Origin of the sequence: Frankia nepalensis (assembly GCF_016786325.1) — a bacterium.
GTDB classification, from domain to species: Bacteria; Actinomycetota; Actinomycetes; order Frankiales; family Frankiaceae; genus Pseudofrankia; species Pseudofrankia nepalensis.
The window spans coordinates 1-57,671 of the sequence record NZ_JADWYU010000096.1; the positions used below are offsets into that span (position 1 = coordinate 1).

The 57,671-nt window shown below is 72.7% G+C and carries 45 protein-coding genes (1 of these 45 running past the window's edge); 22 read left to right on the top strand and 23 right to left on the bottom strand.

The window, feature by feature from the left end:
* The first annotated feature begins 363 nt into the window (after positions 1 to 363).
* The 7 genes from I6A81_RS08445 (at position 364) to I6A81_RS08475 (ending at position 9,731) form a co-directional block, all read left to right on the top strand.
* Complete coding sequence (locus tag I6A81_RS08445) at positions 364 to 2,217, top strand: glycoside hydrolase family 15 protein (RefSeq protein ID WP_202998919.1); 1,854 nt, start codon at positions 364 to 366, stop codon at positions 2,215 to 2,217.
* Positions 2,218 to 2,255: 38 nt separating this feature from the next.
* A complete protein-coding gene (locus tag I6A81_RS08450) occupies positions 2,256 to 3,686 on the top strand; it encodes an MFS transporter (RefSeq protein WP_202998918.1) in 1,431 nt (476 codons plus the stop codon).
* A 700-nt stretch (positions 3,687 to 4,386) separates the two neighbouring features.
* The gene (locus I6A81_RS08455) at positions 4,387 to 4,920 is read left to right on the top strand and encodes a hypothetical protein (RefSeq protein WP_202998917.1); all 534 of its coding nucleotides are present in this window, start codon (positions 4,387 to 4,389) and stop codon (positions 4,918 to 4,920) included.
* A 120-nt stretch (positions 4,921 to 5,040) separates the two neighbouring features.
* A complete protein-coding gene (locus I6A81_RS08460) occupies positions 5,041 to 6,054 on the top strand; it encodes a hypothetical protein (RefSeq protein ID WP_202998916.1) in 1,014 nt (337 codons plus the stop codon).
* A gap of 21 nt (positions 6,055 to 6,075) precedes the next feature.
* Entirely contained in the window at positions 6,076 to 7,410 is a 1,335-nt protein-coding gene (locus tag I6A81_RS08465; RefSeq protein WP_202998915.1) for a Dyp-type peroxidase, read from the top strand.
* Positions 7,411 to 7,473: 63 nt separating this feature from the next.
* Complete coding sequence (locus tag I6A81_RS08470; protein WP_202998914.1) at positions 7,474 to 8,385, top strand: bile acid:sodium symporter family protein; 912 nt, start codon at positions 7,474 to 7,476, stop codon at positions 8,383 to 8,385.
* Between the two features lie 425 nt (positions 8,386 to 8,810).
* Positions 8,811 to 9,731 carry a DUF3152 domain-containing protein gene (locus tag I6A81_RS08475; protein WP_202998913.1) on the top strand — a complete coding sequence of 307 codons (921 nt, stop codon included), beginning with the start codon at positions 8,811 to 8,813 and terminating at the stop codon, positions 9,729 to 9,731.
* Between the two features lie 211 nt (positions 9,732 to 9,942).
* Here I6A81_RS08475 and I6A81_RS08480 read toward each other — a convergent pair whose 3' ends face one another.
* Positions 9,943 to 10,413, bottom strand: a complete 471-nt coding sequence (locus tag I6A81_RS08480; RefSeq protein WP_202998912.1) for a carboxymuconolactone decarboxylase family protein — start codon at positions 10,411 to 10,413, stop codon at positions 9,943 to 9,945.
* A gap of 380 nt (positions 10,414 to 10,793) precedes the next feature.
* Between I6A81_RS08480 and I6A81_RS08485 the strand changes: the two genes are divergently transcribed.
* Complete coding sequence (locus I6A81_RS08485) at positions 10,794 to 11,120, top strand: hypothetical protein (RefSeq protein ID WP_202998911.1); 327 nt, start codon at positions 10,794 to 10,796, stop codon at positions 11,118 to 11,120.
* A 55-nt stretch (positions 11,121 to 11,175) separates the two neighbouring features.
* On the top strand, positions 11,176 to 12,381 hold the full coding sequence (locus tag I6A81_RS08490; RefSeq protein ID WP_307874544.1) for a DUF6745 domain-containing protein: 1,206 nt from the start codon (positions 11,176 to 11,178) through the stop codon (positions 12,379 to 12,381).
* Between the two features lie 71 nt (positions 12,382 to 12,452).
* Here the strand turns inward: I6A81_RS08490 and I6A81_RS08495 are convergent, their stop codons facing one another.
* From I6A81_RS08495 to I6A81_RS08515, 5 genes are all read right to left on the bottom strand, one after another.
* Entirely contained in the window at positions 12,453 to 13,394 is a 942-nt protein-coding gene (locus tag I6A81_RS08495) for an STM4011 family radical SAM protein (RefSeq protein ID WP_202998909.1), read from the bottom strand.
* A complete protein-coding gene (locus I6A81_RS08500) occupies positions 13,394 to 14,689 on the bottom strand; it encodes an STM4012 family radical SAM protein (RefSeq protein WP_202998908.1) in 1,296 nt (431 codons plus the stop codon). The genes I6A81_RS08495 and I6A81_RS08500 overlap by 1 nt, the downstream gene beginning before the upstream one ends.
* On the bottom strand, positions 14,686 to 15,489 hold the full coding sequence (locus I6A81_RS08505; RefSeq protein ID WP_202998907.1) for an STM4013/SEN3800 family hydrolase: 804 nt from the start codon (positions 15,487 to 15,489) through the stop codon (positions 14,686 to 14,688). The genes I6A81_RS08500 and I6A81_RS08505 overlap by 4 nt, the downstream gene beginning before the upstream one ends.
* 8 nt (positions 15,490 to 15,497) lie before the next feature.
* Positions 15,498 to 16,568 (bottom strand): STM4014 family protein, encoded by a 1,071-nt coding sequence (locus I6A81_RS08510; protein WP_238428038.1) that lies wholly within the window; start codon positions 16,566 to 16,568, stop codon positions 15,498 to 15,500.
* Between the two features lie 115 nt (positions 16,569 to 16,683).
* Complete coding sequence (locus tag I6A81_RS08515) at positions 16,684 to 17,646, bottom strand: STM4015 family protein (protein WP_202998905.1); 963 nt, start codon at positions 17,644 to 17,646, stop codon at positions 16,684 to 16,686.
* 939 nt (positions 17,647 to 18,585) lie between these two features.
* Between I6A81_RS08515 and I6A81_RS08520 the strand changes: the two genes are divergently transcribed.
* Complete coding sequence (locus I6A81_RS08520) at positions 18,586 to 19,701, top strand: hypothetical protein (protein ID WP_202998903.1); 1,116 nt, start codon at positions 18,586 to 18,588, stop codon at positions 19,699 to 19,701.
* A 114-nt stretch (positions 19,702 to 19,815) separates the two neighbouring features.
* Here the strand turns inward: I6A81_RS08520 and I6A81_RS45465 are convergent, their stop codons facing one another.
* On the bottom strand, positions 19,816 to 20,466 hold the full coding sequence (locus I6A81_RS45465) for a TetR/AcrR family transcriptional regulator (RefSeq protein WP_202998901.1): 651 nt from the start codon (positions 20,464 to 20,466) through the stop codon (positions 19,816 to 19,818).
* Positions 20,467 to 20,669: 203 nt separating this feature from the next.
* Between I6A81_RS45465 and I6A81_RS08530 the strand changes: the two genes are divergently transcribed.
* From I6A81_RS08530 to I6A81_RS08545, 4 genes are all read left to right on the top strand, one after another.
* On the top strand, positions 20,670 to 21,800 hold the full coding sequence (locus tag I6A81_RS08530) for a dihydrodipicolinate reductase (RefSeq protein ID WP_238428036.1): 1,131 nt from the start codon (positions 20,670 to 20,672) through the stop codon (positions 21,798 to 21,800).
* A 74-nt stretch (positions 21,801 to 21,874) separates the two neighbouring features.
* Positions 21,875 to 22,789, top strand: coding sequence for a pantoate--beta-alanine ligase (locus tag I6A81_RS08535; protein WP_202998929.1), 915 nt, complete (start codon positions 21,875 to 21,877; stop codon positions 22,787 to 22,789).
* On the top strand, positions 22,786 to 23,607 hold the full coding sequence (locus tag I6A81_RS08540) for an SDR family NAD(P)-dependent oxidoreductase (protein WP_202998899.1): 822 nt from the start codon (positions 22,786 to 22,788) through the stop codon (positions 23,605 to 23,607). The genes I6A81_RS08535 and I6A81_RS08540 overlap by 4 nt, the downstream gene beginning before the upstream one ends.
* Before the next feature lie 111 nt (positions 23,608 to 23,718).
* Positions 23,719 to 25,209 (top strand): aldehyde dehydrogenase family protein, encoded by a 1,491-nt coding sequence (locus tag I6A81_RS08545; protein WP_202998897.1) that lies wholly within the window; start codon positions 23,719 to 23,721, stop codon positions 25,207 to 25,209.
* A gap of 223 nt (positions 25,210 to 25,432) precedes the next feature.
* Here I6A81_RS08545 and I6A81_RS08550 read toward each other — a convergent pair whose 3' ends face one another.
* From I6A81_RS08550 to I6A81_RS08575, 6 genes are all read right to left on the bottom strand, one after another.
* A complete protein-coding gene (locus tag I6A81_RS08550) occupies positions 25,433 to 26,629 on the bottom strand; it encodes an ABC transporter ATP-binding protein (protein ID WP_202998895.1) in 1,197 nt (398 codons plus the stop codon).
* Positions 26,630 to 26,637: 8 nt separating this feature from the next.
* On the bottom strand, positions 26,638 to 27,546 hold the full coding sequence (locus tag I6A81_RS08555) for a carbohydrate ABC transporter permease (protein ID WP_238428035.1): 909 nt from the start codon (positions 27,544 to 27,546) through the stop codon (positions 26,638 to 26,640).
* The gene (locus tag I6A81_RS08560; protein ID WP_238428057.1) at positions 27,546 to 28,499 is read right to left on the bottom strand and encodes a carbohydrate ABC transporter permease; all 954 of its coding nucleotides are present in this window, start codon (positions 28,497 to 28,499) and stop codon (positions 27,546 to 27,548) included. The genes I6A81_RS08555 and I6A81_RS08560 overlap by 1 nt, the downstream gene beginning before the upstream one ends.
* Before the next feature lie 104 nt (positions 28,500 to 28,603).
* A complete protein-coding gene (locus tag I6A81_RS08565; RefSeq protein ID WP_202998893.1) occupies positions 28,604 to 29,998 on the bottom strand; it encodes an ABC transporter substrate-binding protein in 1,395 nt (464 codons plus the stop codon).
* 333 nt (positions 29,999 to 30,331) lie between these two features.
* Positions 30,332 to 30,856 carry a SixA phosphatase family protein gene (locus tag I6A81_RS08570; protein WP_307874540.1) on the bottom strand — a complete coding sequence of 175 codons (525 nt, stop codon included), beginning with the start codon at positions 30,854 to 30,856 and terminating at the stop codon, positions 30,332 to 30,334.
* A gap of 120 nt (positions 30,857 to 30,976) precedes the next feature.
* Positions 30,977 to 32,371 (bottom strand): inorganic phosphate transporter, encoded by a 1,395-nt coding sequence (locus tag I6A81_RS08575; RefSeq protein WP_238428034.1) that lies wholly within the window; start codon positions 32,369 to 32,371, stop codon positions 30,977 to 30,979.
* Positions 32,372 to 32,635: 264 nt separating this feature from the next.
* Here I6A81_RS08575 and I6A81_RS08580 point away from each other — a divergent pair, with 264 nt between their 5' ends.
* Both I6A81_RS08580 and I6A81_RS08585 read left to right on the top strand, forming a co-directional pair.
* Positions 32,636 to 33,304, top strand: a complete 669-nt coding sequence (locus I6A81_RS08580; protein WP_202998891.1) for a GOLPH3/VPS74 family protein — start codon at positions 32,636 to 32,638, stop codon at positions 33,302 to 33,304.
* Between the two features lie 130 nt (positions 33,305 to 33,434).
* Positions 33,435 to 34,610, top strand: coding sequence for a glycerophosphodiester phosphodiesterase family protein (locus I6A81_RS08585; RefSeq protein WP_202998889.1), 1,176 nt, complete (start codon positions 33,435 to 33,437; stop codon positions 34,608 to 34,610).
* 26 nt (positions 34,611 to 34,636) lie between these two features.
* Here I6A81_RS08585 and I6A81_RS08590 read toward each other — a convergent pair whose 3' ends face one another.
* Positions 34,637 to 35,755, bottom strand: a complete 1,119-nt coding sequence (locus I6A81_RS08590) for a TetR/AcrR family transcriptional regulator C-terminal domain-containing protein (RefSeq protein ID WP_202998887.1) — start codon at positions 35,753 to 35,755, stop codon at positions 34,637 to 34,639.
* 328 nt (positions 35,756 to 36,083) lie between these two features.
* Between I6A81_RS08590 and I6A81_RS08595 the strand changes: the two genes are divergently transcribed.
* Positions 36,084 to 37,781 (top strand): MDR family MFS transporter, encoded by a 1,698-nt coding sequence (locus I6A81_RS08595; RefSeq protein ID WP_202998885.1) that lies wholly within the window; start codon positions 36,084 to 36,086, stop codon positions 37,779 to 37,781.
* Positions 37,782 to 37,864: 83 nt separating this feature from the next.
* Here I6A81_RS08595 and I6A81_RS08600 read toward each other — a convergent pair whose 3' ends face one another.
* The 8 genes from I6A81_RS08600 to I6A81_RS08635 form a co-directional block, all read right to left on the bottom strand.
* Positions 37,865 to 38,629, bottom strand: coding sequence for a 3-hydroxyacyl-CoA dehydrogenase (locus tag I6A81_RS08600; protein WP_202998883.1), 765 nt, complete (start codon positions 38,627 to 38,629; stop codon positions 37,865 to 37,867).
* 144 nt (positions 38,630 to 38,773) lie between these two features.
* Entirely contained in the window at positions 38,774 to 39,964 is a 1,191-nt protein-coding gene (locus I6A81_RS08605; protein ID WP_202998881.1) for a CaiB/BaiF CoA transferase family protein, read from the bottom strand.
* 256 nt (positions 39,965 to 40,220) lie between these two features.
* Positions 40,221 to 40,925, bottom strand: coding sequence for an alpha/beta hydrolase (locus I6A81_RS08610; protein ID WP_202998880.1), 705 nt, complete (start codon positions 40,923 to 40,925; stop codon positions 40,221 to 40,223).
* A gap of 867 nt (positions 40,926 to 41,792) precedes the next feature.
* The gene (locus tag I6A81_RS08615; RefSeq protein WP_202998879.1) at positions 41,793 to 42,668 is read right to left on the bottom strand and encodes a DUF459 domain-containing protein; all 876 of its coding nucleotides are present in this window, start codon (positions 42,666 to 42,668) and stop codon (positions 41,793 to 41,795) included.
* Positions 42,669 to 42,819: 151 nt separating this feature from the next.
* A complete protein-coding gene (locus I6A81_RS44770; RefSeq protein ID WP_202998878.1) occupies positions 42,820 to 44,229 on the bottom strand; it encodes a CBS domain-containing protein in 1,410 nt (469 codons plus the stop codon).
* Between the two features lie 15 nt (positions 44,230 to 44,244).
* Positions 44,245 to 46,086: a DUF262 domain-containing protein gene (locus I6A81_RS08625; protein WP_202998877.1), complete on the bottom strand. Its 1,842-nt coding sequence runs from the start codon at positions 46,084 to 46,086 to the stop codon at positions 44,245 to 44,247.
* A gap of 121 nt (positions 46,087 to 46,207) precedes the next feature.
* Entirely contained in the window at positions 46,208 to 48,703 is a 2,496-nt protein-coding gene (locus tag I6A81_RS08630; RefSeq protein WP_202998876.1) for a HelD family protein, read from the bottom strand.
* A 238-nt stretch (positions 48,704 to 48,941) separates the two neighbouring features.
* Positions 48,942 to 49,601, bottom strand: a complete 660-nt coding sequence (locus tag I6A81_RS08635) for an HhH-GDP family DNA glycosylase (RefSeq protein ID WP_202998875.1) — start codon at positions 49,599 to 49,601, stop codon at positions 48,942 to 48,944.
* 255 nt (positions 49,602 to 49,856) lie between these two features.
* Between I6A81_RS08635 and I6A81_RS08640 the strand changes: the two genes are divergently transcribed.
* Both I6A81_RS08640 and I6A81_RS08645 read left to right on the top strand, forming a co-directional pair.
* Entirely contained in the window at positions 49,857 to 52,505 is a 2,649-nt protein-coding gene (locus I6A81_RS08640; RefSeq protein WP_203010146.1) for a serine/threonine-protein kinase, read from the top strand.
* 128 nt (positions 52,506 to 52,633) lie between these two features.
* The gene (locus I6A81_RS08645) at positions 52,634 to 53,740 is read left to right on the top strand and encodes an Acg family FMN-binding oxidoreductase (RefSeq protein ID WP_202998873.1); all 1,107 of its coding nucleotides are present in this window, start codon (positions 52,634 to 52,636) and stop codon (positions 53,738 to 53,740) included.
* 71 nt (positions 53,741 to 53,811) lie between these two features.
* Here the strand turns inward: I6A81_RS08645 and I6A81_RS08650 are convergent, their stop codons facing one another.
* Positions 53,812 to 54,297, bottom strand: a complete 486-nt coding sequence (locus I6A81_RS08650; protein ID WP_202998871.1) for a TIGR03668 family PPOX class F420-dependent oxidoreductase — start codon at positions 54,295 to 54,297, stop codon at positions 53,812 to 53,814.
* A gap of 203 nt (positions 54,298 to 54,500) precedes the next feature.
* On the opposite strand from I6A81_RS08650, the gene I6A81_RS08655 reads away from it, so the two are divergent.
* The 3 genes from I6A81_RS08655 to I6A81_RS08665 all read left to right on the top strand — a co-directional run.
* Entirely contained in the window at positions 54,501 to 55,715 is a 1,215-nt protein-coding gene (locus I6A81_RS08655; RefSeq protein WP_202998869.1) for an acyl-CoA dehydrogenase family protein, read from the top strand.
* A gap of 908 nt (positions 55,716 to 56,623) precedes the next feature.
* The gene (locus I6A81_RS08660; RefSeq protein ID WP_202998867.1) at positions 56,624 to 56,989 is read left to right on the top strand and encodes a hypothetical protein; all 366 of its coding nucleotides are present in this window, start codon (positions 56,624 to 56,626) and stop codon (positions 56,987 to 56,989) included.
* Positions 56,982 to 57,671: the start of a hypothetical protein gene (locus I6A81_RS08665; RefSeq protein WP_202998865.1), read on the top strand. The gene runs 936 nt beyond the window's last position; the window shows 690 of its 1,626 coding nt (coding positions 1–690); the start codon lies at positions 56,982 to 56,984; its stop codon lies off the right edge, out of view. The genes I6A81_RS08660 and I6A81_RS08665 overlap by 8 nt, the downstream gene beginning before the upstream one ends.

Here is a 57,671-nt window from a genome sequence, read left to right on the forward strand (position 1 = left end):
TCGCCGGCGAACCATCCCGGCATGCTCACCCGTCTCGCCTGGCTCCGCAACCGCGAGCGCCGGTCCACGGGTGGGCCCTCAGCCGCCTTCGCGGAGCGGGTTCGCGTTACGGCCGACGTCCTTGTCCTCCGCGTTGGAGGTGCGGCGCTGGTCCCTGGGACGCAGGATGGACCGGAGGGGGCTGCCGGACGTGCCGGCCAGTGGGGGAAGCCTTGATTGCGGCCGTGTTCTGGCTGGTGGGCGCGGATGTCGGCGGGCCGCGCCGCAGGCTCGTCGCGTCGTCGTGTTCCGAGACCGCGCGTCTCCCGGTCGGAGGCTTTCGGCATCTGCCCGTGCTCGGCGATGATCGCGGGAGGGGCCGCCATGAACGACTATCCATCGATCGCGAGCCATGGCCTTGTGGGCGACCTGCAGACCGCGGCCCTGGTCGCCGCCGACGGGACCGTGGACTGGTGGTGCACCCCGCGGTTCGACTCCCCGAGCCTGTTCGCCTCGCTGCTCGACAGCGACCGCGGCGGTCACTGCCGCCTGGCGGCGGATCTGGGCGAGGACGGCGAGGCCACCGTCCGGCAGCTCTACCTGACCGACACCGCCGTGCTCGTCACCCGGTTCATGGCACCGGGCGGGGTCGGCGAGGTGGTCGACTTCATGGAGCCCGACCCGTCGGGCACCCCGTCCGCCCGCCATCGGCTGATCCGGGTCGCCCGCGTGGTCCGCGGCAGCCTGCCCTTCGAGCTGGTGTGCCGGCCCCGCTTCGACTATGGCCGCGCGCCGCACTCGTTGCGCCGTCTTGACGACGGATCGGTGGTCTTCCGCGGTCCCGACACGGATCTGCACGTGCAGGCCACCGCCCCGATCGTGCTCCATCCCGACGGCAGCGACGTCTCCGCCCGCTTCACCCTCCAGGCAGGCCAACTGGCGGCGATTGTCCTCACCAGCGAGAGTGGTGCCGCTGCCGGCCGCGGCGGACGTCCCGGCGGCCCGCCGCCCACCGTGGAAGCGATCACCGCCGCCTTCGATGCCTGCCGCGCCTTCTGGCTGACCTGGCTGCGTTCCTCCACCTACCGCGGCCGGTGGCACGAGATGGTGACCCGCTCGGCGATCACCCTGAAACTGCTCACCTATGCCCCCACCGGCGCTCCCATCGCCGCCGCCACGATGGGCCTGCCCGAGCAGGTCGGCGGTGAGCGTAACTGGGACTACCGCTACACCTGGATCCGCGACGCGTCCCTGTCCGTCCATGCCCTGACCGCCCTGGGCTTCACCGATGAGGCGAACGCCTTCCGCCGCTGGCTGCGCGAACGCCTCGACGCCGGTTCCACCGTTTCGGGCGAACCGCTTCAGATCATGTACCGCGTCGACGGTGAGCCCCACCTGACCGAGGAGATCCTCGACCACCTGGAGGGCTATCGCCGCTCCGCGCCGGTCAGAGCCGGCAATGCCGCGGCCGACCAGATCCAGCTCGACATCTACGGCGAGACCGCCTACGCCCTGGCCGAGGCGAAGGACATCGGCGGGATCCGCGGCTGGAACGCGTTCGCCGCTGTCATGGACTGGCTCACCGACCACTGGGACCGCCCGGACGAAGGCATCTGGGAAACCCGCGGCGGCCGGCAGAACTTCACCTACAGCCGGCTGATGACCTGGGTCGCCTTCGACCGCGCCATCAGGTTCGCCACCGCCCACTCCCGCCCCGCCGATCTCACCCGCTGGCAGACGGCACGTGACGCGGTCTTCCGGCAGATCATGGAACGCGGGTGGAATGACAAGCGCCGTGCCTTCGTCCAGCACTACGACACCGATGTCCTCGATGCCTCCCTGCTGCTCATGACCCGCGTCGGCTTCCTTGCTCCGAACGATCCCGACTGGCTGAGCACCCTCGACGCGATGAACGAAGAACTCGTCAGCGACAGCCTGGTCTACCGGTACAACCCGACTGCCTCTCCGGACGGCCTGCGCGGCTGCGAGGGCACGTTCAACCTCTGCACCTTCCTCTACGTGCAGGCCCTCGCCCGTGCCGGCCGCCTCGATCAGGCGCGCTACGCCTTCGACAAGATGCTCACCTACGCCAATCACGTCGGCCTGTTCGCCGAGGAGATCGGCCCTTCCGGCGAACAACTCGGCAACTTCCCCCAGGCGTTCACCCATCTCGCCCTGATAGACGCCGCCCTTGCCCTCGACGAGGAACTCGACCGCGCCGAGCACCTGGTTCGCTGACCGTCGCCGGCGCAACAGGTAGCGAGGGGGCGGCAACCATGACCGAGCAGACTCCCGACGCCGCTCGCCCCGCCGGGTCGCGGCCGGGCGGCACCGACCGACGCGTCCTGGCTCCGCTCGCGCTCGCGCAGTTCATCTGCAGCTTCGCCGGGTCGAACATGAACGTCATGATCAACGACATCGGTCGCGACCTCGACACGACCGTCCAGGGCGTGCAACTCGCCATCACGGTCTTCCTGCTGGTCATGGCCGCGCTGATGATCCCCGGCGGCAAACTCACGGACCGTTTCGGCCGCAAACGCTGCTTCCTCGCCGGGCTCGCGCTCTACGGGGTGGGTGCCGTCCTCAGCGCCATGGCGCCCGGGCTAGGTGTACTGATTCTCGGAAACTCGATTCTCGAAGGGGTCGGCACCGCACTGCTGATCCCCCCGGTCTACATCCTCACCACACTGCTGTTCACCGACGTCACCGCCCGCGCCCGCGCCTTCGGGATCATCATGGCCGCCGGCGGTGCCGGCGCGGCGGCCGGCCCCCTCATCGGCGGACTGATCACCTCCGCGATCAGCTGGCGCGCGGCGTTCCTCTTCCAGGCCCTGGTGATCGCGCTCATCCTCGCGCTGAGCCGGTCCCTTGTAGACCCACTCCCGCCGGACCCCCGCCGTCACTTCGACATCCCCGGCGCGATCCTGTCTGCCGGCGGCCTGGCCCTGGTTGTCATGGGCATCCTCGCCGCTGACCAGAACCTGATACTGACGGCCGCACTGCTGGCGGCCGGCGCGCTCGTCCTGGCCGGATTCCTGCACTGGGTGCGCACCGAGGAGCGAGCCGGCCGGGAACCGCTGCTGTCCACCAGTCTGTTCCGCGACCGCGGCTCCAACCTCGGCCTCGTCACCCAGAACCTCCAGTGGCTGCTGCTCATGGGCTCCTCGTTCACCGTCGCCGCGTTCCTGCAGGTCGTCCGCGGCTACGACGCCATCCAGACAGGCCTGATCTTCACCGCGGCCACTGTCGGCCTGCTCGCCTCGTCGCTCGCCGCGCAGCACCTCGCGCAACGGCGACCCCAACGCACCCTGATCATGGCCGGGTTCACCCTGACCATCCTGGGAATCGCCGTCCTGATCGGCCTGGTCGCCGGAACGCCCAGTCCCTGGGCGTTCACCCCCGGGCTGGCGCTGATCGGCCTCGGCCTCGGCGTGATGCTCACACCCTCGGTCAACGTCGTCCAGTCCGCATTTCCCGAACAACGCCAAGGCGAGATCTCCGGTCTCTCCCGCAGCGTCTCGAACCTCGGCTCCTCCTTCGGCACCGCCATCGCCGGCACCATCCTCGTCGCCGACCTGACCAAGAACGCCTACGCCGCCGCCATGACCACCCTCGGCGTCCTCGGCGTCCTCGGCCTGGTAGCCGCGACGCTTCTGCCCCGGGAAACCCCCAAAGGCGACACGTCCGCTGCCAGCCCGCACGACTGACTGTTCTCACATCGACCGTGCCGAGCCACGCACCGCTCTCGGTCAGCCGGACGAATGCCCGCATCCGGCCCGAGTCTCTGTGCGGTTGGCCACGGAGAAGACGGTTGCTTCGGCACGGCGCGGGCACCCTCGTCGCGGTACGCAGGGAGGGCGGTATGTGCAGCTGGATAGGATATAGGGGCAACCCGATCGCCCCACGCGTCCTGTTGCATGAGCCGGAACGGTCACTGGTCGCCCGGAGCGTCCACATACGCCAGACCTGCTCGAACCGAACGGCGACGGGACCGGTCTCGGCTGGTATGACAGACGAAAGACGCCGGCTGTCTTCCGCGGCGACTCGCCCGCCTGGGGAGACGAGAAACCTCCGGGAACTGGCCGACGAGGTCTGTTCGCCACTGTTCCGGGGTATGGCACCAGGTACCACCCTCGACGGCGCTTGTCGTCACCGACATGCCGCACGATATCACCTTCCGCCCCCAGCCTCCGGGATAAATTGGTTCCGGGGCTTCGGACCAGGCCCCAAACCCGCTGTCTGGACGGCGTAAACGGACCCAGTCGGCAGACGGATGGTATGGGACTACGCCCTCTGTTCAAGGTTCCGCTGCTTTTCCGGTGTTGGGCCAGCGCCGCTCATCCAGCGGACCATCGCGCCGAGTGGGAGGCTGCGATAGTTTCTGTGAGCGGCCGCGGAGGAGTCCAGATGGAGATCAGGCCGCAGGCGGTGGCCATCCCCAAGGAGACCGACCAGCTCGAACAGGGGAAATACGGCCCTGTCTACCCGAGGACGCCGGCGTGCTACGGATTCACCATCATCGCCAAGGTCAAGCCGGGCCGGGCCGAGGCGATACGCGCACACGGCCGCACTCTTGCCGGCGCGTTGGAGGGGGATCCTCATCTCCTCGCGCCGCTGAAGCTGCACTACCTGCGCTGGGTGCTCTTCGACGACGACACTCGCTTTATGTATCAGGGGATCTTCGACACGGACTTCGACAAGTACACCGAGGACGCGGTCGCGCTTTTCAGCAGGGCAGGCGTGAGCACGGCCTTCGAGAATCTCGAAGGTTTCCCCGAGGACTGGCGGACGAACCCTGAGGCCTTCGTCCGTTTCGTACGCGCACACCACTGCCCGAGCTTCCTTGAGTACGGCGAGTATCCGTACGTCACCTCCGACGAGATCAAGAAGGCCCTGCGAATCAAGAACGCCCTTTCGGAGATACTCGACCAGATGCAGTGATCATCTTCATCGTCACCATGGGAACCAGATCCACCTCGATCGCCAGCCGTGACAGGGAGGCGCCGTGAGAAGGCCACCGTTCGCACCGTCCGCGCCTTCGGTCGCGCAGCGGAGACCGTGATGCCCGAGCCGCGGACGGCGCGTACCTACAACCAGAACCATGCTCCGCGCACCTACACCCCGGGCCGGCGGCGGGTGAGCATCTACGTGTCGTGGAGCTATCCGGCCGAGGCCGGCAGGAATCCTGCCGAGCTTGACAACCGGTTCTCCACGATGACCGAGATCCGGCGGGTCGCCTGGCCCGCCTACGAGGAACCGCGGTGGTCCGACCCGTTCCAGTTCCAGCAGGGCATCGCGGGGGCGCTGGAGTTGTTCTTCTGGGCCTGGGTTCCGTTCCAGACGTACGTGGAGCAGGTCACCGGGCATCCGGTACCGGTGTATCAGCGGATCGACCAGGCCGGGTTTCGGACCGTGCTGGACGAGCGGGTGCTGGCCGACACCGACACCCTGTTCGTGTTCGGACTGGACAACACGATCACCGGGCAGAAGGCAGAGCTGGCGGAGATCGAGGCGCTGCGGCACTTCCTGCGCCGCGAGGACGCCTGCCTGATCCTCGGGCCGCATCACGACATCGGAGCCTCCGACGACCTGGCCGTCCGGGACATCGAGTACCACCATCACGGAGATCTCCTGGTCCCCCGCCAGCAGCGGCTTGCCGGATACGTCCGCGGCCTCATGCAAGGACTCGGGGTACCCGTCGAGAACCGCTATGGGCTGCGTCCGGCCGTCCGGGAGCGCAATCAGCCCGCCCCGCTGGCCCTGGCCAGGGACCTGGACCCCAAGGGATGGCTCGACGGGGTCAGCCACTTCAATTTTCACCAGCATCTACCGCACTACGCGGTGACGACCGATGAGCCGGGTGTCGTCCAGGTACTGGCCAGGCAGCCCATCGACCTGGCAAGACCGCATCCGTTCATCGGGGCCGGCGGCACCGAGTTCAACACGTTCCTGTGGATGCCTCCCGCGGGAGACCGGGCCGGCGATGTGCTTCTGGCGGACAGCACGATCTTCAGCTCGTTGTTCGGCGGCGACGAGAGCCTGCGGAACTTCTGGCGCAACCTCGTCTCTCGGTAGCGCCGGAAGGAGGCCCCGCCTGTGACCACGAAGAAGCGCGCCGCGTTGCAGCTCGACGACATTCAGCGTGGGGTCCTTAGCCCTCGACCGACCCCCTATGCGGCGACCTATCTCCTGTTCCGAGTGGATGACCCGGCGCACGGACGGGAGCTGATGCGCCGCGTGAGCACGGTGGCGACCTCCGCCGCCGAGCCGGTCAGCCCCCTGGGGAGCACGTGGGTCAGCGTCGCGCTCACCTGCCACGGACTGCGGGCACTCGGCGTTCCAGAGCCCGTCCTGGCCACGTTCGCCTGGGAGTTCCGTCAGGGCATGGCCGGCAGGGCCACAGCTCTCGGAGATGTCGGCGAGAGCGGCCCCGAGAACTGGGAGGCGCCGCTGGGCACGTCCGCTGTCCACGTCGTGCTCCTCGCGGTCGCGCCGGACGCCGCCCGGTTGCAGACGGCCATCGACCGGGCCCGGCCCGCCTACGACCACCTGTCGGGCGTGACCGCGATCTGGCGGCAGGACTGCTACACCCTGCCCACCGAGACCGAGCATTTCGGCTATCGCGACGGTGTCAGCCAGCCCGCGGTCGAGGGCAGTGGCATCGCCGGGTCAAACACACTGCAGGTGCCGCTGAAGGCCGGCGAGTTCGTGCTCGGCTACCCCGACGAGCTTGGCGGCGTGCAGGCACCACAACCAGCTGAGCTCGGACGCAACGGCAGCTACGTGGCCATCCGCAAACTCCACCAACGGGTCGGCGCGTTCCGGCGCTACCTGCGGGACAACGCCATCAGCCCTGAGGACGAGGAGCTGCTGGCCGCCAAGATCATGGGAAGATGGCGCAGTGGCGCGCCACTCGCGCTCAGCCCTCATCACGACGACCCCGCCCTCGGGGCTGACCCAGAACGGCGCAACGCGTTCCTCTACGAACACGATGACCCCGGCGGATTCATCACCCCCGGCGGCTGCCACATCCGCCGGGCCAACCCCCGTGACGCCTCGGTAGCGGGCGAGCCACGGCTGCATCGCATGATCAGACGGGGCGGTGTCTACGGCCCGCCGCTGCCTTCCGGAGTCCTGGACGACGACGGGGCCGATCGCGGCCTGATGTTCACGTTCGTCGGCGCGCACCTCGGGCGGCAGTTCGAGTTCGTCCAGTCCGAATGGATGAACGACGGTGTCTTCTTCGGTGCCGGCGGCGCCACGGACCCCATCGCCGGAAGCCACGAAGGCCCCGTCGGGTTCACCATCCCTCGACGGCCACTGCGCCGGCGACTGTCCGGGCTGCCACGGTTCGTCGTCACGCGCGGCGGCGAATACTGCTTCCTGCCAGGCCTGAACGCACTGCGCTGGCTGGGCGACCTGAAGGACTGAGCGCGGCGCGGTACCTCGCGCATCACCGCCCCGGCACGCCGCGTCTCCCAGGCGGGAAACCTCATGGACACCCTGCATCCGCTGTTCAACGCCATCACAGTGATCTTCATCGCGGCCACCATGTTCGCCGCCGGTCTCGGGGCCACCCTCCCAGCGCTGCGCGCCGTCGTGAGCGACGTCCCGCTGCTGCCGCTGGCACTGCTGGCCAACATGGTGGCCGTCCCGCTGCTCGGCTGGGGCATCGGCGAGCTGCTCGGCCTTGCCGCCGCGCCGTTCATCGCGCTCGTTCTGGTCGCGTCGTCCCCGGGCGGACCGTTCGGGGCGAAACTGGCCATGATCCAAGGAGGCGACGTCGCCGCGGGCGCGGCGACGCAGGTGCTGCTCGCCACTGCCGGTAGCCTCACCTTCGCCCCAACCGTCGACATCATCCTCACCGCCGCCGACGTCGGCGCCGACGTCTCCCTCGATGTCGGGACGCTGGTGCGGACCGTTGCCCTCCTGCAACTCGTCCCGTTCGCCGTCGGCCTGCTCCTTCGCCGCTACGCCGCCTCCACCGCCCGGTCGTGGCACCCGACCGGGACCATGATCTCGAACGTGACCTTCCTGATCGTGCTGGTAGGCATGCTGGTGGGCAACTGGCATGACATCGTCGCGCTGCTCGGCTCGCGCACCCTGCTCGCCGGGTTCCTCCTCGCGGCTGCCGCGTTCGCCGTAGGCACGCTGCTGGCCACGGGCCCGCCCGCACGGCGCACCACCCTGGGAGGGGTCACCGCGGTGCGCAACGCGGGGCCCGCCCTGGCAGCGATCGGCATCGCGTTCGGCAACGAACCCTCCGTCCTGGGCGCGCTGGCCGCCGTCCTGCTCAGCGGTCTGGCGGCGGCTCTGCCGATCGCCGCCGTACTGCGCGGTCAACGACGCGCCATCCCGGCCACCGCCGACCCGCATCGCGGCGACGCTCACGGACCCCGGACGTAGCCGCACCTCCACAGCGGTGGCCACACGGTCCGGCGACACCCGGGGCACATCAGCCGCCCGGTCCCGCGTTCACCGAGCCGCCGCAACACGCGGGACCGGTCCTGGGACGGCCGCGGGCTCACCGCGGGATCTTCTCCTTCGCGCGCTCGAACTCCGCCGCGGTGAGGTCGCCGCTGGTCTTGAGCCCGGATAGCCTGGCCAGGTCGTCGACATCCCTATTGGTCCACCAGCCACGTCACCGAGGTAGGCGTTGACCATCCCGCGCTGTTCCCGCAACTGCCGCGCGTTCCGGTCGGCCATGCTCTGCCCTCTCACGACGAGATAGGCGATGTCGTTCGTGGGTCGGGCGCGCCGGTACCTCCGGACCGCGATCCGGTACCCGCGGCCGAGGCCAGCCGCCTCCCTCCGGGGCGACCGTGGCAGGCATGACGACACCGCCCGCCGGCCTGCCGGCCAGCGCCCCGCCCAGCGCGGGCCTGGCCAACCACACGACAGGCGGCGCTTTCCAGGCGGGCATCGGTACGGGCCGGCACGGTATGCGCCGTACCGGCTTGCCTCCCGCCTCCCACGGCGGGGCACGCGCTCACCGGGCTGTCCCGAGGCGCCGCTGGATACCCGCCACCATCGCGCTTCTGGCCTTGGGCGTGACCTGGGCCTGCCTGGGTTCCGCCGGCGCGGTCCCCGGCATACCCGGCCTGTCCGGCCGCTTCGGCCCGGTCTCCGCGCCGGCCCCCGCCCGGGAATCCCCCGGGCCAGGCCCCGCGAGCCCGCCGCCCGCCCCGGTGCTCGTCCCGGAGTCCGGTCCGGGTACCTTCACCGTCGCCACCGCCGGGGTCGACGCCACCCGCGTGGGCAGGCCGTACCGGGTGGAGGTCGAGGACGGCACCGGCGTCGACCCCGACGAGGCCGCCGGGCAGATCGCCGCGATCCTCAACGACGCACAGGGCTGGTCACGCGGCGGCGTCGTGTTCCGGCAGGTCGCCGACGACCGCGCCACGCTGGTGATCCGCATCGCGACCCCGGACACCGCCGACGCCATCTGCGCGGCCGGCGGCCTCGAGACCCACGGCGAGCTCAACTGCCGGGTCGGTCAGACGGTCGCGGTCAACCTCAGGCGCTGGCAGCTTGGTTCGCCCGAGTTCGACGGGCCGCCCGAGGAGTACCGGGCGCTGATCATCAACCATGAGGTCGGGCACTGGCTCGGGTACGGCCACCGCGCCTGCCCCGGGCCTGGAGAGCCGGCGCCCGTGATGATGCAGCAGATCAACGGCCTGCACGGCTGTGTCTCCAACGCCTGGCCCTACGCCCAGGACGGCACCTTCCACGACGGCCCCCTGGTGCCCTGAGTGCCAGGCGGGCACGTCTCGCCGTCCGCATCGGCGCGCGGCGGTGGGTGCGCGCCATCTCCTCCAGCGTCACGACCAAAGTGGCGGGGGTGACGAGGAACGCCGACCAGCGCGGGCGGGGCAGCGCCCTCGGCCGCGCGGCCGGTGGTGCGGCGGAGGCGTTCGCCGCGCCACCGGCCAGTGCCTCCTGGGCTTGGCGCCCCTCTCCGCCCTACGCCGCTCCGGTCGGCTGCATGCGAGTGCTGATCGCCAGCCGGTTCCACACGTTGATCGTGCTGATCGCGGTCAACAGCTTGACGATCTCCTCCTCGGAGAACGAGGCACGCACGCGGTCCCACAGGGCGTCGCTGACGCCACCCTGGCTGATGAGGGTCACCGCCTCGGTCAGCGCCAGGGCCGCCTGCTCCCGCTCGCTGAACAGGCCGTCGACCTCGTGCCACGCCCGCAGCACATCAAGCCGCAGTTGCGACTCACCCTGCTCGCGGGCGTCCCGGTAGTGCATGTCCAGGCAGAAGGCGCACCCGTTGATCTGCGACGCCCGGATCTTGATCAGCTCGTAGAGGCCGGGTTCCAGGCCGCTGCGGCGCACGTAGCTCTCCATACCCAGCACAGCCTTGTACGCCGCCGGATCGATCTCCCCCGGCGACAGCCGCTGGCCCTTTGTGGTGACTGCCTGCGCCATGGCAGGTCTCCTCACGTCGATGTTGGTCAACATCCCGACCGGCACTCGCCGATCGCCAAACGGGTTGACGAGACGCCATCGACTTGTGTGACATCGCGCCGCGATCGGCCTCCTCCGCGAACTATCGAGGCCGCGACCGTCACTCATCAAACCGATCACGCCACTGCGCGCGACCGCCGCGCCCATCGACCCAGGCCACCGGCCCTGGGCCACTTTGGGCACCCCGCCCGGCCGGCCGCTACGGCCGCGACCGCCCTGACCAGGGCGGATGACATATCCGGTAGGCGCGGTGTCCAGGCCTGTCGCTCGGGCTCGCGCTTCGCGCGCAGCGCCTTTCCTCCCCCGCGGAAATGTCAGTGGCCCCCGCTACTGTGCGGCGCATGTACCGACAGGGAGACATCCTCATCCTGCCCGTCCTCGAGCAGGATGTTCCGGACAGCGCGCGGGACCTTCCGTCCGCGCCGCGCGACGACCGGGGACGCCTGGTGCTCGCCCTCGGCGAGGCCACCGGTCACGCGCACGCGATCGCCGGGCCTGGCACCCTGCTGCGCGCCTCCGCCCCGCTGGTCCCCGACTACCTGCACCTGCCCTCCGGTGGGCGGCTGGTGCACGAGGAGCATGCCCCGATCTCGTTGCCCAAGGGCTGGTTCCGGGTCATCCGCCAGCGCGAGTACGTACCGGGCGCCGTCCGCGTCGTCGCCGACTGAGCGGGCCGCGGACGCAACGATGCGAAACGCTGAGCGGAGGATGTCCGTGCCGACCATGCCTGCCCCGGCCGCCGCGTACCCGGGCCCGGACCAGGCCGTCGCGTCCGGCCCGGTCCGGGCGCGATCGCGCGCGGACGTCGCCCTTGAATGGCAGTCTGTCGCCTTCTCGTCTGGCCCTACCGGACCCACCGAACGCGATCGGGCCGAGTCGGGCATCCACGCCGCCTACACCGCCGCGGGTCTGGCGCCTCCCGAGCACTTCATCTGGGTGCCCTCTCCCGTTCGCGGGGCGATCGCCGCCGCCCTGCTCGCGGGCCATGGGGATGTCCTGCGCCAGTCGCGTCCGAAGCTGACCGAGAGGCTGGGCGCGGACGTCGAGGCGGTGACGCCGCTGATCGAGGGGGCCGCCGCTGGGGCGAGCGTTCGGGAGGTCGTACGCACTCGCCCGTGGGAGAGCGCGCGGGCCTCCGCGTGTTCTGGACTGGGGCCGCGAGGGTGGGCGCGTGCCTGGGGCGAGACCGGCGGCAGGCTGTGGGCCCAGGTCGACAACCTGGTCTCGCGGGTTCGAGGCGCGATCGGTGACCTGGCCGGTGACGAGCGCGGGACCGCCACCCTGCTGCGCGGCGCCACCCTCGACGCGATCCTCGGCCAGCACGACGCTCCTTGGCTCTCGCTGTTCGACTCCCTCGGCCACCTGGACACGGCGAGCCACCCAGGGGGTTCCCTGTCCTCGATGGCGCGGGTCGCGCGGGTGGCGGGTTGGTGGTGGCCATACGAGCGGATCGTGATCGTCTCCGAGCGCCCTGTCGACCTGGACCGCGACGAGTCGGGCCGCCTGCACCGGGGCGACGGACCCGCCCTGGCCTACGCCGACGGGTTCGCCCTGCACGCGTGGCGTGGCATGCCGATACCGGCGGGATTCGTCGAGTCGCTGACCGACCTGTCCCCGTCCCGGATCGAGGCCGAGACCAACGCCGAGCAGCGCCGGATCATGCTGGAGATCTACGGCTACGACCGCTACCTGGCCGAGTGCGGCGCCGAGCCCGTCCACCGCGACGAAACGGGCACGCTCTGGCGGATCGTCCTCCGTCGCGACGAGCCCATCACCCTGGTCGAGGTGGTCAACTCCACCCCCGAACCGGACGGCTCCCGCCGCACCTACTTCCTCCGCGTCCCTCCCCGGACCCGCACCGCCCGGGAGGGAGTCGCCTGGACGTTCGGCCTCGCGGAAGACGACTACTACCCGGAGAACGAGACCTGACGAGGTGCCTCCCGGTGAACGCTTCCGCCGTTCACCGGGGCCGTCGCGTCCGCGGCGCGTCTCGTGGGCTTTCAGTCGCGCGGATCGAGACCATGAGACGTGCCCCGGCGCGGCCAGGCGACGGGGATGCGTTCCAGGATCCCACCCGCGAATGTGCCGTAGAGGCCGAGCGGTTCCAGGTGGACGTAGCCGATGTGGCAGTCGCACATGTCCAGGGGGCATGGCCGGGGGCGCAGTGCCGCGCGGAACGAGCCGTCGTAGAGGTTTCCCAGGGCGGTCGGGACGAAATGGCAGCGCCGTACCGTACCTTCGCCGTCCACGGACACGACGGTTTCGCCGGTTCGGCAGGGCAGGCCGTGGCTGGGGTGCGGGTCGCGGCTGTAGGAGAAGAGTGGGTCGATCTCCGTCCAGTGGGCGGCCTCGGCGTCGGTGTAGACGCGGCCCTCGGCCGCGTTCACCCACAGGTAGACGGTGCCGGGGAGATCTGCGCGCAGACGGCGCGCGGCGGCCAGGTGATCGGGCTGCCCCACGACGCCGACGCTGAAGCGCACTCCACGTTCGGCCAGGTCAAGACATTTTCCGAGGAAATGCCCGTACGGCACCTGGCTCGGGTGGTAGGTGCCCCACAGCGCGAGCCGGGACAGATCCGCGTCGGCCGTCCAGGCGACGCGGTGGCTGAGGTTGGTCTGGATCGCGACGCGTTCGACCCGCGGCAGGTGGCTGAGCTCCACCAACGCCCGCCGGTACCAGGAACGGGTCAGGCCCTCACCCCACGGTGTGAACAGCACCGAGACGCCCTGGCGCTGCTCTCTGACCCAGTCGGTGAAACGCTCCAGCGCCGCCCGGTCCGACCGCAGCTGCTCGGGTGTGTCCCGCCGCTTCGCGAACGGACAGTAAGGGCAGTCGTAGTCGCAACTGGCCAGTGGCCCGCGGTAGAGGATCGTCAGGTGCCGCGTCTGAGCCTCCTCCTGAGGGGGAGCGGCGGGCGTCCCGTCGTGGTGGGGAAGTGTCATCAGCGGAGGGTGTAGCCGGTCATCAGGGCGCGAACCTGGGGCGAGAAGAGGGCCGGTCCTATGGCGTCGGAATGGGCCAGGCCTTCAGGCGTCAGCCGGATGGTGGTCGGGCCCTGCTCCAGCCAGCCGCGTTCGGAGAAGACGGTGAGGTCGAAGTCCGCGGTGACGTCGGTGTGGAAACGCTCGCGGTAGGCGGCGCGGTCGAGGCCTTCCGCCTGCAGCAACGACTGGATCAGGTGGCGTCGCGGGCGCTCGTCGTCGTCGAGGACGAAACCGACCCGGGCGCTGTCGAAGTCCGTTTCGTGAACATAGTCGTCGATGATCGCGCGGACGTGCCTGGTGCCCACCGCGTACTCGAACGAGTAGTGCAGAGTCGAGGTATAGGAACGGGCGCCGCATCCCAGGCCGACCATTCCGTCGGTCTGGCAGCAGTACTCCGTCCCGGAGACACCGTCCCCGGACGGCAGGCGGAACATGCGCATGGAGACCTGCTCGTAACCGTTGGACAGAAGGTGGTCCCGGCCGAGGCTGTAGAGATCCATGCGCTGGTCGTCCCAGTCGAGATCGCGGCGGGCCAAACCCGTCAGGGGGCGGACGTACAAGGGGTACAGGTACATCTCCTCGGGGCGCCAGGCCAGGCTGGCGTCCAGGGAATGCAGCCAGGTGGCGGGGGTCTGGCCATCGATGCCGTAGATGAGGTCGATGTTCAGCGTCTCGAAGCCGACCGCGCGGATGCGTTCCAGGGCTGACTCGACCTCGGCCCGTTTCTGGGGACGGCCGGCCGCGCGGGCCTCGGAGTCCAGAAAGCTCTGCACGCCGATCGAGACGCGGGTGGTACCGCGTTCGCGCAGGAGGGTGAGGCGGTCGGTGGTCGCGGTGGCGGGCGAGGTCTCCACCCCGAGCGGGATGGCGCCGAGCGTGGCGAGGCGGGCGCCGATGTCACAGAGGCGTTCGAGTTCGAGGGCTGTCAGGTAGGTGGGCGTGCCGCCGCCGAAGGCCGCCGTGGCGAACGCGGCGTCCCCCAGGGCGTCGGCGACACAGGCAGCCTGGCGTTCAAGCGCGTCCAGATACGCGCCCGTGAGTTCCTCGGGTGCGCCCGTGCGGGTGAAGAGGTTGCAGAAACCACAGCGCATCTCGCAGAACGGGACATGCAGGTAGAGGAAGAGCGCGGACCGGTCCTCCGTGGCCCACACCTCTCGCAGGGAGGGGCGGGGCGACAGCGGGCGGTAGGCGGTCTTGTGCGGGTACGCGTAGACATAGTGCTGGTAGGGGCTGCGCTGGTCGGGGCCGGTCATGGCAGAACGAACTCCCCGTACGGGACGGTCCAGACGACCTCGTGGCCGAGGCGGTGGCCGGTGTGGCCGTCCTCGCCGTACGCGGTCCCGTGGTCCGAGCAGACGATCACGAAGCAGGGGCGGCGCATCAGGGCGAACAGGCGGCCGAGCTGCCGGTCGACGTGGCGGAGGGCCGCGGCGTGGGAGTCGCGCGAGTCGCCATGGTCGCGGGTGGCGCCGTCCAGGTAGAACCAGTTTGGCTGGTGCAGCGCGGCCACGTTGAGCAGGAGGAACACCCGTCGATCGGCGGGAAGCCGCCGCATCACCTCGCCTACCCGGTCGATCTGATTGGCGAGGGAATCGGGGTCGACCACGCCGAATCCGGGCTCCCAGTGGCTTTCGGCGAAGAGCGACGGGAGCGCGGACCCGAGCGGCGTGAGCTTGTTGAAGAAGCCCACGCCGCCCACACAGACCGTGTGATAGCCGACTTTCGCCAGGCCGGTCGGGATGTCCGCGGCGTCGAATGTCCAGGTGCCGGCGGCGGTGGTCTCGCTGCCGGGGAACCGTCCGGCGAACAGGCGCGGATGCGGGCCCGGACGGGCCGGTGTCGGCAGGAAGCCCGCGAGCATCGCGGTGTGCGCCGCGTAGGTGAAGCTGCCCGGGGTGTGGCGGCGTTCCCAGCGGCCGCCGGGCAGCAGGCCGCGAAGGGTGGGCGTCTCGCCGGCGGCGGCGAGTTCGGCCGCGACGTCGTAGCGCAGGGTGTCGAGCGTCACCAGCAGCAGATCGTGGCTGCCGATGACCTCGTTCATGTCACGGTTCATGTCACGGTTCATGCCGCGCAGGTCGCCAGCGCCGCGCTGACCTGGGCGGCGTAGGTGTCCAGGCCGTCGGCTCGGGTACCCGGCAGTCCGGTGGCCCCGGGCAGCAGGTCGCCGAACGCATTGACCTCGCCGACCGCGATCCGCCGCCAGCCGACCTGGATGAGCAGGTCGACACCGACCATCAGGCTGCCGGGAAAGCACGCCGCGGTCCGCGCGCACACCTCCAGGGCCCGTTCCCAGCCGGAAGGGCCGAGCGCGTCGCGCACCGCGCGCACGGAGCCGCGCACTCCGCCCAGGTGCAGGTTGGTCATCGGGGAGCGGCTCGTCCGCGCGACGACATGGGTCGGCTCGCCCGCGATCACCACCACCCGCAGGTCGAGGACGCGGCCATCCAGCGCCGCCTTGGGCAGCCACCGCTCCACGTGCAGCCCGTCCGGCGCCAGCGCGTCGATCAGCGGCGCCACCTCGGACTCGGTCTCGTAGGTCTGGACGCGCAGCGAGTTGACGTAGCCGGTACCAGCGCGAGCGGCGGACGTGACGGCCTTGATCCGCCCGCTGGGCGCGGTCCGCAGCGCCACGACGCCGGAAGCGGACGACCCGTGCGCCGGTTTGACGAACACCTGGCGCATGCCCGCGTCCGCCATCCGTTCACGCAGATCGGCGTAGTCGCGGACGCGTGGCAGCGCCTCCGGGACGGGGACACCCGCCGCCTGGAGGCGAGCGTGGCAGCGCCTCTTGTCACACATCACGGCGATCTCGGGCACGTCGCCGAGTTGCCAGGCGCCCGCCCGCGCGGCCGCGGCGGCGACGCGCTCCAGGGCCGCGGTGAAGGACGCGTACCACCACGCGCCCCCGGCCACCCTGGCCGGATCACCCGGTCCGCGCAGCAGCGCGTCCACCTCGGCGTCGTCTCCGGGAGAGTCGATCCGCAGTGGTGAGTCGGGCACGATCGGCAGCTCACCGCCGCGCAGCACCTCCAGCCACGAGACGACACGAGGCCCGTCCAGGCCGGCCGAGCGGCACGCGGCGGCGAACATCTCGGTGCGCCGATCACCCGGCGTCCCGACCACGGTGAACATCACGCGAAGGCGACGTCGGCGGCGGACGGGAGAGCGGCCTTCGTGCCGTCGAGTTCGATGACCGAGCGGCCGCCGAACTCCGCCGGATGATCACCGATGGTCACGGTGCCCCAGGTCATTCGGAGACCGCGATGTAGAACCAGTCGCCGTTGGGGCTTTCCTGCTCGTCAAGGTCGACCTCGACGCCGGGCAGGGAACCCCGCACACGATCCATCGTGGAGTCGGTCAGGAAGTGGTGGTGCAGGTCGAGCCGCCTGAGGTGCGTGAGCGGCTGGCCGGACAGCAGCGACTCGGCGCCCCGGTCGGTGAGCGCCCCCATGGCCAGGCTGAGCGACTCCAGTCGCGCGACGATCGGCGCGCCCGCGACCGCCGAGGCGACCTCGTCCGCTATCTCGGCGTCCTCCAGCCCCAGGTGCCGCAGCGCGGGCAGCCGTTCCCCGTCCAGGACCCCCGCCAGATCGGCCGTGGTCGCGTCGCCACCGTAGTTGTCGGTGCCCAGCCACAGGTCGAGGTGCTCCAGGGCAGGAAGGTCGCTCTCGCCCACAGCCCGTACCACCGTGGCGGGCAGCCCACCCGACTCGAACCGCAGGGTCCGCAGGACACGGCTCTGGAAGGGGCGCAGCTCCAGCCCCTCGCCCCCACGGACCTCGAGGTGTTCAAGACCGGGGAACGCGTTGAAGAGGCGCGTGACGTCGGACTGCTCGATCCAGGAGATCTCCGCCTCTTCCATCACGATGTCGCCCAGGAACAGCGCGCGGAGCGCGGGCAGCCGGCCGGCCGCTCCCACCAGCAGTTCCACCGGGTCGGGGACGCCCTTGTCGTAGGAGGCCCCCCAGTAGCCGATGACGAGATGGGTCACCTCGGCCGTCTCGACCTCGTCCAGGAACTTCTGGAAGACGTCGCCGAACCCGGGACCGTCGAACCAGGTAGCGACCCGCCAGGTGACGTCACCCGCCGAGGCTGGAGGTTCGAGGAAGTTCGGCCCATAGTAATCGGAAGAGGACTCGCCGTCGTGCTCGTAACGGAAGTTGGCCACCGGCTTCCCGGCGAACTCGGTGAGGTGCTCGTTGATCGTCATCCGGTTCCCTTCGGAGGGCCTCGCCGCATACGTCCTATCAGCCGACGCCGACAACCGAGGCGCCCAGTCCGGCGTTGGCGGCTTGGCTGCCGAGGCCCTCGGGTCGGCCACGACGTCGACCGGTATCCGTGGAACGTCGTGCCTGGCCGCATCACGGCGGCCACAGGTTCGTGGCCACCGAGGAGGTGGCCGGCGGTGCCGCGAAGCCCCGTCGCCCAGCGCTGACCACGTTGCGCGAGGCCGAACGGCACGACGCGCGCCCTCCGGCATCTCACCGCGCGCAACCGGGACCGTGCGGGCGGCCAGCACCGCGCACCGACATACCCGCCTCACCCGAAGCCGGTTTCGAGAACCTGTTTCAGTTCGCGGCGCCGAAACCCTACCGACCGGTTCGATATTCCGAGCGGATTGCGACCGAGCCTTGCGACCGCCAGGCCCGGGAGGCCGCGCGCAGGGCGCCACAATGTTGTCCTGGAGTCCTGGTCATGCGGCCTTGCCGCGCATCAGGCCGCCGAGTTTCCTGGCGATGCGGCGTTCCACGGTCGTTCGTGGCGCGCCGGGCAGGCAAAGGCGGAAAGATGCCGAGGGAGCAGCGTGCGCGGAGCTATGGACTTGCGAGACCCGGTCCACATCGTCCGGGGTGGACCGACCCGAACCGGCCCGGGCGGCCCGAGTACGCTGAACGGCCCCGCCATGGCATCTGATCGTTGCCTGCGCACCGAAGCCGGCGGACAGGCGCCCGACATCCCCGCATCCGTGGCGCTTTGGCCGTATCATTCGCAGCTACCGGGGCGGGCGGTCGGGGGACCCGCCGGTAGGCCTACGCCCTCGTCCGACGCGCCGGCGGCGCGCACGCGGGGGGACCGGAGAAAGGACCTGCGCAGTGCCGCGAGCCCATCCTTCCGCCAGCGTCCCGGTCCCAGCCCGGACGGTGCGTGGGTGAGCCTCGTGGGAGCACGCCCCAAGGGGCCGCGCGCGGATCTGAAGGATGGGCCCCAGAAAGTCCTCCTGACCCGGCTGAACGAGCTCAACAATCCTTACCGGGTCAGCTACGAAATGGTTTCCCGGCAGCTCTGGTCGGACCAGGGGCCGACCAAGATCCAGCGCTCCCGGTCACGGGATCTGAGCCGACAGTTCCGCGGCGAGAAAGCCATCGAATGGCGAGTCGTCGAGATCTACGTCAACCTGCTCTTCGACGCGACCGACCCGGCTTTGGCCGCCGAGCTCACGTCTCTTCGCGCACTGCACGCGCAGGCGTTCGAAACGACAATCGACCCCGACGGCACCCCCTCCCCCGGCCCCGCCCCCTCCCCCGAGCCCACGGCCGCGCCGGTCGACCCGGCCTACGTCGCCGAGCTGGAACGCCAGCTGGAGGAGGCCAGGACCCGCGCGGCCTTCGCCACCGCGCTGCTCGTGATCGTGCAGGCGGAGAACACAGCGCTGCGCGGCCGCGGCTCATCCTTCGGCTGGTTCAGCCCGGCTCCCCGCGCGGGCGACAACGCGGCCGAGGCCGCCGAAGCCGGCTCCCGGCCACGCACCGGCAAGCGGGCCGCCGCCAAACCAGCCACCACGGCCGACCACCACGCCGCCGGACGACCCGCCGGCGGCCGTACCAGGGGCGCCCGGTCCGGCACGGGTGCCCCGGCGGATGCCTCCTCCCCCGCCACGCCGCCCGCGGCCAGTTCCACGCCGGCGACGGGACGCCGAGACCCCCGTCCTCACTCCGACGCCGACGCCTCGCGGCCCATCGACCCGGCCACGACGCCGATCGTCCGGCGCCAGGGCCACCGCGGCGCGCCGCGCCGCCGCCCCGTCTCGAACAGACCTGCCATGGCCGACGCCTTCCCGCCGGCCGGCCGCGCGCCGGCCTACCCCGCCGTCGCGCCACCCGCTCCCTCGTCGACGCCGGCCCCCTCGACGCTGGCCGCCCTCGCCCGCAGCCGCTCGGCGTCGGGCTCCCCGCGCCGCGCCCCGACATCCGAGCCGCTCGCGGACGACTCCGGCCTGGACGTTCTGGTCAGCGGCGAAAGGCGCCGCCGCGGCAAGGACGGCTGAGCGTCGGTGCCCCGTCGGCTCTCCACCGGGCCGCCGGGACGGAGGACCTACCCGAAGGCCGCCTGACCTGGTCCGACGCGACCGTGCCCGCGCGCCGGACGCGACGCCGGATGCTCAGGCTGGGGCATCCGCGACGGCGCCGCGAGGGTAGAGCGCACGGGTGAGCAGCGCCGTCTCGGCGGCCCGCCACCGCCGCCGGTCGTCCTCATCGTCGAAGTCCAGCCGCAGCGCGTGTTCCAGGTGCGGCCGGAGCAGCACCGGCGCGAATCCCAGCAGGGCCAGCATCGCGGCTGTCATGCGGACGTCGACCGACGGCCGGGCGATGCCGAGCGCCTCCCGCTGGTTCAGTCCGGCCTCCGAGGCGTCGACCGTCCTGGCGAACCATTCCAGGCCGTTCTCGGTGCCGTCGAGCAGCATCCGGCGCAGGTAGGCGCCGAGCAGCGGCACCTCGGTGGTCATCCGCTCGAACCGGAGCTGGCGGCGGCGGTGCGCCTCGGCCGGGCCCGCCTGGGGGTCGGTGTCCCGCGTGACGTCGCCGAGGACGTCGGCCACCCAGGTCGCGACCTCGTCGACGACGCCCTGCTTCGAGCCGAAGTGGTGCAGGACGAGGCTGGGCGAGACATCCGCCCGGCGGGCGATGGCCCGCACCGTGGCCGCGTCGACTCCGTCCTGCGCGATCAACGCGAAGGCCGCGTTGCGGATGCGTGCCTTCGCGGTGAGGTCATCCGGTCGCACCGGTGCCTGCTCGTCTGCTGCTCGCTCCACTGGTGCTCCTCGCTCCGCTGATGTCCTTCGCCACCCCCGGGACTGTACAGCTGTTCAGCTTGCTGAACGCTGGTTGACCGGCCAGAGGCGGCTGGGGACGATTGGCCGCCGCGCTCGCCCGTGGCCTCGGCCCCCACCAGGACCCGTGTCCGCCGAGAACGGCCGCGAGCCCGGACGGCCGCGTCGCGACAGGGAGGAGCGAGATGAGCATTCGGGTTGTCGTCTGCTACACGGGAGGCGTCGGGTCCCAGGCGATCAGGCTGCTGGCCGGTGAGCCCGGTCTGGAACTCGTCGGCGTTCTCGTCCACCACGAGGACAAGGAGGGGCGCGACGTCGGCGAGCTGGTCGGGATCGGGCCGATCGGGCTCGCGGCGACCCGGGACGTCGACGCGCTGGTCGCGCTGCGCGCCGACTGCATGCTCTGGCACTCGCTGACCTGGGAGCCGGAGACCATCGCCCGGTTCCTCGCCGCGGGGACCAACGTCTACTCGAGCATGGGCGGCTGGTGGCCGGCCTTCATCCCCGCCGAGCGCGAGGTTCTCGACAGGGCGTGCGCCGAGGGCGGCTCGACGTTCCTCGCCGGTGGCAACATCCCCGGGCTGGTCAGCGACGTGCTGCCGCTGTTCGTCTCCGGCTACGCCGGGCGGGTCGAGAAGATCCGCTGCTGGCAGAGCGACTACGTGCCGCACTATCCGGGTGCCCAGCAGCTCCAGGGGGCGCTGGGCATGGGCCTGCCGGTTCCCGAGGACTCCTCGCCCACCGAGGCCGACCAGGGCTGGGTCTGGGGGATCCGGCAGTCCGCGGAGATCGTCGCCGCGGGCCTCGGGTTCGAGCTGACCGACGTGCGGGTGAGCAAAAAGGAGTACGCCTCGGCGCTCGAGGACGTCGTGCTCCAGCCCAGCGGGCTGGAGGTCAGAAAGGGCACGATCGCCGGCGCCCGCTGGACGTTCACCGCGTACACCGGCGCGGACGGCGACGTGCCGTTCTACGAGGTCGTCAACGAGCAGACGGTCGGCCTCGGCCTGGCACCCGGCTGGCGGGTCAGCGAGGACGAGCCCAACTGGAAGGTCGAGATCAGCGGAGTCCCGGCCATCACCTGCGTGTTCGACCTGGCCTTCGACCCGGACCTGGAGCCGGTCTCGGCGCTCAACGCCGCCCGCGCCGTCAACTTCGTCCCGATCCTCGTCGCCGCCGAACCGGGGGCGAAGACCGTGCTCGACGTGCCGGCGCCGCGGGCCGCCACCCTTGCGCACCGCGCGACGCCAGCGCCGACGGCGACGTCAGCGACAACCGCGACGCCAGCGGCAACCGCGACGGCGGCGGGCCGGCCGTGAGCGAGGCGACCGGCGCCGCGGGCACGACGACAGCGGCGAGCACGACGACAGTGGCGGGAACGACGGGCACGGCGATGCGGACGCTGCACGGCCACCGGGAGGCCCGGGCGCTGCTCGACGCCCACCGGGCGGCCGGCCGGACCGTCGGGATGGTCGGTACCAGCGGCGCCATTCACGAGGGCCACCTGTCGCTGGTCGAGCGGGCCCGGCGGGAGAACGACGTCGTGGCCCTCTTCTACGCCGGCGTGGTGCGGCTCGACTGGACACCGGTGTCGGCGCAGGTCTACGAGCGCGACATCGAACGGGACAAGGAACTGCTGGCGGCCGCTGGCGTCGACCTCTTTCTGGTGATGCGGCGCGATGACTTGTACGCGCGGCGCCCGGTCACCTTCCTCGCGCAGTCGGAGCTCGTGCCGGACGTGCCCGGGCTGCTCGGGCACGACCACGCGAGCATTCTCGCCACGATGGTGATCAGCATGCTGAACATCGCCGGACCGTGCACGAACTACTCCGGTGAGAAGGACTGGCAGCAGCTCGTCCTGTTCAGGCGGGCGGCCCAGGACCTGCTGCTGCCGTCCACGGTCGTCGGCTGTCCGACGGTGCGCGAGCCGGACGGCGTCGCGCGGTCGAGCCGCAACGTGCGGCTCACCGCCTCCCAGCGCGCGGCCGCCCCGGTGATCTACCGCGCGCTCACCGAGGCCGCCCGGCTGGTCCACGCGGGGGAACGCGACGCGCGGGCCGTCACCAGCCTGGTCGCGGACCGGGTCGGCGGCGTCGCGGCCGTCGACTACGTACACGCCGTCGAGGCGGACACGCTGCGCCCGCTCGACCACCTCGCGGGAGACGTCCGGCTGCTCGTCTCGGCCACGTTCGGCGACACCCCGCTGGTCGACAACATCGGCGTCACCGTCCCCGCCCAGACCGGCCGGGTCGGGGCCGCCGACGGCGGGGCCTCCACCGGGAACGACACGACGAAAGGTGTGGAATGAGACTGCGGGAAAAGGTAGCGCTGATCACCGGCGGCACCGCGGGAATCGGCGCCGGGATCGTGACGATGTTCGCCGAGCAGGGCGCGTCGGTCGCCTTCACCGGCCGCGACGCGGGCCGCGGCAAGGATCTGGAGGCGACATTGCGCGCCGGCGGCCACGCCGTCACCTATGTCCAGGCCGACAGCTCGGTCGAACAGGACGTCGCGCACGCGGTCGCCACGGCCGTCGAGACCTACGGCCCGGTCACCGCGCTCGTCAACAGCGCGGCCGCCACCGACGTGACCGCGAGCGGCCGCGACAACCACGTCGACGAGATCAGCACCGAGGACTGGGACTACATCATCCGCACCGCGCTCTACGGCACGATGTGGGCCTGCAAGTACGCCATCCCGCACATGCGGGCCGCGGGCGGCGGCTCGATCGTCAACATCTCGGCGTCGTCCAGCCTGCGCTCGCTGCGGTCCCGGCCCGCCTACCAGTCGGCGAAGGGCGGCGTGAACGTGCTGACCCGGCAGCTCGCCGCCGACTACGGCGCCGACAGCATCCGCGCCAACGCGATCATCGTCGGCTTCATCTACACAGGCGAGGAGGGCATGCGCAACCTGCTCGCCGACGAGGAGTACATGCAGGTCATCCGCGGCATGCTGGTCCTGCCCCGGCTGGGCGAGCCGGCCGACATCGCCGCCGCCGCCGTCTACCTGGCCTCCGACGAGTCCAAGTACGTCACCGGTACTCAGATCACCGTCGACGGCGGGGCCAGCAACTTCCAGCCCACCCTCCAGCGCTACAACCTGCCCGCCGCCCGCGGCGCCAGCTGAGCGCCGGCGATCCGGGCGGCCCGCTGGTCGGTGGCACCCGGTCCGGCCTCACTCGCGGCGCGCCGCGCCCGTCGTGACCATCAACGGCATCTCACCTGTCGAGGAGCACGCATGTCGGCAAACGTGATCACCCCATCCGGCCTGTTCGTCGAGGAGCGCCTGTTCATCAGCGGCGAGCTGCGCCCGGCGGCCGGCGGGCGGACCTACGAGAACGTCAACCCGGCGACCGAGGAGGTCATCGGCGTCGCGGCCGACGCGACGGCCGAGGACATGCGCGACGCGATCGCCGCCGCCCGGGGCGCCTTCGACGAGGGCACCTGGGCGAGCGACGTCGGGTTACGGGTCCGCTGCCTGCGCCAGCTGCACGCCGCGCTGCTGCGGCATGCGCCGGAGCTGCGCGAGACGATCCGCGCGGAGGTCGGCGCGACGAACGTCAGCCTGGACGTACCGCTGTTCGCCCGCGCCCTGGACAACATCACCTACGCCGCGGACCTCGCCGAGCGATACACGTTCGTCCAGGACCTGGGTGTCGGCGAGTCGATGGGGCGGATGAGCCGGCGCCGCCAGTACCGCGAACCGGTCGGCGTGGTCGCGGCGATCACCCCGTGGAACGCGCCGATGCAGGTCAACCTGGCAAAGGCGGCGTTCGCGCTGGCCGCGGGGTGCACGGTCATTCTCAAGCCCGCGCCGGACACGCCGTGGAACGCCACCGCGCTGGGCCGGCTGGTGGCCGAGGAGACCGACATGCCGCCGGGTGTCTTCAACGTCGTGCCCACGTCCGACAACGCCGTCGCCCAGCTGCTGGCCGAGGACCCACGGGTGGACCTGATCAGCTTCACCGGGTCGACGGCTGTCGGCCGGCACCTGATGGCCGTCGCCGCGAGCACGGTCAAGAAGGTCTTCCTGGAGCTCGGCGGCAAGTCCGCCTGGATCCAGTGCGACGACGCCGATGTCGACACGAACGCGCTCATGATCGCCTACCAGTCGCTGTCGCAGGCCGGGCAGGGGTGCTCGATCAACACCCGGCTGCTGGTCCAGCGCCCTCGCTACGAAGAGACGATCGCCAAGGTCGCGGACGCCTTCCGCGCCGTTCCCTACGGCGACCCGGCCGACCCGAACACCTACATGGGCCCGCTGATCAACGCGAAGCAGCGCCAGCGGGTGCTGGACTACATCGAGATCGGCAAGGCGGAGGGGGCCCGGCTCGTCCTCGGCGGCGGCAAGCCCACGCATCTGGAACGCGGCTACTTCGTCGAGCCGACGATCTTCGCGGACGTCGACCCGGACTCCCGGATCGCCCAGGAGGAGATCTTCGGTCCGGTGCTGGTCATCATCCCGTTCGACACCGACGAGGACGCGGTCCGGATCGCCAACTCGACCATCTTCGGGCTCGCCGGCACGGTCGAGAGCGCCGATGTCGACCGTGCCCGCGCGATCGCCGAGAAGATCCGCTCGGGCGTCGTGAACGTCAACGGCGGGATGTACTTCAGCTGCGCGGTGCCGTTCGGCGGCTACAAGCAAAGTGGCATCGGCCGCGAGATGGGCGCCCTCGGCTTCGAGGAGTACACGGAAGTGAAGATCATCAGTGAGGGAGTCGCGTAGGGCGGCACTGGCTCCACGAAGGCTTCGGAACCCGATGGGACGATGACCCGCGCGCTCGCGGGCCGACGGGCCGGCGAGACGTCGAGACGGTTTGGGCAGGGTGGCCGGCAGGGCGCGGTTCCCTGCCCTACGACCGGCCCAACGCGCACCGCGCTCGGGCTGACGGCGCTTCGAGCGCGCGGGACATCGTGAAAGAGGGTTCTCCGAACGCGTCGGCTCCGGGTCAGGTGGCGGCCGGGGCGTCCAGGTTGCGACCGGTGTCGGGGTCGAACAGGTGCAGCTGGTCGGTGTCCAGCCAGAGCTCGGCGTTCTCGCCCTCACGGATCCGGCTGACCGCGTCGAGCCGGGCGACGATCTGGGGGTCCCCGCTGGCCAGGTCGACGGTGCCGGCGTCATGGGCCAGCTCCTCGAGGTCGGCGGCCCTGGCCCGGCCGCCGGCCACCGTGAAGTAGGCATAGCTGTCCGAGCCGAGCCGCTCCAGCACGTCCACCGTGACCGTGAACCGCGGGCCGGGGCGGTCCTTCACCTGCTCCAGCGCGGCGTCCTCGAAGTGCTCGGGCCGCGCCCCGACGATCAGCGACCGGCCGCCGGCCGCGCCGCCGTTCCAGCCTTCCAGCAGCCGCCGCTGCCGGTCGTCCGGGGTGATCGTCCCGAACGGGGTGCGCAGCTCGCCCTCCTCGAGGGTCGCCGGCACGAAGTTCATCGCCGGTGAGCCGATGAAGCCGGCCACGAACACGGTCGCCGGCCGGCTGTACAGCTCGGTCGGCGTGCCGACCTGCTGAATCCGCCCGGACCGCAGGACCGCCACCCGGTCGCCGAGCGTCATCGCCTCGGTCTGGTCGTGGGTCACGTAGACCGTGGTGGTGCCGAGCCGGTTCTGGAGCCGGGAGACCTCGGTGCGCATCTGCACCCGCAGCTTGGCGTCCAGGTTGGACAGCGGCTCGTCCATCAGGAACGCCTTCGGGGAACGGACGATCGCCCGGCCCATCGCGACCCGCTGCCGCTGCCCGCCGGACAGCTGGGCCGGCTTGCGGTCGAGGTGCTCGGTGAGGTCGAGCACCTGGGCGGCCTCCTCGACCTTCCGGTTGATCTCGTCCTTCGGGCGTTTCGCCAGCGCCAGCGCGAAGCCCATGTTCTTCCGTACCGTCATGTGCGGGTAGAGCGCGTAGCTCTGGAACACCATGGCGATGTCGCGGTCCTTCGGCGCCAGGTCGTTGACCATCTTGCCGCCGATCCGCAGCTCGCCGGTGGTGATGTCCTCCAAGCCGGCGATCATGTTCAGGGTGGTCGACTTCCCGCAGCCGGACGGGCCGACCAGGATGACGAACTCGCCGTCGGTGATGGACAGGCTCGCGTCGTCCACCGCGAGCCGGCCGTCCGGGAACCGCTTGGTGACGTGGTCGAGAACGATGTCCGCCATGGCCGGGCCTATCCCTTCACCGCGCCGGACGTCAGCCCGGCGACGATCCGACGTTGGAACAGCAGCACGAAAATGATGATCGGGATGGTGATGACGACGGCCGCCGCCGCGATCGAGCCGATCGGCTGGGCGAACTGCGACGCCCCGGTGAAGAACGCGATGGCGGCCGGGACCGTCCGCGACTGCTCCGTCGACGTCAGCGAGATCGCGAACAGGAAGTCGTTCCAGCAGAAGATGAACACCAGGATCGCGGTGGTCACCATGCCCGGCGCGGCGAGCGGGGCGATGACCCGCAGGAACGCCTGCAACGGGGTGGCGCCGTCGACCTGCGCGGCTTTCTCCAGGTCCCACGGGATCTCCCGGAAGAAGGCCGACAACGTGTAGATGGCCAGCGGCAGCGAGAACGTCAGATACGGGATGATGAGCCCGATCCAGGTGTCGAAGATGCCAATCTGCCGCCAGAGGTTGAACAGCGGGCTGACCAGCGAAATCTGCGGGAACATGGCGATCAGCAGGGCCAGCCCGATGAGCAGCCGCTTACCCGGGAAGGCGAGCCGGGCGATCGCGTAGGCGGCCATCGAGCCGAGCACCACCGCGAGCACGGTGGAGATGAGCGCGATCCCGAGGCTGTTCAGCAGCGCCCGGGTGAACAGCGACTCACCGAAGATCCCCCGGTAGTTCTCCAGGGTCCACTCGTTCGGGATGAAGCTGCCGTCGGTGATGCTGGCCGGCGTCTTGAACGACAGCGACACCAGCCACAGCAGCGGCACCAGCGAGATTCCGAGGATGAGGAGGTTCGCGGCCGACCAGCCGAGCAGCGCGGTGCGCTCCCCGGACGGGCGCCGGCCACGCGCGGTGGTACCAGGAGCGGAGGCACCGGGAGTAGAGGCACCGGGAGTAGAGGCGATGGTGGCCATCAGCGGCGGCCCTCCCCACCGGGTGCGGCGGTGCCGAACCCCTTGACGAAGATGAACGCGACGAGCGCCACGACGAGGAAGATGAGCACCGACAACGACGAGCCGACGCCCAGGTTCAGCGCCGTGAACAGGTTGTCGTAGCCCAGGATCGACACCGACCGGGTGTCGTACGCCCCGGCGGTCAGCACATAGATGCTGTCGAAGATGCGGAAGGCGTCCAGCACCCGGAACAGCAGCGCGACGAGGATCGCCGGCTTCATCAGCGGCAGCATCACCCGGGTGAACCGCTGCCAGGCGGTCGCCCCGTCGACCTTCGCCGCCCGCAGCAGCTCCTCCGGGACCAGCGCCAGCCCGGCGAGCAGCAGCAACGCCATGAACGGCGTCGTCTTCCACACCTCGGCCAGGATGATCACCGCGATGCCCCAGACCTGCGAGCTCAGCGGTGTGGCGTCGCCGAACAGGCCGGACAGGTAGCCGGTGTCCGGCGTCCAGGCGTACCGCCAGCCGAACGCCGCGACCACGGTCACGATCCCGTACGGGATGAGGATCACCGTCCGGATCAGGCCGCGGCCGACGAGCGCCCGGTGCATCGTCAGCGCCAGCGCCATCCCCAGCACGAACTGGATCGCCACCGAGATCACCGTGATGATCACGGTCACCGCGAGCGCCTGCCACCACAGCGACGACGTCAGGACGGTCGCGTAGTTCGCCAGCCCGACGAACTTCGAGTCGTCCGGGAACCGCAGGTCGTAGCGCCGCAGGGACAGGTAGACCGCGTATCCGATCGGGTAGGCGGTCACCGCCAGGATGACGATGACCGCCGGCGCGCACAGCGCCCAGCCGAGCCGGCGTTCCGCCCGCGCCCCCGCCGACAGCGGCGCCCGTCGCCGGTTCGCCGGTGCCGGGCCGTTCGTCCGCTCATCGGCGTTCGTCGGCTCACCGGCGTTCGCCATCGCCTCGCCGGCGGTCTGTGTCTCTGGTTCGCTCCGTCTCCGCACGGCGCTCCGCCTCCGTCCTCCTCCGTCGGACGGGCGCCCCACGCCATGCTCCGCTCCGCTCACGGCACCAGTCCCTTCGACTCGAGGGCGTCGGCGATCGCCTCGCGCAGGCTGTCGAGCCGCCCCAGGCTCGCCGAGGAGGGCGGTGACAGGGTGTGCGCGATCTGCAGCGACACGCTCTGGTAGGCCGGCGTCTGCGGTCGCACGCTGGCGTTCCGCAGCGCCTCGTAGATCGCGGGAGCGAACGGGTAGCCGCCGTCGATGAACTCCTGGTCGGTGTAGAGATCCTCGATGGTCGGCGGCAGCCCGCCGTCGATCGCGGTCCGGATCTGGTTCTCCCGGCTGGTCATGCACTCGATCGCCGCGGCCGCCTGCGCCTTGTGCGGGCTGTAGGCGCCGATCGCGAGGTTGTAGCCGCCGATCGTGGTGTGCGACGGCTGTCCGGGCACCAGCGTCGGCCACTGGGTCCAGCCGATCTTGTCGGCCAGCTCCGGGTTGTTCTGCCGCGCCGACGGATAGATGAACGGGTAGTTCAGCTGGAAGGCGGCTGACCCGGTCTCGAACGCGAGGCGGTTGTCGTCCTCCTTCTGGTTCGACCAGGACGGGTCGGCCGCCGGCGAGTGGGCCAGGGCGCGGATCGCCTCGACGGCCTTCTCCGCCGGCGGGCCGAGCACCACCTCGGTGCCCTCGTCGTTCAGGATCTGGCCGCCGGCCGAGGCCACCAGCGAGTTGAACAGCACGGTGTAGCCCTCGTACTGGGCGCCCTGGACCTCGACGTAGTGCGGCTTGCCCGCCTCGGCCAGCCGCCGGGCCTCGGCCAGCATGTCGTCCCAGGTCCGCGGCGGGTTCGGCACCAGGTCCTTGCGGTACCACAGGAGCTGGGCGTTGGTGTTCAGCGGCACGGCGTAGAGCTGGTCCTCCCAGGTGCCGGTCTCCACCGCGACCGGCAGCATCCCGTCGGTGACCCGCCTGGCCTCCGCCGCCGGGAACGGCACGGCCCAGCCGGCCTCGGCGAACTCGGCGGTCCAGGTCACGTCCAGCGTGAGGATGTCCATCGAGGAGTCCTCGGCGGCGAGCCGCCGGACCAGCTGCTGGCGCTGCCCGTCGGAGTCGTTCGGCAGCACGTTGATGCCGATCGTGTACCGGCCGTCCGACGCGGCCGAGCAGTCGGCGGCGGCCTTCGCAAACGAACCGGACGACTCGTTGTAGACGTACCAGGTCAGGGAGACCGGCCCGCGCCCGCCATTCCCGTCGTCGGAACCACCGCAACCGGCCAGCGCCGACCCCGCGGCCAGCGCGAGCGCTCCCGCCACGGCCGCCGTGGACCGGCGGCCCCGGCTGGTCCTCGGGTCGCGGTGGCCGCCGTGGACGGGCACCGCCGCTCCCGGACCGGGACCGAAATGTCGGCTGGGCCGACGGGGTCCACGGGGTCGACGGGATTGTCGAATTCTCATGGGCCGTGCTCACCACCCCACGTCACGCTGCCAGGGCGACGCGGGGCGGGAGACGTCCATGACCGGATGATGTCCGCTCCGCCACCGACGACCGGGCCACGTCGCCCCGCGTCGTGCATCCACCGGTCTCAGTGACCAGCGGTGGCTCCGCCATTCCCGGGCATATGAAGACGTAAACCCGCCGTTACGGGACCATTTCTCGTGATCTTCAAATTGTCGTCCGCTCCGTTGCGCGGCCCCGACGGCGCGATTGCGCCCCTGCGCGTATTGGCATCGAGATGCCGGGTTGGAAGGTGAAGAACTGTGACGGCGCCCGGTACCAGGCCGAAGCCGCTACTGGCCCGAACGGTGGAGATCCGGCGTCACCAGGTACTCGACCGTGGCGTCCTCGGACGGATAGCCGCGCAGCAGCCACGCGTCGCCCTTCCGGGTGCGCCCGTCGGAACTCGGCACGCCGTGGCGCCCGCGCGCGTGCCAGGCCTCGAACAGGTCGCGCAGCCGCTCGCCGTGCGTGCACAGCACCGCGCCGTCGGCCTCGTCGGAGGCCAGCAGCTCGAGCAGCGCCCGCGCGGATCCGTCGACGCCGAGCGCGGCGCGGCGCAGCAGCGGGACCCGGCGGGCGGCGACGAGCGGGGCGACGGTCTGCTCGCAGCGCAGCGTCGGGCTGGTGAGCACACGTCGGACCGGCAGATCCCTGGTCACCACCTGGGCGAAGGTGGCGGCCTGGCGGACACCCGCCGCGGTCAGCGGGCGATCGGCGTCGGGGCCGGTCCAGCTGTCCTTCGGGATGGCCCTGGCATGACGGACTATCAGCACGGTGCGGCCCGGTGTCGGCTGGGCGGCGGCGGGAGGAGTCACAGTAGGTTCCTGCCAGTTTGTCGGGTGAATAACGCCCGGTGCCGCCAATGGGCTCCGGCGATCGGCCGCCGGGCCGAGTCGGCCTTGTGCCGGGTCGACACCGCGGGGCGGCCCGGCGGCTCACAGGGGGCGCCGACGATCCGCGCGGCGTTCCGTTCCCGCGGCGGACGGCGCGCGGTCGCCGGCGGAGGCGCCGGCGTGCCCGCGACCGGCATGGTCTTCGGAGACGCGGTCTTCAGAGGTGCGTTCTTCAGAGGTGCGGTCCTCAGAAGTCCGGCCCGCGCAGACACGGTCTTCGGGGGCGTCGCGACGGCCACCGCCCGCGCTCTCGTCCTCGCGGTGCACGATGACCGAGCCGGTACCGGGCCGAAGCGGCACCGGAACCTCCCGCCTGCCCGCGCCGTCGTCGAGCTCGGCGCCGATGTCCGCGGCGCGCGGGGCGCTGCGCAACGCCAGCCCCAGGGCCGCCAGCAGCACCAGCAGCACGAGGGTGACGAGTGACGCGGCGAGCGGCTGGTTCGGGATCGTGGTCAGCCAGTACATGACGGCGGCGCAGGCCGCCGCGAACGGGATCGTGACGATCCAGGCGACGATCAGCTTGGAGAAGACCGACCATCTGACCGGCGCCGCCCCGTTCGCCGTGCCGACCCCGGTGATGGCGCCGGCGACGGTGTGGGTGGTCGAGACCGGGGCGCCCACCGCCGTCGAGGCGAAGATCGCCGCCGCCGCGGACGTCTCCGCGGCGAACCCGCTGACGGGGCGCAGCTCGGTGATGCTCATGCCCATCGTGCGCACCAGCCGCCAGCCGCCGGACAGCGTGCCGGCGGCGATCGCGGCATGCGCGGCCAGGACCACCCAGAGCGGGATGTCGAGCTTCTCGCCGCCGTCCAGGTGCCCGGTGGCGACCAGCAGTGCCGCGATCACCCCCATCGTCTTCTGGGCGTCGTTGCCGCCGTGTCCCAGCGAGACCGCGGCCGACGAGGCCAGCTGGGCGAACCGAAAGCCGCGTTCGGTGCGCTCGACGTCATGCCTGGCGAGCAGCAGCCGAAGCAGCGCCATCAGTGCCATGCCGACCAAAAGCCCGGCTACTGGTGAGATCACCATGAACAGGAGCGTCTTCTGCACGCTCGACGCCTTGATGGCGTCCAGGCCGGCGGCGGCGAGCCCGGCGCCGACGAGGCCTCCGACCAGCGCGTGGGACGACGAGGTTGGCAGGCCCAGGTGCCATGACAGGTAGTTCCACGTGATCGCGCCGAGCAGAGCCGCGAAGATCACCGCGAGATCGACGAACTCCTCCTTCACGGTCGCCGCGACCGTGTTGGCGACGAGCGTCCCAAAGATCCCGAACGCCACCAGATTGAAGAACGCCGCCCACGCCACCGCCCAGCGGGGGCGCAGTACCCGGGTGGCCACGACGGTCGAAATCGCGTTTGCCGCGTCATGGAAGCCGTTGGTGTAGTCGAACAGCAGCGCGAGCGCGACCAGTCCGATCAGCGACACCGTCGTCAGATCCATGCAGCCGCGCTACCCGCTGTCGGGTGAACCGCACCTGGCCATCGCCAGAACACCGGGCACCGGGGTAGCCCGGCGCCGCGGGCGGCGGGCCGCGGTGCCGCGGGCGGCGGGCGGCGGGCGGCGGGCGGCATGGAAGTGCGCTGGGAGCAGGAGTGAGCCCGGGTCGGGTGGGTAGCGAGATCACGTCAGCGATCGGTGCCGAGCGTGACCGATCACGCCGCACGACAGGCCACAGCCAGCCAAAGACGACCTTGGAGGCGGACCGTGCTCATTGCCGAGGAACTGCTCCTGCTCGCCCTCGACCCGGCCGAAGGCTCGCCGGTGAACTCGTCGCGGCAGCCGCTGACCATGACGCTGAGCGGCGCGCTCATCGCCGAACTCGGCCTCGCCCACGGCGTGGTCGTGGACGGCAAGCGGTTCCACCCGGTGGGGCCGACGCCGCCCGACCCGCTGCTGGCGGCGGCGCACCGCGCGGTCGGCACGGTGAAGGGCCGCCGAGCCGCCGACCAGGTTCGCCGGCTCGACAAGGCGCTCGGCGGGGTGTGGAGCACGGTGGTCGACCGTCTGGTCGAGGAGAAGGTCATCGGGCGGGAACGGCGTCGGATGCTGCTGTTCCCGGTCACCCGTCATCCGGTGCTGCGGACCGACCTGCGCGACGAGGTCGTGCGCCGCGCCCAGGAGGCGGCCCGTGGCAGCGGCCCGCTCGACGCCCGCACCGCGGCGCTGCTCGCGCTCGCCGGCCCGTCGCGGCTGCTCGAGGTCGTGGCGCCCGACCGGGCCGACCACAAGCACGCCAAGGAGCGGATCGCCACGGCCACAGCCGCGACGCCGGTCGCCCCGGTCGTGGTGCGCGTCCTGCGGGAGGCGCAGGCGGCGACCAACGCGGCGATCGGCGCCAGCGTGGCGGCCACCGCGGGCAGCAGCTCGGCCTGACCCACGGCACTGCCTGGCGGTCCGGCATGCCGGTGGCTCGCGTGGACGGGCTGCGCGGGGGCCGGGGACGGACAATGGAGGGGCCGACCGCCCACTGACCGCCACACGCCGAGAGGACCCGCGACGTTCAATGGCCCGCCATGCGTACCTCGATCACCCGGGGCCCATCCCCTTCGCGCACCGGGGCGGAGCCGGGCCGTGGCCGGAGAACTCGTGGCCGGCGTTCGAGAACGCCGTCGCGCTCGGGTACCGCTATCTGGAGACCGACGTCCGCGCCACCCGGGACGGCACGGTCATGATCCTGCACGACTCGACCCTGGAACGCGTGGCGGACCGGGCCACCCGGCTCGCCGACCTGACCCTCGCCGAGGCCAGCCGGGTCCGCCTCGTCCGCCCGCGCACGCCAGCGGCGGCGCCGGCTGCCCACGAGGCCGTCTCCCCCGCCGCTTCTCCCCAAGGGCCGGCTGCTTCTCCCCAGGGATCGACGACTTCTCCCCAGGGGCCGGCGGCGCCCGGCGGCGCGGGCGGCGACGCCGGGGCACGGGACGACGGCGGCTGGGTGGGCTCGGCGGACGGGGAGCCGATCCCGCGGCTGGACGACCTGTTGGACCGCTGGCCGGACCTGCGGTTGAACCTCGACGTCAAGGAGCCGGCCGCGCTCGCCCCGACGCTCGAGGCCCTGCGCCGGGCGAACGCGCTGGACCGCGTCTGCGTCACCTCCTTCGACGATGCCGTCGCCCGCGAGGCGCGCCGGCTGGCGGGGCCGGGGCTGTGCGTCGGGGCGGGCATGTCGGCGATCGCGGTCGCCCGCCTGCGCAGCGTCCTGCCTCCCTGGCTGAGCGTCAGCCAACGCGGCCGCCGGCCCTCCTGGGGCTCGCGCCTCGGCGGCCACGGCTCCAGCCGGACGGCGGGAGTGGGAGCGGACGGCGCCATGCCGAGTCCCGGGGCACGCGGCCTCGGCCGGGCCGCCGGCGACGACGGCGCGGCGGGCGACCACGCGGCGGGCGGCGCCGCCACGGTGGTGCCGGCGCAGGCCACCGCCGCGGCGAACGGGCACCGCAGGCCGCGCGGGCTCATCGGGCGGGACGTCGTCCAGGTGCCGGTGTCGTTCCGCGCGCTTCCGGTGTGCGACGCGCGGTTCGTGCGCTACATGAACACGGTCGGCCTGCCGGTGCACGTCTGGACGGTCAACGACGAGGCCTCGATGTCCATGCTGTTGAGGCTCGGCGTCGACGGCATCATCACCGACCGCCCGGAGCTGCTCCGCGAGGTCCTGCGGCGCCACGACCTGTGGCCTGCCGCCTGACCGGCCGACGGCCTTAGCCGACGGTTTCAGGGACCGGCCGGGCCGGTACCGATCCCGCCGGCTCCGCCGGCCTCGCCCGGCTCCGCGGCCAGCGAGGCCGCGATGCCGTCGATGAGCCAGTCGAGGCCGTCGGCGAAGAGGCGGTCGGCGGCGTCGGGCTCGGCCTCATGCGCGTCGATCAGGGCGTCGATCCCGAACTCGGCGATGTGCGGGTACCCACCGGTGTCGATCAGCCGGCGCAGGTAGCCCTCGGCCGCCCGGAGCCGGGAACCGGGTGCCCGGGCGTCGCCGGCCGCCGGGGCCGGCTGGGACGCCCGTTGGGCCGCCAGCTCCCGGACGACCTGGCCGACGGTGTAGGTGTCGACGGCGAACAGGATCGCGAGCTTGCGGTCCCGGTCGAGGTCCAGCCCGGACAGGGCCGCGAGCGACTGGTCGAAGTGGCGCAGCGCGTTCGGGCTGATCGCGGCGCTCTTCGCGGTCACCGACAGCATCCACGGATGGCGGCGCGCTCCGGCGCGGGTGTGGTGGGCGACCACGCGCAGCGCCTCGCGCCAGTCCGCCGGCAGCTCCCCCGGAACCAGCCAGGTGCCGGCCGCTTCGTTGACCATCAGGTCGATCAGGTCCTGCTTACGCGCGATGTGCGAGTACAGGCTCATGGGCCGGACACGCAGTTCGCCGGCCACCCGCCGGATGGAGACCGCCTCGATGCCCTCGGCGTCCGCGAGCGCCATCGCGGTGGCGACGATCGCCTCCCGGGTCAGCGCCGCCGGCCGTTCGGCTCGCGGGGGGCGCAGCCACAGCGCTTCGAGCGCGTCCGGGCCGTCGCCGGCCGACGGGTCCGGACGGTCCGCCGCGGGTCCGTCGGGGGGCACGGGCGCCCGCGGGGGGCCGGTCCCGCGCCGGCGGTCCTGGCCCGGCCAGTCCAGGAGCCCGTAGGCGTCGCCGGCGCCCGTGTGCCGGCTCTCCGCCGGACCCGCTGGCCCCGTGGGGACGGCGGGCTCGACGGGACCGGCGGGCTCGACGGGACCGGCGGGCTCGACGGGCCCCGGACGGCCGGAAGGATTGACGTGCCTGGGTTCACCGAACGGGCCGGGACCGGGCGCGGCGCCGTTCGGCGTGCGGGGCATGTCCGCGGGGCCTCGCATCGCCCCAGGATACGGAGCCGGCGGATCCGGGTCAGGGGGTTGACATCCACGCGCCCGCAACCCACCACCCCCGCTGTCGATACGCCGTATCGGAAGGCGATACGCTGTATCGACCAACCGCGGCGGGAGCCTTCGGCACCCTGTCGCGGGCGGTCGCCGACGCGCCCGACGCGCCGCCGCCCCCCGGAAACTCGCTACCGTCCGCCCCGGTCCGGCGGCAGACCGCGACCTGGGGGGCCGGCGGCGCGCCGGCGCCACCGGCAACGACCACCCGCTCGGGGTCCTCCGTCGACGGCCCAGGGCACCCACAGCCCCAACGGAGAGGCCGATGAGCTCGCCACCATCCGAGACACCAGCCGCGTCCGCGCCGGCCGGCACCGGCATCGCCACCAGCGCGAAGGACGAGAAGCTCGACCCGGCGGTGATCCGGCTCGCGCTCGTCATCCTGGTGGGCGCGGTCGCCGTGCAGCTGGACGCGACGATCACCTCGGTCGCCATCGAGACGCTGGGCAGGACGTTCGACGTCGGCGTCTCGACGATCCAGTGGGTCACGACCGCCTACCTGCTGGCGCTGGCGATGGTCATCCCGTTGACCGGCTGGTCCGTGGAACGCTTCGGCGGCAAGCGGATGTGGATCGTGTCGCTCGTGCTGTTCCTGGCCGGCTCGGTGCTGTGCGGGCTCGCCTGGTCGGCGGAGAGCCTGATCGCCTTCCGGGTGGTGCAGGGCCTCGGTGGTGGCCTGCTGCTGCCCCTGATGCAGACGCTCCTCGCGCAGGCCGCGGGCCCCGCCCAGTTGCCGAAGCTGATCGCGGCGATCTCGGTGCCGTCGATCCTCACCCCGGTCCTCGGCCCGATCCTCGGCGGCGTGATCGTCGACAGCGTCAGCTGGCGTTGGATCTTCCTCATCAACATCCCGGTCTGCCTGATCGCGATTTTCCTGGCGATCCGGGTCCTGCCGGACCCGCGCGGGAGCGAACGCCATCCGCTCGACATCCTGGGCCTGGCCCTGCTCTCCCCCGGCCTCGCGATCGCCGTCTACGGCTTCTCCGAGGCCGGCAGCGAGGGCAGCTTCGACAACGCGCGCGTGCTGGTCCCGCTGCTGATCGGGCTCGCGCTGCTCGCCGCCTTCACCGTGCACGCGCTGCGCGCCCGGATCGAGCCGATCATCGACCTGCGGCTGCTGCGCAACCCGGCGTTCCTCGGCTCGACCGGCCTGATGTTCCTGTTCGGCATGTCCCTGTTCGGCGCCATGTTCCTGACCCCGATCTACGAGCAGGTGGCCCGCGGCCGCAGCGCCACCGAGGCCGGGCTGCTGCTGGCCCCGCAGGGCCTGGGCATGGGGATCGGCCTGATCGTCTTCGCGCCGCGGGCGAACAGGCTCTCCGCGCGCGGCATGGTGATCGCCGGCCTGGTGCTGACCGTGCTCGGCTCGGTCGCCTACACCCAGGCCGGGCACACCCCGAGCGAGTGGCTGCTCGGGTCCTCGCTGGCGGTCCGCGGCCTCGGCATGGCCATCACGATGATCCCGACGATGACCGCGACCTACCACGGCCTGCGCCACGACCAGATCCCCCGGGCGACGACCACCTCGCGGATCCTGCAGCAGATCGGCGGATCCCTCGGGACGGCGGTCCTCGCCGTCGTCCTGGCCACCGAGATCCGCGAGCGCGCCGGCTCGGCGGGCTCGGCCGGCGCCCCGGTGACGGCCGAGAGCGTCGCGGCGGCGGGCGGCCCGGTGCCGAACTGGCTCGCGGAGGCGTTCGGGACGACGTTCTGGTGGCCGGTGATCTTCACCCTGATCTCGATCCCGGCCGCGTTCCTGATCCCCAGGAGGCTCGCCAGCGCGGAGCAGGGCCCGGGGGCATCGGCGGCGTCACCGGCCCCCGGTCCGTCGGACCCGGACCCGGCGCGGGCCGGTCTCGCCGCGGACCCTCTCGCCCCGACACCGCGGCCCACGGCCGAGCCCACCCTCGCCGCCGACGACCGGGAGGCCCGGCGGGATCCCCCGGCCGTGGTGCTCGACTAAGCCGTCCGCGATCCGCGCGAGCGACGTGTGCGCGGATCGCGGACGGGGCGGCCTGGAAGGATTCGCGGGACGGTCAGGGTGCCCTAGCGCGGGGCCATGCGGATGGCGCCGTCGAGGCGGATGACCTCGCCGTTGAGCATGGGGTTGGCCACGATGTGCTCGACCAGGGCGGCGTACTCGTCGGGGTCGCCGAGCCGGCTCGGGTGCGGGGTCTGCCGGCCGAGCGACTCCTGCGTCTCCGTCGGCAGGCCGAGCATCATCGGGGTCGCGAACGTGCCCGGCGCGATCGACACCACCCGGATCAGCTTGTCCGCGAGGTCACGGGCGATCGGCAGCGTCATGCCGACGACTCCGCCCTTGGAGGCCGAGTAGGCGGCCTGGCCGATCTGCCCGTCGAACGCGGCGACCGACGCGGTGTTCACGATGACGCCGCGCTCTCCGTTCGGCAGCGGCTCGGTGCGCACGATCCGTTCGGCGCCGAGCCGCAGCACGTTGAAGGTGCCGATCAGGTTGACGCCCACGACCTTGGCGAACAGGTCGAGCGCGTGGACGCCCGAACGGCCGAGCACCCGGGCCGGGGGCGCGATCCCCGCGCAGTTGACCACCACCCGTACCGGGCCGAGCTCCTCGGCCGCGTCGAAGGCCGCCGCGACCGTGGCCTCGTCGGTGACGTCGGCGGCGGCGAACCGGGCCCGCTCGCCGAGCTCGGCGGCGGCCTTCTCGCCCGCGCTGGTCGGCAGGTCGAGCAGGACGACGCTGGCGCCGGCCTTGTGCATCCGCTTGGCGGTGGCCAGGCCCAGACCTGAGGCGCCGCCGGTCACGACGGCTACCGCACCCGCAATCTCCACGTGCCGCTTCCTCCCTCGCGCCACCGGGCGCGCTCATGAACGCTCACTCAGTATTGCGCGGCCGCGGGAGGACAGGCGTCCCGGCATACCGGGAATCACTCGGCCCGGCGTGGTCGCGCGAACGGCCGGCCGGGCGGCCGCGCGTCAGGCCTGGGCCGAGGCGGCGCCCGACGGCTCTCCTTCGCCCGCCGCGGTGCCGGCCGCGGCCGGCGACGCGCCGAGCCAGTCGGCGAAGACCGCCTCCGTGTCGGCCCCGGCCGCGGGAGGCAGGGCCGGCGTGACGGGAACCGTCCGGGAGAAGCGGGGCGCCGGCGCGGGCTGCTCGATGCCGTCGAGGGTCACCAGCGCGCCCCTGGCGGCCATGTGCGGATGCGACGACACCTCGGCGAACGTCAGCACCGGGGTGACGCAGGCGTCCGTGCCGTCGAACACGGCGGCCCACTCGTCCCGGCTTCTCGCCAGGAAAGCGGCGGTGAACCGGGCGCGCAGGGCCGGCCAGCCGGCGCGGTCGTTCTGGCCGGGCAGGTCGGCGTCGGCCAGGCCGAGACCGGCGAGCAGGGCGGCGTAGAACTGCGGCTCGATCGCGCCGACCGCGACGTAGCGGCCGTCGGAGCAGACGTAGGTGTCGTAGTAGGGAGCGGCGCCGTCGAGCACGTTGACGCCGCGCTCGTCGGACCAGAAGCCGGTCCCCCGCCAGGCCCACATCATCTGGGCGAGGATGCCCGCGCCGTCGACCATCGCGGCGTCGACGACCTGCCCGGCGCCGGAACGCTCCCGCTCCCACAGGGCGGCGAGGATCCCGGTCAGCAGGAACATCGACCCGCCGCCGAAGTCCCCGACCAGGTTGAGCGGCACCGCCGGCTTGCCGTCCTTCGGGCCGATCGCGTGCAGGACGCCGGTGACGGAGATGTAGTTGAGGTCATGGCCGGCAGTCCGCGCCCAGGGACCGTCCTGGCCCCAGCCGGTCATCCGGCCGTAGACCAGCCGCGGATTGCGCTCCAGGCACACGTCGGGGCCGATGCCGAGCCGCTCGGCGACGCCGGGCCGGTAGCCCTCGATGAGCACGTCGGCGCGCTCGACGAGGGCCAGTAGCCGGTCCCGGCCGGCGGGGTCCTTCAGGTCGAGCACCACCGAGCGCCGGTTGCGCAGCAAATGGTCCTTCGACGGGGCTCCCGGGACGCCTCCGCCGGCAGGCCGGTCCACCCGGACCACGTCGGCCCCCAGGTCGGCGAGCACCATCGCGGCATGCGGGCCAGGACCGATCCCGGCGAGCTCCACCACCCGCAGGCCGGTCAGCGGCCCCCCGGACGTCGTGGCCTGGACGCCTGGCGCCATCGGCATGTCCTTCCCCTCCGAACAGCTCTCGCCCTGAACCGGCTCACGGAGCGGATGCTGGCCCAGCGGAGCTGGAACCGGCTTTCACACCGCCGCAGACCGGTCTACTCGCCCGGCGCTGTTCGGTCCACCGATGGCATGGCGGCTCTCGGGCCCGCCGCGGGGTCGGGAGCGCGCCGCCGCGGACGGGCCGCGCGGCGCGGGTCTCCCGGGCGGGCCGTCGGTCAGGCGGCCGTCGGTCAGGTGGGGCCGTCGGTCAGGCGAGGGCGTCCGCCGTGGCGAGGGCCTCCAGGAAGGCGATGGTGTGCGCGGCCGTGGCGCGCCAGCTGGGCTCCGCGAGCACCTGGTGGCCGGCGGGGACCGTCACCAGATGCGAGCGCGGCGCGGTGCGGGTCGTCATGCGCACGACCGGCAGCGGGCTGACCTCGTCGTCGCTGCCGTGGACCAGCAGGATCGGGAGGTCGGGCAGGGCGCGCGGCGGCGGCTCGGACGGGACCTCGCCGCCGACCGGGCGGTAGAGCAGCGGCAGGCCGAGCAGCACGAGCGCGTCGGCGCGCAGCGCCGGCGAACCGGCGGCGGTGAGCGCCCGCAGCGCGCCGGTGTCGGAGCCGACGAGCGCGAACAGCCGCCCAGGAACGCGGCACTCGCCAAGCGCGAGCGTGCTGTCCTCGCCCGGCCCGAGGTAGGTCACCTTGTAGCCGTCGAGCGCGAGACGGAACGCGAGCGGCTCGAACAGGTCAGCGGTCTCGCCGCGCCCGGGCAGCACGACCACCGAGCCGCGCGGCTTGTCGGCGGCCTCCGCGCTCGGCCAGGAGCGGGCGTCCCGGCCCTCGAAGCGGCCGCGCGCCTCGCCGCGGCCGGCCCGCGCTGGCTTGGGAATCTCCAGCGCCGAGGGATCCGCGGGCGCCGGGATCGTGACGGTCCCGGCCGGTGGAGGGGCCGGGCTGAGCGTTGGGGTCATCGAACACTCCTGGTTTCTGGCCGGCGGCCGCCGGCCGTCGTGGTGCCGTACCGGCGGTCGCCGGTCTGTCGATGCCTGGCCGACGGGAGCCGGCCGAGCCGGGCCGGCGCGGGCCGGCCCTGGTGTCCCGGCTGGCGGCCACGGGCCGGGCTGTCGCCGGCTCGCGGCCGCCGGGCCGGCGGGGTTCGCCGAGGACCGGAACCGTACGCGGCACGCGTTGACGCGCGGCCACGTCTCGTGAGCGCCATGGCGCGTTCGCGAGACGGGACGACGGCGGACAGTACCGCGTCCGGCTCAGCCCGAACACGAGGGGGCACCCGTTCACGGTGCGCCCGCGAAACCTGGCCGTTCCCACGCCGGGGTAGCGAGAGAACGAACTCCCGGCGAAGAGGCGCGCGCTGGCGGCGAGGGCGCCGTCCGACGGGGCAGGGGCGGGCGCGGGTGCCGTCAGCCAGCGACTGGGAGCCTGCTTCCCGCCGGCGCAGGCTTTCCTGCCGACGTCGGCCGGCCGGCCTCTGGCGTCAGCGGGTGACGGGCGCCGGGCTGGCCGGGAGCGGGAGACAGGGAAGATCCGATCGACACGGCCACGCCGGCACGACGGCGGCCGGGCAGGGGCCGGACGACGGGTGGATGCGCGCGCGAGCCATGAGCATATGTTCACTAGATCGGTGAAGAATGTCAATCACATCTGCGCGCCAGGAGATCTGGGCGAGATAGAAACGTAATCTCACAGAAACACAATCTCACGAGAGCCGGGCTCTCAAACACCCTCCGCGCGCGTCACCGCTCACGCGCAGGCCAGGCGGCCCGGCGGCCAGGTGGCCCGCTCGCTCGCCGGGCCACCGGTCCGACCGGCCCGGCGCCGCGTCAGCCGAAGACCCCACGGGCGACGGCGAGACCGTAGCGGCGGGCGCCGCTGGAGTACTCGGCGCAGATGCCGGCCGGCTCGACCGGGTGAGGGCAGAAGTGCACACCGTCCGGGGCGCGCACCGTGATCCGGCCGTCCGGCCCGCACGGTTCTTCTGGCTCGCAGGGCAGGGTCGGGGTGAACCGACCCTGGTCGGTGACCGCCAGCGAGGCACGCACCACCGTGGTGTTCGGCCAGGTGCTCGCGATCTCCTCCCACAGCAGGCCCAGCTGGGTGCGGCCGGCGGCGTCGACGGTGTCCCGGATGGTCGCCGGCTCCTCGACGAGGTACACCCGCGCGCCCGCCGCGGTCAGGGCCGCGACCATGACCGTGACGTCCCGCCGGTAGCTCTCGACGAGGTCGCCCCCGGCCATGCAGGGCCGCGGGTTGCCGGAGAACCCGATGACCGCGATGACGGGCTTGAAGTCGCGGGCCGTGGCCGCCACGTCGTCGACCCAGTCACACGGCGCGGTCCCACTCCAGATCTTCTGGCGGATCGTGCCAGCCCCGGACCGCCTGGCAGCGTCCCGGAAGTCCTGCTGGGACTCGACCATCAGCGAGTCCCCGTAGACCAGCACCCGCGGGCCCGTCGGCAGGAGGATGCCGCGCAGCGCGACCGCTCCGGCCAGGACGCCGACGACGACCGCCATCACGGCGACGGTGCGCCACGACCAGCCACGCGCCGCGTTCCGGTGCCGCGCGGCCCGGCGGGACGCCACCCGCTCGCGCGGCTCGTCGGATGGGTCGGCCGGGTCGACTCCTTCGTACCTCCCGCCAGGACCCCTCCGGTCAGCGGGGGCAAGGCGGTCGGATCGCTCGGACTGCGCGGCGGGCACGGCGCTCCTTCGGGAAGTGGAGTGCTGTCCCCCTTACCGACGCGGCGTAACCCCCAATCCGTTGAAAGCGGGCACACCTCGCCCATGTCCCAAAGATGACATGTCCGCTCGAACCGCCGCCGGTGACCCCGGCCGCGGAGCCAGTGACGACTCAGACCGGATCGATGACCTTGAGCATTCCCAGGAACCGAAGAAGATGGATCTTCTGCGCCTCGGTGAGTGGCTTGGGATCGAAATGCATGATCTCGTTGCGGATCTGCCGGACCTGGTCGAGATCCCGGAGGAACGAGGCGTGATCGACCGTCTTGCACTTCAGGCGCTCCCAGTGCTCCCGCGAGCGCAGCAAACGGTGGTACTCGCCGAACATCAGGTTGCTGACGCTGTCCGCTTCCGGGTTGACGGTCCTCAGGTCGTTCACGTCGAACGTCCGCCCGAGCATGCGGCGCAGGCGGCGCTCGATCTCCCCGACCAGGAAGTAGGGGCGCGCCAGCCGGTGGTAGGCGGTCGCCAGGTCCGCCGTCGTGACGATCCCGCGCACCTGGCCGTGCTCCCAGACGATCACGTAGCCGCTGGCGGTGACCCGGGGCAGGGTCGCCAGCAGGTCGTCGTTCATCTGGGCGTGCTCGACCTTCGGGTCCAGCGCGTTCAGCAGCGTGGGCCTCTTGTCCGAGCCGTACATGGCGGCGATCGAACGCCAGGTGACCACCCCGACCAGCATCCGCGACCCGTCGAGGACCGGAAGCTGCGAGAAGTCGTGCTTCACCATCAGGTGGGTCGCCCTCGCCAGCGTCGCCCCCGACGGCACGCTGCACACGCTTCCAGTCGCCCGGGCCAGGTGGCCGATGGTCAGCGCCACCCGCGGCAGCGCGTCGCCGACGGGGCCGGCCCCCGTGGCGGCGCCGCCCTTCTTCCGGCGCCGGCCGCGCCGGCGCGCGCTGGCCGTCGCCGGCTCGCCCGGGCCGGCCGACCCGGGCGAGCCTGGCGGGCCTGACTGGCCTGGCGGGCCAGCGACGTTCACGGAGGGTGGTCGCGGCCTCGGGCTCGACCCCGGCCCCGGCCCCGGCCCCGGCTCCGGCCGCGGCCGCGGCTCGCCCGGCGTCGGTCCCGCGCCGGAACCCCGGTCAGCGCCCCGGCCCGCGCCGCCGCGCTGGCCCGCGCCCGCCCCGGGACCGGAGGTCACCGGATCCCGGATGGCCGGCCCGGTGGCGGCGGCCGCGTCGGCCCGCGGCACGGCGAGGACGGCCGGTTCATCCTCCGTATCCGGCTCATCGGCGTCCGTGTCCGGCTCATCAGCGTCGAGCCCACGGGCGTCGAGCCCGCCGGCGTCCAGCTTGCCGGCGTCGGCGCCGGTGGTCCCGGGGCCGGGTAGCGGCACGATCCGCAGCAGGGTGCTGGCCGGGCCGCGGGCGAAGCTCGGCTGCGTGGTCAGGCCGGCGGCCTCGAGCTCGCGGGTGATCAGCGGCACCACGATGTCATCGCGGACCTTGTAACCCCACCTGGCCAGCAGCTGGCCGATCGTCAGTGAGGCGCCCAGCAGCGCCCGGACCTCGGCCGCGTCCATCGTCCCGCCCCGCGCTCACGCGTCGGCCGGGCCGGCCGCGCCGGCACCGGCGGCCCGCACCGCGCGCTTGCCCATCGCGTCGTCCACGAGGTCCAGCAACCGGGCGGTGCGGTCGGCGTAGAACGCGTCGAAGTCGGCGGCCCGCAGCAGCGCCGGCTCGATCAGGTGTGTGGCGACGCGGTCGTCGAGCCAGTCGGCGGGCACGCCCGACTCGCGGGCGAGCACGTCCAGGTAGGCGGCCGGCGCGCGGGCGGTCATCCGCTGACTGGCCTGGTAGGACAGCACGGTCTTGTTCACCACGCTGTTCATCCGGGCGTCCCTGCGCGCGGTCCGCTGGAACCAGGACTTCGGGAAGATCATCCGGATGTCGACGTCGCGGCCGACGGCGGTGTCACCGTCGATCGGCGCCTCGGTGAAGTGCCAGTCGTAGGCCCCCTGCTTCACCAGCAGCGCGTACACGCCCTTGTAGGCGGCGGAGTTGCGGGTGGTCAGCGTCGCCAGCCGCTGCTCGTGGAACGTCGCCTCGACGATGGTGTCCGGCTCCGGGCCGCCGGCGACCCAGGCGACCACCTGTTCGACGTCCTTCGAGAAGCGGCTCTCGAACGTGCCGCTGTAGAGCTCGCCGAGCACGCCGCACCAGTACCAGCGGGCGAGCCGCTCGCGGACCTCCGGCTTGTCCGCCTCGTCGCCGAGGATCACCCGGATCGCGGCCAGCGGGATCAGCTGGGTGCGATACGGCAGGAAGTTGGACTGGAAGACGCACTGCTCGCGCAGGAACGCGCCGGTCCAGGCGAACGCGTCGGCGACCTGGTCGGCCCACCGGCGGTAGTCGGCCAGCGGCAGGTCCAGCAGGTCACGGCGCTTGCAGCCGATGGCGGGCGCGGTGCCCGCCGGCGCGGTCCCGGCCGGTCCGCTCGCGAGCCAGGCCCGTCGGCGCTGGTAGGTGACGACGAGCGCGACGGCCTGCAGGAAGTCGATGTTCTGCAGTTCGGCGAGCGCCTCGTGCGCCTCGACGAGCACCGCCTTCCTGGCCTCCCAGTCCTGGGCGAGGTGGAAGTCGGCGCCGGCCTCCCGGAAGTAGCCGCTGTCCCCGGCGTACATCGCGGTGAGCAGCTCGAACACGTTGAGCACGACGCCGCCGGTGTTCACCTTCTCGAACACCGCGCACACCGCGACCTTGTCGGTCTCCTTCGGCAGCTTGATCATCGGGACCTGGTAGCGGGTGATCTTGTGTAGGGCGTACTTCTCGAAGGCCGACCAACGGTCCCAGTTGGTGTCGTCAGCCCGCGCCCGGACGAACACCCGCTGCCAGGCCACGACCCGGTCGTTGTCGAAAACGATGTTCAGCGGGAACAGCCCGGCCGCGCACTCGCCCTGGGTCGTGGACAGGTCGGTTCTGACCCTGCGCCCGAAGTCCTCCCGGATGACCCGCTCGGGCGGCACCGAGACGATCGCTTCCTCCCGGTCCGTCGACAGGTCGATCGCCTTGTCGATCTCGACGTAGTACCAGCGCTGGATCGCCTTGTGCCGGGAGTCCTCGGTGTCGACGGGGCGGTCGGCCAGGAGCGCCTGGTAGAGCGAGGTGAGCCGCTGCTGGCCGTCGAGCAGCAGTTGCTCGGGCTCCGCGGCGGCCGGCCCCGGCGGGACCCCGTGCAGCGCCCTGGCGCGAAACCGGGTCTCGCCGCCGGTTTCCAGCGTCATCACGACACCGAGCGGGTAGTCCAGCGTGACAGTGGCCAGAAGCGACCTGATGCGGTCGTCGTCCCACTTCCAGGCCCGCTGGAACTCGGGAAGCTGCACCTGGCCGGCTGCGACCTGCCTTAGCAGCTTCTCCAGCCCGATGTTGTCAAGCGCCACGCCCCCACCCCTTCATCACCCCGGTCTCCCGGCGCGCCGAAGAACGGCGCGTGGCCAGGGAAGAGGGTGCGCCAACCATACCGAAGTGGACTTCCCGCACAGCACGGGACCGGCTGGGCGGTCAGGCCGCGAGGCGCCCCAGCACGCTGGGCAGGTCGTCGCTGTGCACGACGGTCAGTGAACGGGTGGCGCGGGTGAGGGCCACGTAGAGGTCGGCCAGGCCCCTGGTCGGCCCGGCGAGCAGCGCCGCCGGCTCGACCAGGAGCACGGCGTCGAACTCCAGGCCCTTGCTGTCGGCGACGGTCAGCACCGCCACCCGGGCGTCGAGCAGGTCCGCGGCCGCCTCGGCGCGGGCGTCGGCTCCCGCCGGCACCCGGGCGGCGACGGTGGCACCGAGCAGCTCGGGCGCGACCCGGGCCAGCGCCGCGCGCACCGGGCCGCTCGCCTGGGGCGGGCAGATCACCGCGATCCGGCCCTCGCCGATCATCCCCGCCGTCCGGATGGTCTCGGCGACCACCGTGTCGGCCAGCGCGCCGCCCGAGGACACCCGAACCGCCAGCGGCTCCTCCCCCGCCGAGCGGACCGACTCCGGCGCGGCCGCGGCCGAGCCGGTCGCGGCCAGCACGTCCGCGGCGACGTCCATGATCTCCCGCGGGGTGCGGTAGTTGACCGTGAGGCGCTCCACGCGGAACCGGTCGCCGACGTGCGGGGTGAGGATCTCGGCCCAGGTGGCTGGCGCGCCGGGGCGCGCCGCCTGGGCGAGGTCGCCGACGAGGGTGGCGCTGCGCGCCGGGCACCGCCGCCACAACAGCCGCCACAGCATCGGCGAGACCTCCTGCGCCTCGTCGACGATCAGATGCCCGAACGCCCACTCCCGGTCGGCCGCGCCGTGCTCGGCGGCGCTAGCCCGCCGCCGCGGCCCGCGCCAGCGGTCGGCGACCGTCTCCGCGTCGAGCTGCCCGGTCAGGCCCAGCATGTCCAGCACGTCCTCGGCGTAGCGGCGCTGCGCGGCCCGCTCCCGCGCGGCCGCCGCCTCGGCCGCCGCGCGGCTGCCCTCGTCCGGGTCACCGAGCAGCTCGGCCAGCTCGTCGAGCAGCGGCACGTCCGCCACCGTCCACGCCCGCGGCTCGCGGCGGGTGGCCGGTGAGGGCGGGGGCGGCGCCGGGCGCTCCGCGGCCTCGAGCGCGCTGAACAGGTCCTCGCCGCCGTCCGGCGGGCGGGCGGCCACCGGGCGGGCGGCCGAGGATCGGGGCGACGAGGGCCGGGTCGGCGCGGCGCCCCGCAGCAGGGCCTGCTCGGCCGGCGACAGGAGCCGCCCGGCGGCGCGCGCCAGCAGGGCGGGGTCGGCGTAGAGCCGCTCGAGCAGCCCGGCGGGGGTGAGCCGGGGCCACAGCGCGTCGAGCGCCCCGCGGACCGCGGGGTCGGCCCACAGGCCGTCACGGACGTCGGCGCGCTCGTCCTCGTCGAGCAGCCCGCCGGAGATCTGCCGGATGACCTGGCTCGTCAGCTCGCCGAGCAGCTCGCGCAGGAAGACCAGCCGGGCGCCGTTGTGCGGCCGGCGGCTGCGCCGCGCCCGGGTGCGCGCGCGGGCGACGGTGTCCTGGTCGAGCCGCAGCACGCGGTCCGAGTCGTGGATGATCTCGATCGGGCGGCGCGGCAGCCGCTGGTGGTCGCGCACCGCGGCGGCGAGCACCTCCGCCATCCGGTGGTCGCCCTTGAGCGTGGCCACCGGCACCGGGTCGTTCGCGGTGGCCTTGACGCCGGGGAAGAGCCGGCCGGGGGTCGCGAACACCACGCCGGTCTCACCGAGCGACGGCAGCACCTGCTCGATGTAACGCAGGAACACCGGGCTCGGGCCGACCACGAGCACGCCGGAGCGCTCCAGCCGGGCGCGCTCGGTGTAGAGCAGGTAGGCGGCCCGGTGCAGCGCCACCGCCGTCTTGCCGGTGCCCGGCCCGCCGTCGACGACCAGCACCGAGCGGGCGTCGGCCCGGATGATCCGGTCCTGCTCGGCCTGCAGGGTGGCGATGATGTCGCCCATCCGGCCGGTGCGCGGCGCGGACAGCGCCTCCAGCAGCATCACGTCGCCGGTGGCGACGTCCGCCTCGCCGGCGTCGGTGGCCGCGCCCCGCCCGGCGCCGCCAGAGCCGCCGGAACCGCCAGAGCCGCCAGAGCCGACGGCGAGCAGGTCGTCGGCGACGCCGGTGACCTCGCGGCCCTTGGTCCGCAGGTGGCGGCGCCGCGTGAGCCCGCGCGGGTCGGCGAGGGTGGCCTGGTAGAACGCGGTGGCGACCGGCGCCCGCCAGTCGACCAGGATCGGCTCCTGTTCGGCGTCGGAGAGCCCGATACGGCCGATGTAGGTCCGTGTCCCGTCGGACCGGTCCATCGCCCCGAAGCAGAGCCGGCCCTCCGCGGCCTCGAGCCGGGCCAGCCGCTCGGCGTGGGTGGCCGCGAAGACGTCACGCTCGACGACGGCCTGCGGGGTGCCGGTGCCCGCCTCCAGCAGGACCTGGCGCAGCTGGCGGCGGGTGATCTCGCTGACCTCGTCGAGGCGCGCGTAGAGGAGATCGAGATAGGCCTGCTCTCGGGCGAGCCGTGGGTCACGGGTCGAGGACACGGCCTATCTCTCCTCCGCGCGGGAACGGACAGCGGCCGGCCGGCGTCAGCGCCGGCCGGCTGGCTGTGAAGGTCTGCGACGCCTGTCAGGGCGAGCTGGGCGGGCCCGCCGCTCGTGGGCGAAGCACGCACCGTAACAGCTCGGCCGGCGTCAATCTTCCCAGCCCCGTCCCGACAACGTCCCCAGCCCCGTCCCAGCGGCCCGGCGCGGGTCCCGGCGACCGCGCGTCCGCGGCGGGCTACCGGTGGGCGGCGGCGTCGATCACCTCGTCGACGTCGTGTTCCAGCCGGCTGCGGACCAGCGCGGCGACCAGGCGCGGGAACTCCTCGCGCTCGACCTCGTCGAGCAGCCGGCGCGGGTCGCCCGGTAAACCGAGCTCGCGAGCGGTCGTCCGCGTGCGGGCGTCGACGTAGGGAATCAGCTCATCCCAGCCGGCCTGCGCCTCGCGCAGGAAGATGTCGGCGCCGACGGGGCCGATGCCCTTGATCTCCAGGAGCAGGGCGTGCTCCCGGTCGCGCTGGTGGTCGGCGGCGTCGCGCAGCCCGCGCACGTCGCCGTCGTAGGTCTCGAGCAGGTAGTGACACGACTCGCCGAGGGTGCGCGCGGCGCTCTCGTCGTAACGCGCGTAGCCGTGCTGGTTGAGCACCTGGACCCGCTGCTCCCAGGTGGAGTCGGCCATCGCGGCGGGACTCGTCCACCCCTCCTTGAACAACGCGTTGGAGGCCTGCACCGCCGCCGACGACCGGATGCGTGCGCTCGCCAGCGTCGCGAAGACGAGCAGCCGGAACATGGCCTCCGCGGTGTCGGCGGCGACATCTGCGTCGATGTCCTCAGCGAAGGTGCGACCGTGCCGGGACAACAGCTCGGCCATGACCGCGCTCGGATCGGCTCCAGCCATTCCCATGGGCTACCCGCCGCTACGCATAGTCACTCCCGGGAGGACAACACCCCATCCCTACTAGCACTCTTGGACCACTCTGGGAGGATTCCTCGGGACGATGTGCCCTACGGTCACGGACGAAGGCCTTATAGCTGGTCCGAACGGCGATGGTCTCGTCGTCCAGCGCCTCCGGGACGTGACAACAGTCACGATCGCGGCTCCCGGCGGAAGGCGCTGACGGCACCGACGGTCGAGGGGAAGCGTGAAGCGGGCGTGCTGACTCCGTTAAGCCCGGGAGACCGGCGCGCGCTCGGTCAATACCGGTTGAAGGGCCGGCTCGGGACCGGCGGGATGGGCACGGTGTTCCTCGGTGTCAGCCCGGAGGGCCGCCCGGTCGCCGTCAAGGTCATCCGCGCCGACCTGCTCGACGAGCCCGAGTTCCGCGAGCGTTTCCGCCGCGAGGTCACCGCCGCGGCCCGGGTCCGCGGCGACCACGTCGCCCGGGTCCTCGACGCCGACCTGGACGCCGAGCAGCCCTGGATGGCCACGGAGTACGTCGAGGGCACGAACCTGATGACGGCGGTCACCCGGCACGGCCGCCTCGACGGGACCAGCCTGGCCACGCTCGCCGCCGGCCTCGCCGAGGGCCTGGTCGCCGTGCACGCGGCCGGGGTCGTGCACCGCGACCTCAAGCCCGCGAACATCCTGCTCACCTGGGAAGGCCCGAAGATCATCGACTTCGGGCTGGCCAGGGCCGACGACCTGACCGGCAACACCAGCGGCGGCAACCTGATCGGCACCGTCGCCTGGATGGCCCCCGAGCAGCTCAACGGCGACCCGGCGACGCCGGCGACCGACGTCTTCAACTGGGGGCTGTGCGTCGCGTTCGCGGCGCGCGGGCGCCACCCGTTCGAGGCGCAGACGGCGGCCGCGACCGCGATGCGGATCCTGTCCACCGAGCCCGCGCTGGACGGCGTGCCACCCCAGACGCGCGCGCTCGTCGCCGCGGCGCTCGACCGGGACCCGGCGGCCCGGCCCAGCGCCGTCGCGCTCGTCGCGGACCTTGCCGGCCAGCCGGTGGACAGCCCGGCGGCGGCGGGCGCGGCGGCCCGGCGGACGCCGCGGGACTGGGTGCCACCGGCCGCCGTGCCCCAGGCGGGCGCCATGCCCGCGGCCGGCCCCATGCCGACGGTGGGCGCGGTACCGCCAGCGGGCGCGGTGCCGCCGGCGAGCGCGGTGCCGCCGGCGAGCGCGGTGCCATCAGCGAGCGCGGTGCCATCGGCGAGCGCCGGACCGATCGAGGCCCCCGGCTTCTCGTCCGGCCGCTCCCCTGGCCAGTCGACGGCCGCGGGCGGAAGCAGGCCGGGCGGGCAGGACCCGCTCGCCGCGGCACTGGCCGCCATCGACGCCGCCCAGGCGCGGCTGGCGGCGAGCGCGACACCCACCGGTCTCGTCGCCGCCGAGCCGTCCGCCCACGCCAACCGCGGCTCCGGCGGCGTCACCGACGCGCTGGTGCTCCAGACGCCCGTCGCCCGCGAGGTCGAGCTGTTGGGGACCCAGGAGACCGCCGGCCGCCCAGCAGACCCTCCGGGTCATCTTCCAGACCTTCCCGATCGGCCCCGGCGGCGCCGCGGGGCCCCGGCGTCCGACAGGAACCCCGTCGCCGACGGGGCAGGAAGCCCCAATCCGGCGGGAACCGCTGGCTTCGCGGGTCTCCCGGTAATCCCGGCGCCGGCCGCGCCGTACCCGCTCGGCCAGGACCCCGGGGAGTCCACCACCCCGCTACGTCAGCCGGGCGCCACGCGAACCGGGTCGCCGATCGCCCCCCTGGCCGGGTCACCGATCGTTCCCCTGGCCGGGTCGCCAGGCGCCCCCCCGGCCGGGTCACCGGCCGACGGGCCGTCCCCGCTCGTCGTCCTCGCCGAACCCGCCGACGCGCCGGGCGAGCCGCCCGACGCGGACACCGCGGTCGCCCGCCGCCGGCGCCGGCGGCGGCTCCTGCTCGCGGCGCTGGCGTTCCTGCTGCTGGTCAGCGCCGCGCTGGCCCGGCCGTTACTGCTCGGCGACGGCGAAGGCGCCGACACCAGCCCGCCGGGCGCCCGGCCGGGCGGCGCCCCCGAGGTCTCCGGCCAGGCCCATGGTGGGCCGGGGAGCACAGCCGACGCCGGCACGGTCCTCGGCGCCGAGCCCGGTCCCGGTCAGCCCTCCGGCTCCGCCGCCGTCCCCGGCACCCCGACCGGTACCGCGACCGGGCTCGGCGCCGCGTCAGGCGGGCCGTCGGCCGGCCCCGGCGGCACCGCGACCGTGCCCGCCGACCTGCCCCGCGCCACGACCAGCGGCCGGCCCCTCTCGGACGCCGCGGCGAGCCCGACGACCGTCGTCGCGCCGGAGGGCGGCGGCCAGGTGCCCACCTACCGAGGCCCGTCGACCGGCGGCCAGTTCGGCGGATCGGGCAGCCCGGTGCCGAGCGGCACCGCCGTCGACGTCTACTGCGGCCTCTACGCCCAGCAGGTCAACGCCACCGGGTCCCCGTCGCGGCTGTGGGTCTACACCGACGAGGGCTGGATCCCGGCGGGCTACGTCCAGACAGGCCAGACGCCGCCGTCGGCCGCGCCGGCCTGCGCGGGCACGGTCAGCTCGCCAAAGGTGGGCTCCGGCTCCACGAGCCCGGCCACCGGGCCGTTCCCGATCGTCCAGAACGCGACGGTCCTGAGCATCGTCGGCGGAGTGGTGAACAGCCTGACCGAGGCGCTGCTGGGCGCGGAGCCCTCCCGCCGCCTGGTCAACGGTGACCTCGTCACGCTGCTGTGCCACTCGGTGGACGCCGACGGCGTCACCTGGGACCAGCTCGCGGGCGGCGGCTGGGTCGAGCATCGGTACGTTTACAGCGGTACCAGCGGTTCTCCCGCCCCCAGGTGCTGAGGCCTCGCCGTCGCGCGGGGCGGACCTCCCGAAGCGAAGGGCCGTTCGGCTCCCGGGACAAACGGCCCGGTGTGGGGAACATGACGGGGAAACCGCGAAGGGCGCTCGGCGGGACGAGGGGACGGATCATGGTCACGCACGGCACGACGATCTCCCGGGATCAGGTGCACGCGGCGGTCGAGGCGGCGAACCTGGCCCCTTCGATCCACAACAGCCAGCCGTGGCGCTGGCGCTTCCGCGACGACGCGCTCGAGCTGTCGGCCGACCTGGGCCGGGCCTTGCCCGTCGCGGACCCCGACCACCGCCAGCTGCTGGTCAGCTGCGGCGCCGCCCTGCTGAACGGGTGGCTGGCGCTGCGGGCCGCCGGCCTGGACGTCGAGGTAGCCGAGCTGCCCGACGGGCCGGACATCGCCACCGGCCGTCTCGCGGCCCTGCGGATCGTCGGCCTGCGCCCGCCGACCGACGAGGAGACGCGCCTGGCCGCGGCGGTCGGCCACCGGCACACCGACCGCCGCCCGTTCGAACCGGCCGAACTGCCCGCCGACGCGGTCCGCGAGCTGCGCCACGCCGCCGAGGCGGAAGGCTGCTGGCTGGCGTCGCTGACCAGCGAACAGGCCCGCGTCGAGCTCGCGGTGCTGCTGGCCCGGGCCGACTGGGTGGAGCAGCACGACCCCGCCTACCAGACCGAGCTCGCCGCGTGGACCCGGGCCGACCCCGACGCCACCGACGGCGTCCCGCTCACGGCGGCGCCTGGTTCCGGCGAGCCCCGCCGCTCGGAGTTCGCGCTGCGCTCCTTCGCGCCGGCCGGCGAGACCGGCGCGGCCACGGGTGGGGCTGCCGGGGCCGTGGCTGGGGCTGGAGCTGGGGAGGCCGCGGGCGGGTCTGGCGGGGCCGAGCCCGGCCCGGCCCCGGCCGAGCCGCCGGTCGAGCACCCGGGTGTGCTGGTCCTCGGCACCGACGCGGACGGCCCGGCCGACCGGCTGCGCGCCGGCCGCGGCCTCGGCCGCGTGCTGCTGACGGCGACCGCCGCCGGGCTCGCCACCTCACCGCTCGGCCAGGCGATCGACATGGAGGCGACCCGCGCCCTGGTCCGCTCCGCCACCGGCGGCACCGGCCACACCCAGATGATCCTCCGGGTCGGCTACCCCGACCACTCCGCCCCGCCCCTGACCCCCACCGGGCGCCGCCCCGTAGCCGAGGTCCTCGAGGAGTTCGGCACCCCGCCGGCGTCGTAGCCGCGGGTCGTGGCCGCGGACCGTGGCCGGCAGGGGATCATCTCGACAGCCGCGATTCCCGTCTCGACCGCTCAAGATCCGCGAGAGACGCCGTCGGGACCGGGATCGGTGAAAGCCCACCCGGACCAGCGGGTCACGGCGACCACGATGGCCGGGCCGGCCGGCGGGTGCTCGCGGTACTGCGCGTAACGCGCGGCCAGCGCGCGGACGGCGGCCATGTACGCGGGATCCGGCGGCTCGACGACGTGGGCAAGGCCATCCGCCCGGGCCCACCACAGCCGCGTCCAGTCGTCGTCGTACTCGTCGGCGAGCAGCGTCACCCGCGGCTGGCGCGCGATGTCCTCAAGCCGGCGCAGCCGGGTGCTCCGCTTGGGCTTGTGGTCGACGGCCGTCACGATCGTCCCGCGGGCCTGAAGCGTCCCGAAGTCGCCGGAGGGCCCCAGCGCGGCGAACGTGACCGGGACCAGGCGGGGCGCGCCGTCGGCGCTGACGGTCGCGAGCCGGGCCACCCGGGCGGCGGCGAACCGGGCCCGCGTCTGGGCATCGTCGAGATTCACGGCGCTCACGGTAGGTCGGTGACGCGACGAGCCAGACGAGCGGACTGGTGCCGCGAGCCGCTGGAATCGCCGGTACGGCCCCTGGCAGGCGGCCGGGAAGTACGCTTCCGCCGAAAGTTACCCATCGGTATGCTTACCGTGCGGTACTCAGCGGTATCAGCCGTAGCAGCGGTATCGAAACTCAGGTGGAGGGACCGACCACGATGAGTGGCTTCAGCCTCGATCTCTCGGACGAGCAGCGCGAACTGCGGGACTGGGCGCACGGCTTCGCCGCCGACATCGTGCGGCCGGCGGCGTCCGAGTGGGACGAGCGCGAGGAGACCCCCTGGCCCGTCATCCAGGAGGCCGCCAAGATCGGCCTGTACGGCTTCGACACGATCGCGACGCTGTTCGCCGACGAGACCGGCCTGTCCCTGCCAGTGCTGTGCGAGGAGCTGTTCTGGGGAGACGCCGGAATCGGCATGTCCCTCATGGGCACCTCGCTGGCCGTCGCCGGCATCTCCTCGGCCGGCACCACCGAGCAGCTGTTCGAATGGGCGCCGCAGTGCTACGGCGACGCCGCCGACCCGAAGCTCGGCGCGTTCTGCGTCTCCGAGCCGGGCGCCGGCTCCGACGTCTCCTCGCTGCGCACCCGGGCCCGCTACGACGAGGCCAGCGACGAGTGGGTCATCAACGGCCAGAAGGCCTGGATCACCAACGGCGGAATCGCGGACGTCCACGTCGTCGTCGCCTCCGTCGAACCCGAGCTCAAGGCCCGCGGCCAGGCCACCTTCGTCGTCCCGCCGCGCGCCAAGGGCCTGGAGGCCGCCAAGAAAATCAAGAAGCTCGGCCTGCGCGCCTCGCACACCGCGGACGTCTTCTTCGACGACGTCCGGCTGCCCGGCAGCTGCCTGCTCGGCGGCAAGGAGAAGCTCGACGCCCGGCTCGCCAGGGCCCGGGAGGGCACCAGCGCCAAGGGCCAGGCCGCGATGGCGACGTTCGAGCGGACCCGCCCGACCGTCGGCGCCCAGGCGATCGGCATCGCCCGCGCGGCCTACGAATACGCGCTGGAATACGCCAAGACCCGCGAGGCCTTCGGCCGCCCCATCATCGAGAACCAGGCGATCGCGTTCGCCCTCGCCGACATGCGCATGGAGATCGACGCGGCCCGGCTGCTGGTCTGGCGCGCCGCCTGGATGGGCAAGCAGAGCAAGACCTTCGAGGCTGGCGAGGGCTCGATGTCCAAGCTGAAGGCCGGCGAGGTCGCGGTGGCGGTCACCGAGAAGGCCGTCCAGATCCTCGGCGGCGCCGGCTACAGCCGCGAGCACCCCGTCGAGCGCATGTACCGCGACTCCAAGATCTACACCATCTTCGAAGGCACGAGCGAGATCCAGCGTCTGGTGATCGCCCGCGCCATCTCTGGCCTGCACATTCGCTGAGGCGCGGTTAGCGGGCGCTCACCGCTCCGCGCCGCTCCGCAAGATCGAATCCACGTATAGTCCACAGCGGTCCCGGCAGCCTCGCCCGGATAGCACCTGGCACAGGGCGGTGGATGCCTCGGCGGACGCGACGCAAGTCGAGCTGAGTGGTGCCCGGTGGAAGCCTGGCAGCGGAGTTCCTGGTCGCGGCCAGGACTCGTCCTGCTCCAGCGCTGCCCGGCATTGCCGTTCCGTTGGACATCGCCTGGATCACCTAGCCGTGGCTCGCCGGGCGCCTCAATGGCGGCGGCAGGGCCTAGTGGACAGGTGAGGCGATCGCCGAGGGTCGCGGCGGCGGCCAAGACGTCCTGGGCGACGTGAACAACGGCTAGGGACGCGGTGGCCTGCCGCGGCCGCTCCCCAGGCGTCAGCCAGCCGTCGACGCCGCGGAAACGCCGGGACGTGACCTGCCGACCGTGCTCGCGGGCTTCGCGGTCACCACCAGGCTCCAGACCGCCTCGTCGCTGCCTGGCTGGCATCCCGCGCTGGGACGGGGGTCCTCATGTGGGTCTCGTCTCGACGCCGCTCGGCCGGCTCCACGGAGACAACGTGGAGGCGAGCCCGTATTGGTCCGGCCCACCCGCGGGGGCATCGTCGGCGGCCTCGCGAGGGACATCGCCGCCAACATCGCGGACTCCTGCACCGCACGCGGGCAGCGCGGTTCCCGACTCAGGCCGTGCGGGCCGTGAGGGCTTGCGCGAGGGCCGGTGCGAGGTGTGGAGATCCCAGGGTTGTCCACAGGCAGCGACAGCGGCCCGGCGTCGCGGGCTCGGTGATGGTGCCGTGGTCTCGACGAAGGCCCGGCGTGCCCGAAGGCGCGCCGCGCTGCGGCCGGTGACCTGGCGGTCTGGGACATCAGAGGAGGCGCGATGGGCTGGCATACGCGGGCGGCAGAGCTGACCGGCGGCGAGGAGGTCGGGGCGCGGGTGGCGTTGATGTTGCTGGAGCATGCCGCGTCCGGGTTGCTGCACGCCCCGGCCCGCGAGAGCCTGGCCGGGCTGACCGCACGGGCGGACGTGCACCTGGCCGTCTACGAGCTCGACACCGCAGGGGTGGCGGCCCCGCCGGCGTTCGAGGCCGGCCTGGAGCGCGTCACGACAGGGGACGTACGACCCCTGCTGGAAGGGGCGGTGTCGCTGCTGGTGGCGGCGGTCGACATCGCGGTCGACCCGGTTCCGATCGCCCGCGCGGCGGTCCGCACCCGCCGGGCGCTCGCGGCGCTGGGCCGTGGCTGACCCGGTCACCTACGGCGGTCTCGTCGACGACGCCGTACGGATCGCCGCCCGCGCCACGGCCCGGGGGACGACGCGACCTGTCGAGCTGGACACGACCGGGCTGGTCGGGCTGGTTCGGGTCGCCGGCCGGCACGCCTCGCTGTTGTCCCGGCGGTTCGGCGTGTCCCATCCCGCGTGGAGCCTCGCCGATGTCGTTGGCCGCACCGTCGCCGCCCTCCCCTCCAGCGACACCCCACGGCCAGGTGTGGAGGGGGCGAGCCCGTGGCACGTGGCGGCCGGCCGGCTCGCGCTGGCCCACGACCTGCTCGCCCAGCAGGTCGGCCCGGACGGGCAGGAGCTCGGCCCGGACGCGCGCCACCTGGCCGACCGCGACGCCACCGTCGCGGCAACAGGCAGGGTCGCGACCCTGACCGCCCTCGCGGCCGACGCCGCGCAGGACCTGTTCACCGAACTGCGCACGGCGGCACCGCCGGACTCGGCCGAGCGAAGGCCCGTCGTGTCCGGCAGCCAGCTGCCCCCCAACGCGCGAGCACTATGGCTGATCCGCGGCCTGGCCGTCCCGGCCGGCGACATCGTCGACCAGTGCGGCGGCCCCGACCGGCCCGGCCCTCTCGACGACCTCCAACCCCTGTTCGCCGACCGCGACCTGCCTGTCCTGGACCGCCGGCTCGAACAGCTCCGC

What these genes read in the sequence shown, in the direction of transcription:
- I6A81_RS08445 (WP_202998919.1), top strand. Translation starts at nt 364, where the DNA reads ATGAACGACTATCCATCGATCGCGAGCCATGGCCTTGTGGGCGACCTG.
- I6A81_RS08450 (WP_202998918.1), top strand. Translation starts at nt 2,256, where the DNA reads ATGACCGAGCAGACTCCCGACGCCGCTCGCCCCGCCGGGTCGCGGCCG.
- I6A81_RS08455 (WP_202998917.1), top strand. Translation starts at nt 4,387, where the DNA reads ATGGAGATCAGGCCGCAGGCGGTGGCCATCCCCAAGGAGACCGACCAG.
- I6A81_RS08460 (WP_202998916.1), top strand. Translation starts at nt 5,041, where the DNA reads ATGCCCGAGCCGCGGACGGCGCGTACCTACAACCAGAACCATGCTCCG.
- I6A81_RS08470 (WP_202998914.1), top strand. Translation starts at nt 7,474, where the DNA reads ATGGACACCCTGCATCCGCTGTTCAACGCCATCACAGTGATCTTCATC.
- I6A81_RS08475 (WP_202998913.1), top strand. Translation starts at nt 8,811, where the DNA reads ATGACGACACCGCCCGCCGGCCTGCCGGCCAGCGCCCCGCCCAGCGCG.
- I6A81_RS08480 (WP_202998912.1), bottom strand. Translation starts at nt 10,413, where the DNA reads ATGGCGCAGGCAGTCACCACAAAGGGCCAGCGGCTGTCGCCGGGGGAG.
- I6A81_RS08485 (WP_202998911.1), top strand. Translation starts at nt 10,794, where the DNA reads ATGTACCGACAGGGAGACATCCTCATCCTGCCCGTCCTCGAGCAGGAT.
- I6A81_RS08490 (WP_307874544.1), top strand. Translation starts at nt 11,176, where the DNA reads ATGCCTGCCCCGGCCGCCGCGTACCCGGGCCCGGACCAGGCCGTCGCG.
- I6A81_RS08495 (WP_202998909.1), bottom strand. Translation starts at nt 13,394, where the DNA reads ATGACACTTCCCCACCACGACGGGACGCCCGCCGCTCCCCCTCAGGAG.
- I6A81_RS08500 (WP_202998908.1), bottom strand. Translation starts at nt 14,689, where the DNA reads ATGACCGGCCCCGACCAGCGCAGCCCCTACCAGCACTATGTCTACGCG.
- I6A81_RS08505 (WP_202998907.1), bottom strand. Translation starts at nt 15,489, where the DNA reads ATGAACCGTGACATGAACGAGGTCATCGGCAGCCACGATCTGCTGCTG.
- I6A81_RS08510 (WP_238428038.1), bottom strand. Translation starts at nt 16,568, where the DNA reads ATGTTCACCGTGGTCGGGACGCCGGGTGATCGGCGCACCGAGATGTTC.
- I6A81_RS08515 (WP_202998905.1), bottom strand. Translation starts at nt 17,646, where the DNA reads ATGACGATCAACGAGCACCTCACCGAGTTCGCCGGGAAGCCGGTGGCC.
- I6A81_RS08530 (WP_238428036.1), top strand. Translation starts at nt 20,670, where the DNA reads ATGAGCATTCGGGTTGTCGTCTGCTACACGGGAGGCGTCGGGTCCCAG.
- I6A81_RS08535 (WP_202998929.1), top strand. Translation starts at nt 21,875, where the DNA reads ATGCGGACGCTGCACGGCCACCGGGAGGCCCGGGCGCTGCTCGACGCC.
- I6A81_RS08540 (WP_202998899.1), top strand. Translation starts at nt 22,786, where the DNA reads ATGAGACTGCGGGAAAAGGTAGCGCTGATCACCGGCGGCACCGCGGGA.
- I6A81_RS08545 (WP_202998897.1), top strand. Translation starts at nt 23,719, where the DNA reads ATGTCGGCAAACGTGATCACCCCATCCGGCCTGTTCGTCGAGGAGCGC.
- I6A81_RS08550 (WP_202998895.1), bottom strand. Translation starts at nt 26,629, where the DNA reads ATGGCGGACATCGTTCTCGACCACGTCACCAAGCGGTTCCCGGACGGC.
- I6A81_RS08555 (WP_238428035.1), bottom strand. Translation starts at nt 27,546, where the DNA reads ATGGCCACCATCGCCTCTACTCCCGGTGCCTCTACTCCCGGTGCCTCC.
- I6A81_RS08560 (WP_238428057.1), bottom strand. Translation starts at nt 28,499, where the DNA reads ATGGCGAACGCCGGTGAGCCGACGAACGCCGATGAGCGGACGAACGGC.
- I6A81_RS08565 (WP_202998893.1), bottom strand. Translation starts at nt 29,998, where the DNA reads ATGAGAATTCGACAATCCCGTCGACCCCGTGGACCCCGTCGGCCCAGC.
- I6A81_RS08575 (WP_238428034.1), bottom strand. Translation starts at nt 32,371, where the DNA reads ATGGATCTGACGACGGTGTCGCTGATCGGACTGGTCGCGCTCGCGCTG.
- I6A81_RS08585 (WP_202998889.1), top strand. Translation starts at nt 33,435, where the DNA reads ATGGCCCGCCATGCGTACCTCGATCACCCGGGGCCCATCCCCTTCGCG.
- I6A81_RS08590 (WP_202998887.1), bottom strand. Translation starts at nt 35,755, where the DNA reads ATGCGAGGCCCCGCGGACATGCCCCGCACGCCGAACGGCGCCGCGCCC.
- I6A81_RS08595 (WP_202998885.1), top strand. Translation starts at nt 36,084, where the DNA reads ATGAGCTCGCCACCATCCGAGACACCAGCCGCGTCCGCGCCGGCCGGC.
- I6A81_RS08605 (WP_202998881.1), bottom strand. Translation starts at nt 39,964, where the DNA reads ATGGCGCCAGGCGTCCAGGCCACGACGTCCGGGGGGCCGCTGACCGGC.
- I6A81_RS08610 (WP_202998880.1), bottom strand. Translation starts at nt 40,925, where the DNA reads ATGACCCCAACGCTCAGCCCGGCCCCTCCACCGGCCGGGACCGTCACG.
- I6A81_RS44770 (WP_202998878.1), bottom strand. Translation starts at nt 44,229, where the DNA reads ATGGACGCGGCCGAGGTCCGGGCGCTGCTGGGCGCCTCACTGACGATC.
- I6A81_RS08635 (WP_202998875.1), bottom strand. Translation starts at nt 49,601, where the DNA reads ATGGCTGGAGCCGATCCGAGCGCGGTCATGGCCGAGCTGTTGTCCCGG.
- I6A81_RS08645 (WP_202998873.1), top strand. Translation starts at nt 52,634, where the DNA reads ATGGTCACGCACGGCACGACGATCTCCCGGGATCAGGTGCACGCGGCG.
- I6A81_RS08655 (WP_202998869.1), top strand. Translation starts at nt 54,501, where the DNA reads ATGAGTGGCTTCAGCCTCGATCTCTCGGACGAGCAGCGCGAACTGCGG.
- I6A81_RS08660 (WP_202998867.1), top strand. Translation starts at nt 56,624, where the DNA reads ATGGGCTGGCATACGCGGGCGGCAGAGCTGACCGGCGGCGAGGAGGTC.